General features: G+C 34.4%; 54 protein-coding genes (2 of these 54 only partly in view). 16 read left to right on the top strand and 38 right to left on the bottom strand.

Annotated elements, in window-relative coordinates; all coding sequences use genetic code 11:
* The 3 genes from FNW52_RS01220 to FNW52_RS01210 form a co-directional block, all read right to left on the bottom strand.
* On the bottom strand, positions 1 to 791 hold the 5' portion of the coding sequence (locus FNW52_RS01220) for an alpha,alpha-trehalase (RefSeq protein ID WP_143375587.1). The gene continues 1,078 nt to the left of window position 1, outside the view; 791 of the gene's 1,869 nt are visible here — the first part of the coding sequence; it begins with the start codon at positions 789 to 791; its stop codon lies beyond the left edge, outside the window.
* Positions 781 to 2,001: a sugar MFS transporter gene (locus FNW52_RS01215; protein ID WP_143375586.1), complete on the bottom strand. Its 1,221-nt coding sequence runs from the start codon at positions 1,999 to 2,001 to the stop codon at positions 781 to 783. The genes FNW52_RS01220 and FNW52_RS01215 overlap by 11 nt, the downstream gene beginning before the upstream one ends.
* A gap of 84 nt (positions 2,002 to 2,085) precedes the next feature.
* Positions 2,086 to 4,734 (bottom strand): TonB-dependent receptor, encoded by a 2,649-nt coding sequence (locus tag FNW52_RS01210; protein ID WP_255515435.1) that lies wholly within the window; start codon positions 4,732 to 4,734, stop codon positions 2,086 to 2,088.
* Between the two features lie 156 nt (positions 4,735 to 4,890).
* Here FNW52_RS01210 and FNW52_RS01205 point away from each other — a divergent pair, with 156 nt between their 5' ends.
* Entirely contained in the window at positions 4,891 to 5,919 is a 1,029-nt protein-coding gene (locus tag FNW52_RS01205; RefSeq protein WP_143375585.1) for a LacI family DNA-binding transcriptional regulator, read from the top strand.
* A 93-nt stretch (positions 5,920 to 6,012) separates the two neighbouring features.
* On the opposite strand, the gene FNW52_RS01200 is transcribed toward FNW52_RS01205, so the two are convergent.
* The gene (locus FNW52_RS01200) at positions 6,013 to 6,807 is read right to left on the bottom strand and encodes a DUF2797 domain-containing protein (protein WP_143375583.1); all 795 of its coding nucleotides are present in this window, start codon (positions 6,805 to 6,807) and stop codon (positions 6,013 to 6,015) included.
* 297 nt (positions 6,808 to 7,104) lie between these two features.
* Here FNW52_RS01200 and FNW52_RS01195 point away from each other — a divergent pair, with 297 nt between their 5' ends.
* A complete protein-coding gene (locus FNW52_RS01195; RefSeq protein WP_143375582.1) occupies positions 7,105 to 8,613 on the top strand; it encodes a GH3 auxin-responsive promoter family protein in 1,509 nt (502 codons plus the stop codon).
* A gap of 273 nt (positions 8,614 to 8,886) precedes the next feature.
* On the opposite strand, the gene FNW52_RS01190 is transcribed toward FNW52_RS01195, so the two are convergent.
* The 30 genes from FNW52_RS01190 to FNW52_RS01045 all read right to left on the bottom strand — a co-directional run bounded on the left by FNW52_RS01190 (position 8,887) and on the right by FNW52_RS01045 (position 39,851).
* Positions 8,887 to 9,324: a VOC family protein gene (locus FNW52_RS01190; protein WP_143375581.1), complete on the bottom strand. Its 438-nt coding sequence runs from the start codon at positions 9,322 to 9,324 to the stop codon at positions 8,887 to 8,889.
* Between the two features lie 29 nt (positions 9,325 to 9,353).
* The gene (locus tag FNW52_RS01185; RefSeq protein WP_143375580.1) at positions 9,354 to 9,764 is read right to left on the bottom strand and encodes a VOC family protein; all 411 of its coding nucleotides are present in this window, start codon (positions 9,762 to 9,764) and stop codon (positions 9,354 to 9,356) included.
* Between the two features lie 17 nt (positions 9,765 to 9,781).
* Complete coding sequence (locus FNW52_RS01180; protein WP_143375579.1) at positions 9,782 to 10,186, bottom strand: SRPBCC family protein; 405 nt, start codon at positions 10,184 to 10,186, stop codon at positions 9,782 to 9,784.
* A 39-nt stretch (positions 10,187 to 10,225) separates the two neighbouring features.
* Positions 10,226 to 10,633 (bottom strand): VOC family protein, encoded by a 408-nt coding sequence (locus tag FNW52_RS01175; RefSeq protein WP_143375578.1) that lies wholly within the window; start codon positions 10,631 to 10,633, stop codon positions 10,226 to 10,228.
* Between the two features lie 116 nt (positions 10,634 to 10,749).
* Positions 10,750 to 11,982 (bottom strand): ATP-dependent Clp protease ATP-binding subunit ClpX, encoded by a 1,233-nt coding sequence (gene clpX / locus FNW52_RS01170; RefSeq protein WP_143375577.1) that lies wholly within the window; start codon positions 11,980 to 11,982, stop codon positions 10,750 to 10,752.
* 69 nt (positions 11,983 to 12,051) lie between these two features.
* Positions 12,052 to 12,726, bottom strand: a complete 675-nt coding sequence (clpP, locus tag FNW52_RS01165) for an ATP-dependent Clp endopeptidase proteolytic subunit ClpP (protein ID WP_143375576.1) — start codon at positions 12,724 to 12,726, stop codon at positions 12,052 to 12,054.
* 128 nt (positions 12,727 to 12,854) lie between these two features.
* Complete coding sequence (locus tag FNW52_RS01160) at positions 12,855 to 14,180, bottom strand: trigger factor (protein WP_143375575.1); 1,326 nt, start codon at positions 14,178 to 14,180, stop codon at positions 12,855 to 12,857.
* 501 nt (positions 14,181 to 14,681) lie between these two features.
* The gene (locus FNW52_RS01155) at positions 14,682 to 15,482 is read right to left on the bottom strand and encodes a hypothetical protein (RefSeq protein WP_143375574.1); all 801 of its coding nucleotides are present in this window, start codon (positions 15,480 to 15,482) and stop codon (positions 14,682 to 14,684) included.
* On the bottom strand, positions 15,479 to 15,979 hold the full coding sequence (locus FNW52_RS01150; protein WP_255515433.1) for a hypothetical protein: 501 nt from the start codon (positions 15,977 to 15,979) through the stop codon (positions 15,479 to 15,481). The genes FNW52_RS01155 and FNW52_RS01150 overlap by 4 nt, the downstream gene beginning before the upstream one ends.
* 111 nt (positions 15,980 to 16,090) lie before the next feature.
* Complete coding sequence (locus tag FNW52_RS01145; protein ID WP_143375572.1) at positions 16,091 to 16,924, bottom strand: MOSC domain-containing protein; 834 nt, start codon at positions 16,922 to 16,924, stop codon at positions 16,091 to 16,093.
* A gap of 4 nt (positions 16,925 to 16,928) precedes the next feature.
* The gene (locus tag FNW52_RS01140) at positions 16,929 to 17,534 is read right to left on the bottom strand and encodes a class I SAM-dependent methyltransferase (protein WP_143375571.1); all 606 of its coding nucleotides are present in this window, start codon (positions 17,532 to 17,534) and stop codon (positions 16,929 to 16,931) included.
* A 747-nt stretch (positions 17,535 to 18,281) separates the two neighbouring features.
* The gene (locus tag FNW52_RS01135) at positions 18,282 to 18,464 is read right to left on the bottom strand and encodes a hypothetical protein (protein ID WP_143375570.1); all 183 of its coding nucleotides are present in this window, start codon (positions 18,462 to 18,464) and stop codon (positions 18,282 to 18,284) included.
* 190 nt (positions 18,465 to 18,654) lie between these two features.
* Positions 18,655 to 19,026, bottom strand: a complete 372-nt coding sequence (locus FNW52_RS01130; RefSeq protein ID WP_143375569.1) for a hypothetical protein — start codon at positions 19,024 to 19,026, stop codon at positions 18,655 to 18,657.
* Between the two features lie 85 nt (positions 19,027 to 19,111).
* The gene (locus FNW52_RS01125; protein ID WP_143375568.1) at positions 19,112 to 19,567 is read right to left on the bottom strand and encodes a GNAT family N-acetyltransferase; all 456 of its coding nucleotides are present in this window, start codon (positions 19,565 to 19,567) and stop codon (positions 19,112 to 19,114) included.
* A 33-nt stretch (positions 19,568 to 19,600) separates the two neighbouring features.
* Positions 19,601 to 20,320 carry a DUF3667 domain-containing protein gene (locus tag FNW52_RS01120; RefSeq protein WP_143375567.1) on the bottom strand — a complete coding sequence of 240 codons (720 nt, stop codon included), beginning with the start codon at positions 20,318 to 20,320 and terminating at the stop codon, positions 19,601 to 19,603.
* Between the two features lie 76 nt (positions 20,321 to 20,396).
* Positions 20,397 to 21,116 carry a DUF3667 domain-containing protein gene (locus FNW52_RS01115; protein WP_143375566.1) on the bottom strand — a complete coding sequence of 240 codons (720 nt, stop codon included), beginning with the start codon at positions 21,114 to 21,116 and terminating at the stop codon, positions 20,397 to 20,399.
* Between the two features lie 603 nt (positions 21,117 to 21,719).
* The gene (locus tag FNW52_RS01110; protein ID WP_143375565.1) at positions 21,720 to 24,950 is read right to left on the bottom strand and encodes a reprolysin-like metallopeptidase; all 3,231 of its coding nucleotides are present in this window, start codon (positions 24,948 to 24,950) and stop codon (positions 21,720 to 21,722) included.
* A 1,151-nt stretch (positions 24,951 to 26,101) separates the two neighbouring features.
* Positions 26,102 to 26,758 (bottom strand): hypothetical protein, encoded by a 657-nt coding sequence (locus tag FNW52_RS01105; protein WP_143375564.1) that lies wholly within the window; start codon positions 26,756 to 26,758, stop codon positions 26,102 to 26,104.
* Between the two features lie 350 nt (positions 26,759 to 27,108).
* The gene (locus tag FNW52_RS01100; RefSeq protein WP_143375563.1) at positions 27,109 to 27,771 is read right to left on the bottom strand and encodes a DUF2461 domain-containing protein; all 663 of its coding nucleotides are present in this window, start codon (positions 27,769 to 27,771) and stop codon (positions 27,109 to 27,111) included.
* Between the two features lie 507 nt (positions 27,772 to 28,278).
* Positions 28,279 to 28,992, bottom strand: coding sequence for a DUF4386 domain-containing protein (locus FNW52_RS01095; protein ID WP_143375562.1), 714 nt, complete (start codon positions 28,990 to 28,992; stop codon positions 28,279 to 28,281).
* Between the two features lie 239 nt (positions 28,993 to 29,231).
* Positions 29,232 to 29,972 (bottom strand): hypothetical protein, encoded by a 741-nt coding sequence (locus tag FNW52_RS01090; protein ID WP_143375561.1) that lies wholly within the window; start codon positions 29,970 to 29,972, stop codon positions 29,232 to 29,234.
* Positions 29,973 to 30,353: 381 nt separating this feature from the next.
* On the bottom strand, positions 30,354 to 32,891 hold the full coding sequence (locus tag FNW52_RS01085) for a heavy metal translocating P-type ATPase (protein WP_143375560.1): 2,538 nt from the start codon (positions 32,889 to 32,891) through the stop codon (positions 30,354 to 30,356).
* A gap of 53 nt (positions 32,892 to 32,944) precedes the next feature.
* Positions 32,945 to 33,301, bottom strand: coding sequence for a heavy metal-binding domain-containing protein (locus FNW52_RS01080; protein ID WP_143375558.1), 357 nt, complete (start codon positions 33,299 to 33,301; stop codon positions 32,945 to 32,947).
* Between the two features lie 102 nt (positions 33,302 to 33,403).
* Positions 33,404 to 33,964, bottom strand: coding sequence for an AraC family transcriptional regulator (locus FNW52_RS01075; protein WP_143375557.1), 561 nt, complete (start codon positions 33,962 to 33,964; stop codon positions 33,404 to 33,406).
* A gap of 94 nt (positions 33,965 to 34,058) precedes the next feature.
* On the bottom strand, positions 34,059 to 36,317 hold the full coding sequence (locus FNW52_RS01070) for a multicopper oxidase domain-containing protein (protein ID WP_143375556.1): 2,259 nt from the start codon (positions 36,315 to 36,317) through the stop codon (positions 34,059 to 34,061).
* 1 nt (position 36,318) lies between these two features.
* Entirely contained in the window at positions 36,319 to 37,164 is an 846-nt protein-coding gene (locus FNW52_RS01065) for a DUF3347 domain-containing protein (protein ID WP_143375555.1), read from the bottom strand.
* A 149-nt stretch (positions 37,165 to 37,313) separates the two neighbouring features.
* Positions 37,314 to 37,688 carry a hypothetical protein gene (locus FNW52_RS01060; protein WP_143375554.1) on the bottom strand — a complete coding sequence of 125 codons (375 nt, stop codon included), beginning with the start codon at positions 37,686 to 37,688 and terminating at the stop codon, positions 37,314 to 37,316.
* 79 nt (positions 37,689 to 37,767) lie between these two features.
* Positions 37,768 to 38,112: a phage holin family protein gene (locus tag FNW52_RS01055; protein ID WP_143375553.1), complete on the bottom strand. Its 345-nt coding sequence runs from the start codon at positions 38,110 to 38,112 to the stop codon at positions 37,768 to 37,770.
* Positions 38,113 to 38,168: 56 nt separating this feature from the next.
* Positions 38,169 to 38,930: an alpha/beta fold hydrolase gene (locus FNW52_RS01050; protein ID WP_143375552.1), complete on the bottom strand. Its 762-nt coding sequence runs from the start codon at positions 38,928 to 38,930 to the stop codon at positions 38,169 to 38,171.
* A gap of 207 nt (positions 38,931 to 39,137) precedes the next feature.
* Positions 39,138 to 39,851 carry a pyridoxine 5'-phosphate synthase gene (locus FNW52_RS01045; RefSeq protein ID WP_143375551.1) on the bottom strand — a complete coding sequence of 238 codons (714 nt, stop codon included), beginning with the start codon at positions 39,849 to 39,851 and terminating at the stop codon, positions 39,138 to 39,140.
* Positions 39,852 to 39,966: 115 nt separating this feature from the next.
* Here FNW52_RS01045 and FNW52_RS01040 point away from each other — a divergent pair, with 115 nt between their 5' ends.
* The 8 genes from FNW52_RS01040 (at position 39,967) to murI (ending at position 48,838) form a co-directional block, all read left to right on the top strand.
* Entirely contained in the window at positions 39,967 to 40,626 is a 660-nt protein-coding gene (locus FNW52_RS01040; protein ID WP_143375550.1) for a CBS domain-containing protein, read from the top strand.
* A 214-nt stretch (positions 40,627 to 40,840) separates the two neighbouring features.
* A complete protein-coding gene (locus FNW52_RS01035; RefSeq protein ID WP_143375549.1) occupies positions 40,841 to 41,725 on the top strand; it encodes an NAD kinase in 885 nt (294 codons plus the stop codon).
* Between the two features lie 333 nt (positions 41,726 to 42,058).
* On the top strand, positions 42,059 to 42,736 hold the full coding sequence (locus FNW52_RS01030; protein WP_143375548.1) for a DUF6089 family protein: 678 nt from the start codon (positions 42,059 to 42,061) through the stop codon (positions 42,734 to 42,736).
* A 4-nt stretch (positions 42,737 to 42,740) separates the two neighbouring features.
* Positions 42,741 to 43,478: an isoprenyl transferase gene (locus FNW52_RS01025; protein ID WP_143375547.1), complete on the top strand. Its 738-nt coding sequence runs from the start codon at positions 42,741 to 42,743 to the stop codon at positions 43,476 to 43,478.
* Positions 43,411 to 46,155: an outer membrane protein assembly factor gene (locus FNW52_RS01020; protein WP_143375546.1), complete on the top strand. Its 2,745-nt coding sequence runs from the start codon at positions 43,411 to 43,413 to the stop codon at positions 46,153 to 46,155. The genes FNW52_RS01025 and FNW52_RS01020 overlap by 68 nt, the downstream gene beginning before the upstream one ends.
* A 34-nt stretch (positions 46,156 to 46,189) precedes the next feature.
* Complete coding sequence (locus FNW52_RS01015; protein WP_370511557.1) at positions 46,190 to 47,419, top strand: OmpH family outer membrane protein; 1,230 nt, start codon at positions 46,190 to 46,192, stop codon at positions 47,417 to 47,419.
* Positions 47,420 to 47,455: 36 nt separating this feature from the next.
* Positions 47,456 to 47,956: an OmpH family outer membrane protein gene (locus FNW52_RS01010; protein ID WP_143375545.1), complete on the top strand. Its 501-nt coding sequence runs from the start codon at positions 47,456 to 47,458 to the stop codon at positions 47,954 to 47,956.
* A 105-nt stretch (positions 47,957 to 48,061) separates the two neighbouring features.
* Positions 48,062 to 48,838, top strand: coding sequence for a glutamate racemase (gene murI / locus FNW52_RS01005; RefSeq protein ID WP_143375544.1), 777 nt, complete (start codon positions 48,062 to 48,064; stop codon positions 48,836 to 48,838).
* 1 nt (position 48,839) lies between these two features.
* Here the strand turns inward: murI and FNW52_RS01000 are convergent, their stop codons facing one another.
* Entirely contained in the window at positions 48,840 to 50,078 is a 1,239-nt protein-coding gene (locus FNW52_RS01000; protein WP_143375543.1) for an aromatic hydrocarbon degradation protein, read from the bottom strand.
* 87 nt (positions 50,079 to 50,165) lie between these two features.
* Positions 50,166 to 51,488, bottom strand: a complete 1,323-nt coding sequence (locus FNW52_RS00995; RefSeq protein WP_143375849.1) for a DUF4270 family protein — start codon at positions 51,486 to 51,488, stop codon at positions 50,166 to 50,168.
* A gap of 230 nt (positions 51,489 to 51,718) precedes the next feature.
* On the opposite strand from FNW52_RS00995, the gene FNW52_RS00990 reads away from it, so the two are divergent.
* Genes FNW52_RS00990 through FNW52_RS00970 form a run of 5 tightly spaced genes read left to right on the top strand, consistent with a single transcriptional unit; the run spans position 51,719 to position 55,786 of the window.
* A complete protein-coding gene (locus tag FNW52_RS00990) occupies positions 51,719 to 52,582 on the top strand; it encodes a DUF6268 family outer membrane beta-barrel protein (RefSeq protein ID WP_143375542.1) in 864 nt (287 codons plus the stop codon).
* A 17-nt stretch (positions 52,583 to 52,599) separates the two neighbouring features.
* Positions 52,600 to 53,598 carry a kelch repeat-containing protein gene (locus FNW52_RS00985; protein WP_143375541.1) on the top strand — a complete coding sequence of 333 codons (999 nt, stop codon included), beginning with the start codon at positions 52,600 to 52,602 and terminating at the stop codon, positions 53,596 to 53,598.
* The gene (locus tag FNW52_RS00980; RefSeq protein ID WP_143375540.1) at positions 53,582 to 53,947 is read left to right on the top strand and encodes a DUF4907 domain-containing protein; all 366 of its coding nucleotides are present in this window, start codon (positions 53,582 to 53,584) and stop codon (positions 53,945 to 53,947) included. Before FNW52_RS00985 ends, FNW52_RS00980 begins: the two co-directional genes overlap by 17 nt.
* Positions 53,948 to 55,030 (top strand): sensor histidine kinase, encoded by a 1,083-nt coding sequence (locus FNW52_RS00975; protein WP_143375539.1) that lies wholly within the window; start codon positions 53,948 to 53,950, stop codon positions 55,028 to 55,030.
* 42 nt (positions 55,031 to 55,072) lie between these two features.
* Positions 55,073 to 55,786, top strand: a complete 714-nt coding sequence (locus FNW52_RS00970; RefSeq protein ID WP_143375538.1) for a LytTR family DNA-binding domain-containing protein — start codon at positions 55,073 to 55,075, stop codon at positions 55,784 to 55,786.
* Positions 55,787 to 55,901: 115 nt separating this feature from the next.
* Here the strand turns inward: FNW52_RS00970 and FNW52_RS00965 are convergent, their stop codons facing one another.
* Both FNW52_RS00965 and FNW52_RS00960 read right to left on the bottom strand, forming a co-directional pair.
* Positions 55,902 to 56,417 (bottom strand): gamma carbonic anhydrase family protein, encoded by a 516-nt coding sequence (locus FNW52_RS00965; protein WP_143375537.1) that lies wholly within the window; start codon positions 56,415 to 56,417, stop codon positions 55,902 to 55,904.
* Between the two features lie 14 nt (positions 56,418 to 56,431).
* Positions 56,432 to 57,418: a type IX secretion system membrane protein PorP/SprF gene (locus tag FNW52_RS00960; RefSeq protein WP_143375536.1), complete on the bottom strand. Its 987-nt coding sequence runs from the start codon at positions 57,416 to 57,418 to the stop codon at positions 56,432 to 56,434.
* Positions 57,419 to 57,544: 126 nt separating this feature from the next.
* On the opposite strand from FNW52_RS00960, the gene FNW52_RS00955 reads away from it, so the two are divergent.
* Positions 57,545 to 57,671, top strand: the 5' portion of a protein-coding gene (locus FNW52_RS00955) for a NifU family protein (RefSeq protein ID WP_143375535.1). Its footprint extends 767 nt past the window's final position; only the first 127 of its 894 coding nucleotides appear in the window; its start codon is at positions 57,545 to 57,547; its stop codon lies beyond the right edge, outside the window.

Genomic DNA, 57,671 nt, shown 5'->3' with positions numbered 1-57,671 from the left:
TTTGATTTTTTCACGATAGCAACAATCAAAGAAGTGTACAATGGTGGTTGTGTTCTAGTCAAATAATAACTTCGATTCGCATTGAGAATTTTGCCATAATGGTCAATCTGGTATTTAAAATTCTCGGCAATGGCAATGGCAAGCTCCAATTTATCGTCTAATAAAAGTCCCATTGCTATAAAATAGCTATCCCAACCATACATTTCGTTGAATCGCCCACCTGGGACCACAAACGGAACCCCTTTTGTTTGACTGTCTTCCCGATGCAAAGCCAAAGCCAAGATTCCTGGCTTTTTGTTTAAAGTCTGCTCATATTCTGATGAAATATTTTCGGGCAATTGAACGACTTTTAATTTTGGAATCGATTTTTCCAGATTTTTAAAATATTCAAAAGCCAAATCATCCTTTTTAGGAACATATAAATACGAAATTGTATTTTCTATCTTTTCATCTTCTATAATTTTCGCAACTCCTTTCGCGTCAATAGTTCTGGTGAGACCTTCCCAATACAAATTTTTTATTTTTCTGGAAATGCGGCTTACTGGATTTTCTATTATTTCGGAACTTTTAATTTCAGCAAACTCCGTATTGTTCTTTTTGGACAATGCCAATTCCTGCAATAAATTGGAGAGATGATAGGTTCCTTCTATCTGCAATGAATTTCCATTTTCATCTTCCAATAAAAAACTTTTTGGGCCTTGATCGTCAATCGTAATTTTTTTATCGCCATCCGTATCTTCCTGAGCTAATAAACTCTGAAGTGTTTGCTTTATGTTTAGTTTAAATTTCATTTTTAGCAGTTATTTTTTTTAGAATAAAAAAAGAAATCAATAATAATGACATCGGAATTAAGGTGTAATAAAATGCATTTTCCGGCCCTTGATTCTGAAACAACCAACCTATAATCCTGGAGCCTAATGTACCACCAAGTGCTGAAAAGACCACAATTAATCCCGTCATTGAACTATGCAGTTTTTTTGGCAAAGCACTCAATATAACCGAATTGAGCAACGGATAAATAGGCGCAATAAACAACCCCACAAGTGGAAATGCAAAGCCTATTAATGGTATATCACGAAACGAATCGATTGTTTTCACTTCAAGTCCAACCGTTTTTGGCAGCACGAAAATCACAATCAACATGGCACATACAATACAAAAACTCAATACCCAAATCCAATTTATTCTTTTCGTAATTTCGCCAGCCAAAAGCCTCCCAATTGCTAACGAAATGGCTAGAATACTCGCCATCATTATGCTATTGTTCTCCGATAAATGAAGTACTTTATCATTGAATGTTGGCAACCAAGACATAATCCCTTGTTCGATCATTACAAATAAAAAGGCGCTGACAACAAAGACAACAACCAATAATTTTGTCATTAATTTGAACATTTGCGAAAAATCATCCGCTAGATTCACACCTGGAATTTCTGTTGGATTCTCTATTTTCATAAAAAATAAAAAGCCAAATGAAAGTAATGACAACAAAGCCAAAAGCCAATATACATTGAGCCAGGAATCTGGATTAGCATCATCATTAAAAGCCGGGAATAAAAAATAAGCCAATGCAATTCCTATCATAAAAATCCCTTCTACACTGCTCATTAATGCATTGTGCTCCCTTTGATTTTCGGTTATTGTACCAATTAGTGAATAGACTGATACTTTTATCAGTGCAAAGGATACACCAACGGTTGCAAAAAGCAGTTTTGCATAATTAAAGGAGTTACCATAAAACATGGCAATACAGGCAAAAGTTACCAATCCCAACCCAATAAGCATTGCTTTTTTATAACCAATTCTCGGTAAAAAAGAAGCGATTAAAAATGAAACAATTGCAATGGGCAAATCCTTAAAAGCCTCCAGAATACTGGCCTGTAATTCATTTACACCATAATTTTTTTGTGCTTTTAAAATCACTATTCCTACGCTGTTCAGCAAAATGGCAAATACAAAGTAATTGAGATATAGCGCTGTTGTTATTCCTATTTTTTTCATAGTAATCTTTGATTTACTGACGAATGTAGCAAAAACCAAATGCTGTTATGAAAACAACATTTGGCTGAACTAATTAATACAAAACTAAAAGTTAATTGCTACAGAGAATCTGAAAGCACGTCCTAAAATAGGTCTTGCCAAAAACACATCGCTAGCAGATGATGTTGTCTGTCTAGGATTCCCTTCGGTTAAACCAATTTCATTAAATAAGTTAGAACCATCAAGGGCAAATCGTAAATTATTTACTTTGTAATTTAGACCCGCACCAACTTCTTTAAAAGCGGGTAAAACTTGTTTGTTATCTTGGTTGGTGTATTTTTTGCCAAAATAAGAATATTGAATATAGGCGGTTAATCTCTTCGTAATATCAACTTCCGGTCTTAGAGCGCAGAAGAATTTAGGAATTCTACGAGCCTCATTTCCGTTGTAATCAAAAGTGCTCCCATCAGCATTTGTACCATTAAAATTATCGTATTCAGGATTTTGAACCGTAAAGTTAAAGTTCAATCTCGTCATTTTATATTTTACATTTGTTTCTACTTCTAACCCTAAATTGTTTACATCGGCAAATTTATTTTCAGACGATCCGTCGGCTAATATGTCTGTAAAAGCGACATTTTTTAAATTCATATGAAACAAATTGGCATTCACAGAAAGAAACGAATTTGCGTATTTGTAACCTAATTCCAATTGATTGACAAAAGTGTTTTCCAGTTTACTTAAATCATTTGCATTGTCATAAAAAGACTCTTCAATTGGCGATCTAAAACCGTGACTGTATCTTAAATAAGACGCCATATTATCATTAAACTTATAATTTCCTGCTCCAGTATAAGAAATCTCACTTACATCATATTTCCAATACGTATAAGGATTTCCCTGAATTGTAGTCACGGCGTCATCGGCAGTATTATTATCTAAAACACCTAGATTTTCGGCAAAGAAACGAGCATTGTCCCTGTATCCTGAATATTGGTTTTTATCATATCTTAAACCCGCATTAAATGTCAATTTATCCGTTGCCTGAATTTCGGCATCAACATAAACATCATTTAATTTCCCTTTGGTTTGCGCGTCTCTTTCTAGCCAAGTAATTCTTTCGATACCATTCCAAGTATGGGATATACCAGTTGCCGTATTATTTACATTTACCAATCTTGGATTGTCTGTAACATCTACTAAATAGTTACTCCAGTTCCAGTATTGATTTGACTTCCAATTTGAATAATAATAGCCAACGGTAAGATTAACAGGTTTCAAATCGAAACCGAAAGATAGATTATTGGCAAAATTCTCCATTTGTTTGTGAATGTACCAATGATCCGCTCTCATAATCAATGAATTTGCGTTTAATGTCGCATTGTTATCCACATAAGTATAGCTCAAGTTTCCAGTATTTGCTGGAGCCAATCCTTGTACATCTGTTGCGTAAGCCGTTTGTGACCAAGGCCCGCCAGTGCTGAAAATGGCATTGTAATTCAAATCTATTTTAGTGCTTCTGAATGCATTTTTTAAGGTAACTTTCTCCGAGATTTTCTTTTTGAGTTCGGCTCCAATCGCATCAACAACAGGATGAACACCATCTTCTAAATCGGCATTAAAGGTTCCTCCACCGTATTGTGGCACGCTTAGATGTGAGAAATTTGCAGAAGTCAAAGTACCATAATTAGGATCAAATCCATCTATTCCCTCGACTTTCCCATTGTTGCTTTTTAATGGAATTGGCAAGTAGAATGTATTTCTGTCATCTAGTTTCTTGTAGTTTAATCTCAAATAACCTCCATCATCAAACTTATAAGTCAAATTCATTTTTACTTGTCCGCCTTTGTTTGCTGTAAAACCAGTTTTTCTGATTCCATCATCGGCTCTGTAAAATCCACCGACATTAAAGAACAATTTATCCTGAACTAACGCTCCGCTTAAATTAAGGTCTGTTCTGAATAAACCATAATCTCCAACGGTAAGTTTTGCTCTTCCTTGAAAATCATTTTGTCCCGTTTTTGAAATAAAATTGATAATCCCCCCTGGAGCATTCGATGCAAAAATAGATGCTGAACCGCCTCGAACGGCTTCCATTTTACTAACAGTTTCATCAAGTCTATACCAATTATCAGCATTGGCAAACTGCAAAGCGCCGTCTTCAAAAACTGGTAAACCGTCTTCTTGAATTTGTACATATTCATACGCTCCAGCCGATGGAATTCCTCTTGCAAAAAGGTTGTTCCCTACTTCTCCACCAGATGATTCAACAACAAAACCCGGAATGGTTTGAAGAATCGCTGCTGTACTAATTGGCGCTCTGTCTTCGATTGCTTTAGCTCCCATAGTGGTAATAGCAATACTTGATTCCAATTTTGATCTTGGATTTGATGAACCCGTGACAACCACTTCTTTCAAACTTTGCGACTCAGATTCTATATGTAAATCTAGCGTTATGCTTTCGTCTTCCTTAACAGAAACATTCTTTTGAGTTGATTTGTATCCAATATTTGACACACGAATGGTATAACTTCCCGCAGAAAGATTTAAAAATGCATATCCACCATCAAAGCCTGTACTCACCGCTTTTGAAGTTTCTAGAATAACGACATTTGCACCTGGAATCGTTTGTCCGTTTTCGTCGAATACTTTTCCAGAAATAGTGCTTTTTCCCTGTGAAAAAGCCATCGCTGGAAGAATAAATACCAGCAGCATTAAAAATAATGCAACTGGATGATAATTTAACTGTTTCATGATATTTGTTATTTGGTTAGTTAATTGTGAGGTAAAACTATAGCCAATTTAATTAGGTCAATGGAGATTTTTTGCCGAAAACGTTTTCGATTTGCCGAAAACGTTTTCGACAAATAAATTTACTAATTATCAATTAGTTTTATTACATTTATTATTATGAATGATACCAGACTTATTGATATTGCAGCAGCCTTGGGAATTTCTGTCACTACGGTCTCAAAAGCATTAAAAGGGTATACTGATGTTAGTGAAGCCACTAGAGCAAGAGTTCTTGAAATGGTAACTTCTATGAATTACAAACCCAATGTCAATGCCGTAAACCTTAGGACAAACGAAACAAAAACCATTGGGGTTATTATTCCTACTATGGTGCATCATTTTTTTTCGAGTGTTCTGAACGGCATTTTAGACGAAGCCGAAAACAGAGGATATCTCGTGATTATTTTGCAATCAAATGAAAAATATGAGTTGGAAAAAAAGCAAATTGCATTACTGTTACAAAAAAGAGTTGATGGCATTTTGATTTCACTATCAAACGAAACGGATGATTTCTCTCATATTAATGAAGCCATAAAAAAGAACACTCCCGTAGTATTGTTTGATAAAATTGCTAAACTGGTAAATTGCTCCAAAGTGGTGATTAATGACCGAAAAGCCGCTTATGATGCCGTTACTTATTTAATAGAAAAAGGATATAAAAAAATTGCCCATTTTAGAGGTTCTTACACTCCTCAAAATTCAATAGATCGTTTTTTAGGATACAAAAAAGCACTAGAAGACCACAACATCCCTTATGATTCTTCGCTGGTTTATTTATGCGATCACAACGCCGATTTTGAAGATGGTTACGCCAATGCCCAAAAACTGGTTAATGACCATAAAGATGTCGATGCCGTTTTTGCTGTCACTGATTTGGTTGCTATCGGAATTATAAAACACCTCAACGAAATGCAAATCAAAATCCCGGAACAAATTGCTGTTTTTGGTTTCAGTAATTGGTTTATGTCAACCGTAATTTCTCCAAAACTCACAACAATTGACCAGCCTGGTTATGATATTGGTCAACGCGCCGCCTCAATTTTGATAAATGAAATAGCGCAAATTAAAGAACACATTCCCGTTACACATCAAATTATTGAACTCCCTACACACATTATTGAGAGAGAATCTACGCTAAGAAGTTAAGAGCGCAGTGTTCAGTAGTCAGTCGCAGTGCAACGTTCAAAAGAAAACAGTTTCCTAAAATGGAAAATGTGACTGAATACTATGTCCCAAAAATTACAACTCAACTCTTACCACATATCCCTCAGAACCACGAACATTAAAAACCGTACCATCTTCAAAAATGAGGTATTGTCCTTTTATTCCCGTTAGCTTTCCTTGAAATTGAGGTGTTTTATCCAAACTCAAACTGTTTACTTTATTTGGGTATTGCAAAACCGGATAATGCATCTCGTATAAATCATTTTTTTGCGAATAGAAATATTCCTGAACTTCGGAAGGGATTAAGTTCTCAACTTTCATTCTTTCGGCAACTAAATCTATTTGTTCTACATTATTGGTTAACATTTTTCGCCAATTGGTTTTATCGGCATAATGATTTTTCAAGGCTACTTCGGTAATTCCGGCCAAGTAACGATTAGGGACTTCAACAATAGCAATGGCTTGGGTTGCGCCTTGATCGATCCATCTGGTAGGCACTTGTGTTTTTCTTGTTACCCCTACTTTGACCTCACTAGACAAAGCCAAATACACAATATGGGGTTGTAATTGTACGGATTCTTCATAAGCCAAATCCCGATCCTGAATACCAAGATGGGCTGTACTCAACTCGGGTTTCATGATCCAATCGCCCACCGCAGCACTCGAATAGAAACAATCGTAACAAAATCCTTGACGGAATATTTTTTTCTTTTTTCCGCAGTTCAAACATTGATACCCTACGAAATTAATTTCAAGGCTTTTGTTTAACAACTGATTCACATTCAAAAAACTATTTTCGAAAACCAAGTAATATTGAATGGGATCTCCAAATTCGGTTTGCATTTTAGAAAGTACGCCTTCGTAAGTCATAGGGATTTTAGATTTTAGATTAACGATTTTAGATTTCGTAGTGCAGATTATAGATTTCCGATTATTCTATTTCTATTCCTGAATTGGAATCTTTATTGCAAATAAAATTGTTTTTTATAAAAAAACACTATTTTTGGTACAAGGGCAAAGTTAGTATTTGTCCATCGTTATTCAAATTTTAAATTTCCAACTTTTTCCACTTAGGAAGAAAATCTAAAATCTAAGCTTCGGCTAAGCTCAGCTTCCGAAATCAGAAATCAAAAATCGTTAATCTAAAATCATAAATCTAAAATTCCCATGCCTTTATCAATTATCAATTCCATCGCTTCTTGGTTTTTAAAACAAAGAATTCACCAGATTGAACTTTTTTTGAAATACCCAAATGAAGTTCAGGAAGAATTGTTGATGAATTTAATCCGTTTATCTGAAGAAACGGTTTTCGGCAAACAATACGATTATGCATCTATAAAATCATACCAAACCTTTACTGAGAGAGTTCCGATTTCGACTTACGAAGAATTGGAACCCTATATAGAGCGTACCCGAAAAGGCGAACAAAATGTCCTTTGGGAAACTCCTATAAAATGGTTTGCCAAATCCAGTGGTACCACTAATGCCAAAAGTAAATTTATCCCCGTAAGTAATGAAGCCCTTGAAGATTGCCATTACAAAGGAAGCAAAGACTTACTGTGTTTGTATTTGAACAACAATGAAGATTCTGAAATGTTTTTGGGTAAAAGTTTGCGATTGGGAGGCAGTTCTCAAATCTATGAAAACAACAATACTTTTTTTGGCGATTTATCAGCTATTTTAATAGAAAACATGCCTATCTGGGCCGAATTTAGTAGTACGCCTAGCAGCAAAATTTCTTTAATGAGCGAATGGGAAACCAAAATGAGTGCCATTATCAAAGAAACAATAAATGAGAATGTAACCAGTTTTGCTGGTGTTCCTTCCTGGATGTTGGTTCTAATGAACAAAGTACTCGAAGAAACAGGCAAAACAAACCTCATGGAAGTTTGGCCTAACTTGGAAGTATATTTTCATGGAGGCGTTAGCTTTGATCCCTACAGAGAACAATACCAAAAAATACTGCCTAAAAACCAATTTAAATACTACGAAATTTACAATGCTTCTGAAGGTTTTTTTGCCATACAAGACTTGAATAATTCGAGTGATTTATTACTAATGTTGGATTACGGTATTTTTTATGAATTTATTCCGATGGACACTTTTGGAACACCTGATCAAAAAGCCGTTCGATTATCTGATGTGCAATTATTCAAGAATTACGCCATGGTTATTACCACAAATGGTGGTTTGTGGCGTTACTTAATCGGTGATACGGTTCGATTCACCTCTTTAAATCCTTATCGCATCCGAGTTACAGGGCGTACCAAACATCATATTAATGTTTTTGGAGAAGAATTAATGGTCGAAAACACCGATCAGGCTATTGCCAAAGCCTGTCATATTACCCAAACCGAAGTAGTGGATTATACCGTCGCTCCAATATTTATGAAAGACAAAGAAAAAGGAGGTCATGAATGGATGATTGAATTTAAGAAAAAACCAAAAGACATCGCTGTTTTTCAAAAAGCGTTGGATGACACTTTACAATCCTTAAACTCAGATTACGAAGCCAAGCGCTACAACAACATGACCTTAAATCCGTTGGTAATAAACGTGGCGAGAGAAAAATTGTTTTATGATTGGCTCAAAGAAAGCAACAAACTGGGAGGTCAACACAAAATCCCTAGATTATCGAACAAAAGAGATTATCTCGAGCAATTGAAAAAGATGTAAAACTAAATTATGAAAAACATTTCTCTTTTGTTAATTGTTATAATTATCACTTCCTGTAGCTCATCCGGCCGTGTTTGTGGCGGGAGGGGTGGAAAACGATGCGTTGAAACTACTCATAAAATAAACACGGATAAAATTTCTTAATTCATGGTGTTTAGTATTCATTCAACATTTCAATAAAACTCAAAAAATAGCCATTCAAAAACAAATTTTTGAATGGCTTTCAATTATACCATCACTGGGATAAATAGCAATTGATATAATATCCTTTATTTATTTGGGATTTTCATCAAAATTGACCATCCAATGAATACCGAATTTATCTACAAACATTCCAAAATACGCTCCCCAAAAGGTTTGGTTCATGGGCATAAAAGGATTTCCACCTACAGAGAGTCCATCAAAGAGTTTGTCTGCTTCTTGCTTACTTTCGGTATTGATAGAAATGGAAACATTTGCTCCAAAAGCCACCGCACCACTGGCAGCATTACTATCGCTTCCCATCAAAACAGAGTCTTTGCCTATTGGTAAACAAATATGCATCACTTTATTTTTATCCTCTTCCGAAATAGACCCTGCACCTGCAGCATCTTCTGGCATGTCATTGAACTTACCAATAAAAGGAAACTCCCCTCCAAAAACGGATTGGTAAAACAAAAACGCTTCTTCGCAGTTTCCGTTAAAAATCAAATACGGATTAATTGTTGCCATACTGTTCTAAATTTTAAATTAATATTTTTTTATTTTGGTAATTTACTCATATCCATATACAAAACATTCCAACGATGTCCGTCTAAATCTGCGAAGCCACAACCATACATCCATCCTTGATTTTCGGCTGGTTTTGCAAAAACATTCCCTCCTGCATTTTGCACTTTAATTGCAAATTCATCTACTTCTTCTATGCTTTGCGCATCAATAGAAATTAACATTTCAGAACTTAGAGTAGTATCTGTAATCTTATTTTGAATACAGCTTTCAAGTTGTGTTTCTTCAAAAAGCATTACAGCAAAATTATTTTCTCCAACCAACATACAAGCCATAGATTCCGTATCGTGAGCTTCATTAAAAGAAAAACCTATTTCAGTAAAAAAGATTTTCGATTTTTCTACATTTTTTACAGGCAAATTGAGCCATATTTTTTTTACCATCTTTATTATTTTTAAGTTTAAAGACTCTCTACGTATTTTTTAAAATTGTTCAAAATAGCTTGCCATCCTTGCTGTTGCAATTCTTCTGAATTTTCTGTTTCAGGATCAAAGCTTTCGATTACGGCTACTTCACTTGGGGTTGCTGCAAAACTAATTACTACCCTTCTCCCATCGGCCATTACATATTCAATAGCTTCATACTGTTCTACCAAAGTGTATTCACCTTCAAAATCAAAACTCATGGTTCCGTCTTTAGAAGCCATGGTGTATTTGAATTTTCCTCCAACTTGTAAATCATTTTCAGCGTAGGGAGTATGCCAATCATCTGAGGCATTATTCCATTGGGTAATGTGTTTTGGATTTGTCCAACATTCCCAAACGGTTTCTATTGGTGCGTTAATGTTACTTTTTACTGTTATCATTATTTTTTTATTGGTCTAAAATATTTTAAAAATCACGTATTAACTTACCGGCATCTGACTTTCATCCATATAGAAAACTTCCCAATGATGATGATCCAAATCCAGAAAACATCGGTGATACATCCAGCCGTAATCTTTGGTTTCCATATATTCTGAGCCACCAGCCTTTACAACATTTGCAATCATTTCGTCAACTTTTTCTCGACTTTCTACTGATATAGAAATCAATACTTCACTATTGTTACTCGCGTCACAAATAGTTTTATGAGTGAACGTTTTGTAAAACTCTTCTGTAATCAACATGGAAAAACTTTTGTCTCCAATGATCATACAAGCTGCTTTGTCATCTGTAAACTTAGGATTGAATGAAAAACCCAATTGAGTAAAAAATTGCATGGATTTATTTAACTCTTTTACAGGGAGATTTAAGAAAATTTTTGTTTCCATTTTTTCATAAAATTACAAATAGAAATGATATAATCTAAAAATAAATTCGTTTTTAAGCATAAAAAAACCTGCTCCATTGATAGAGCAGGTTCTAGAAAAAAGATATTTATTAAAACTTAAGAAGCAATCTCCAAACGTTTCAATAAATTTTTATTCAATGTTTCTTTGGCGTATTCCATATCAATTTCTAACTTTTTATCATCAGAACTTGGTAATTCATACATCGCATCGGTTAGGATGGCTTCGCATAACGAACGCAATCCACGAGCACCCAATTTGTATTCTAACGCTTTTTCTACAACAAAATCCAGCGCTTCCTCAGTAATAGTAAATTCTACCTCATCCATCAAAAATAATTTTTGATATTGTTTGATTAAAGCATTTTTAGGCTGAGTCAAAATCGCACGCAAAGTTTCTCTGTCTAATGGATCCATGTGTGTCAAAACTGGCAAACGCCCAATGATTTCAGGAATCAATCCAAAATCCTTGATGTCTTTTGGGATAATATATTGCAACAAATTGTCTTTGTCGATATTATCCACATTTTTGGATGTAGAATACCCCACGGCTTGACGGTTCAAACGTTTAGAAATAATACGCTCTACTCCATCAAAAGCACCACCGGCAATAAACAAAATGTTCTGAGTGTTTACCTCAACGAATTTTTGGTCTGGATGCTTACGACCTCCTTTTGGCGGCACGTTAACAACTGTTCCTTCCAATAATTTCAATAAAGCTTGTTGCACTCCTTCTCCCGAAACATCACGAGTGATAGAAGGATTGTCGCTCTTACGGGCAATTTTATCGATCTCGTCAATAAAAACAATTCCTCTTTCGGCTTTGGAGACATCATAATCCGCAGCTTGCAAAAGACGGGTCAAAATACTTTCGACATCTTCTCCTACGTAACCTGCTTCGGTAAGTACTGTTGCATCAACAATTGCAAGAGGCACATCCAACATTTTCGCAATGGTTTTCGCCACCAATGTTTTTCCTGTTCCTGTTTGCCCTACCATGATGATGTTGCTTTTTTCAATCTCTACTTCATCGTCCAATTGCTGTTGCATCAAACGTTTGTAATGATTGTAAACCGCCACAGACATCACTTTCTTGGTTTGGTCTTGACCAATAACATATTGATCCAGGAAAGCTCTAATTTCTTTTGGTTTCTTTAAAATTAAATCCCCAACCAATTTAGAACTTCCGCTTGATTTTAATTCTTCCAGAACAATTCCATGCGCTTGCTCGATACATTTATCACAAATGTGAGCATCGATCCCTGCAATCAATAAATTAGTTTCTGGTTTCTTTCTTCCACAGAAAGAACATTGTAATACTTGTTTTGCCATCTTTTTAGATTTCAGATTTTAGATTTTAGATTTTAGATTTCTCCGCTATCTAACAACTGTAATCTGTTTTTAACTTCTTCTCAACACTTCATCAATCATTCCGTATTCCTTAGCCTCATCAGCAATCATCCAATAATCGCGCTCACTGTCTTTGTGTACTCTTTCAAAAGTTTGTCCTGTATGATGAGAGATTATTTGGTATAATTCGTCTTTTAATTTCAACATTTCACGTAAGTTGATTTCCATATCGGTAGCAACACCTTGTGCTCCTCCTGATGGTTGGTGAATCATAACACGAGAATGAGGTAAAGCCGAACGTTTTCCTGCTGCACCCGCACACAAAAGAACAGCTCCCATAGAAGCGGCCATTCCGGTACAAATTGTAGCTACGTCTGGTTTGATGTATTGCATCGTATCATAAATTCCCAATCCTGCATAAACACTTCCTCCAGGCGAATTCAAATAAATCTGAATGTCTTTTGAAGCATCCGCGCTTTCCAAGAATAATAATTGAGCCTGAACGATGTTTGCAATTTGATCATCAATTCCTGTACCTAGGAAAATAATTCTATCCATCATTAATCTCGAAAAAACATCCAATTGAGAAATATTCAATTGACGCTCTTCAATAATATAAGGAGTCATATTTTTTGGGTTCATCGCAGCAACTATTTTATCATAGTACATGGCATTTACCCCTTGGTCTTTTATTGCGAATTTTTTGAATTCTTTCCCGTAGTTCATATTTTAAAAGTTTAAAAGTTTAAAAAGTTTAAAAGTTTAAGGCTGTTCAACTAGAAACCGTAAACTGTTTAAACAAAAGAGCGCCAAAAAAATATTTTGACGCTCAAATATACTTATTTTTTTATAAATTATTCTCCGTAAGAAGCAGCAATAAATTCTTCGTAAGTTACTTCTTTTGTAGCTGGATTAGCTTTTTCTTTAAATAACTCTAGTAATTTCTCTGCAACCACTTGATCAGAAAGTCTTTTTACCTCATCTTGATTAGACAAAACTCTTGCTACAATTCCTTGCACTTCTGCATCTGTAGGGTTAGTTTGTCCAAACTGAGCCATTTGTTGTCTGATTGATTTTGTTGTAAATGATTTCAAGTCTTCAAAAGTAATTTGAATGTTACTTGTAGCCATTGCTTTTCCTTCAATCAATTGAAAACGCAATCCTCTTTCAGATCTTGCATATTCTACGATTGCTTCTTCTGGAGTCAATTGTTTTTCTCCAACAGTTTGCAACCATTTGATTAAGAATTCAGATGGCAAGTCAAATTTAGTATTTTCGATCAAAAATTCTTGAACATCAGCCAATAATTTTTGGTCTGCTTGTTGAGCAAATTGAGTTTCGGCATCTTCTTTGATTTTTGCTTTCAATTCTTCTAATGAAGCTACATTTCCAGCACCAAAAAGTTTATCGAACAATTCTTGGTTCAATTCAGCCAATTCAGCTCCGTTGATTGCTTCGATAGTGAAGTCAACATCAACTTCTAAACCGTGAACATTATCGTGACCTACTTTCAAATAATCCATCAATTGGTGGTCATCTTCAAATAAACCTTTAGTATTTACAGTAACTACGTCTCCTGCTTTTTTACCGATGAATTTATCAGCAGTTGCTTTATCTTTAAAAATTGCCAAAGCAATTGTAGTTGTATTGTTGATTCCTTCAGCTTCATTAGCGAAAGTTCCAGTAATATCAGAGTCAGCAACCACAACTTCTTGAGGAATTGCAGTACCAAATTGTTTTTGGATACGTGCTACTTGACCGTCAATTAATTTATCATCGGCAGTAACGATATATTTTACGATATCATTTTTAGCTTCAAGGTCTAATTCAAAATGTGGCACTAAACCAATTTCGTATTCAAAAACCAATTCTTCAGTATCCCAGTTGAAGTCTCCGTTTACTTTAGCAAGTGGATTACCCAAAAGGTTTAATCTTTCAGATTGTACAAAACGCTCCAAAGCCAAATCAACTACTTTTTGAACTTCTTCTTGTTTGATAGCCTTTCCGTATTGTTTTTCAACAAGGTCTTTAGGCACAGCCCCTTTTCTAAAACCTTTTACAGTTGCCAAAGGCATTTTTTCGTTTATTCTTTTTGCTACTTGTCCTTTGTAATCCATGTGAACAACGGTCATTACAATCGTTTCATTCACAGCGTCTATTGCTATTCTTTTGATATCCATCTTCTTCTTTAATTTACATTATAAAATTGGGTTGCAAATTTATGAAATTTTTACAACCCAAACAAGTATTTTAAGATTTTGAATTTTAGACGATTATTTAATGAAATCAGGAGCAAATTCCCGCCACATCAAAAATCATTTGATCGAGACCAATATCATTAAGTTAAGGATTTCTTGCTACGCTTTTTCTAAATCTAGTTCTCGCAAAGACGCGAAGACGCAAAGAAAACAGTTTTAAACTTTGCGCCTTTGCGTCTTTGCGAGAAACAATAAAGTTTAACATCAAAAATCATTTGGGCGAGACCTCATTAGGAAAAGAGGCCTACTTAACATTCCGCTCATTCGGCCTCTTTCCCTAATGCGGTCGGGCTATCCGCGTTACAAGGTAACTAGCTTCTATCCCTCTCGCAACCGTAAAACGAGAAATTTAATTTCTAAAAAAATATTTGCATTATACATCTATTTTACCGCAAAGAAAGCGCAATATAATACTAGCATTTTTTATTCATTAATCATTGTTTCATAATAAACATTATTAAAATGATGGGTGTAAGGATCAAATAACTTTTTATTTTCAGAGTATAATTTCAAAGCTATCCCTTTATATCTTTTATATTCATTCACGTTTTTTAAGGTTTTGTAAACTCTACTCTTATAATAAGCGTTATCTGCAAACTCGTTTATTTCGCTTTGTTTCTCGAATGATTTCAAAGCATTTTTATAATCTTTTACTTCGTAATACGTCACACCTAATTGATAATAATCATATAAACCCGCCGAATAATCTTTTGTATTCAATTGTTCAATAAATATTTCTATAGCTTTTTGTTTTTGATTTATGGCACTATAACAAATACCCTTTGCTATATTTAAATGATAATCGCCATTTGAAGAATACCCAATATTATAATCGACTAAACTATCTAATTCCTCAATGTCTTTAATTGCTCCTACGTAATCTCTAAAAAATTGATAACGGCACCAAGCACGATAACCTAAATTCAAACCAAAATCTAATTCAACTGCTTTGTCAATTAATTTTTTCCAAGTTAGAAAATCTCCACTTTTCAAATATGCCGTTGATTTTTCCCTATAAGCATAAGCAAAATTTGGACATATTTTTATTGCGTCATCTAATGTCTCTTGAAATTCTTTTTGAAATTGATAATACTTATCTGTTTTTTCTGCTTCAATACAAGCCTTATATTGCAAAGTGTCTCCTTTGTACAAAAACGCATTACAATTTGGTTGAGAAAACAAATAAATTGGAAAAAGTAAAAATAGGTAGGTAAAATTTTTCAAGGTAATATTTCTTTTAGTTGTCCGTTTTCTATTTTAAAAATCAAATATTGGTAATAATCAATCTCTTTCTCTTTATATTTTTTTACTTTCCAACCTTTTAAACTTTTTGTAATACTTAAGAGTTGATCAGTTATTGATTTAGAAAATACTTTTTCATTATAATTTCTATCCATAGAAAGCAATCGAAACCTATCCGTTACACCTTTACAGTTTACGACAAATCGAATTCTAATTAATCCACTTTCGTTTTCAATATTTTCTGACTTATATTTTTCTGCAAACTCTTTTTCAATTGTCCCTTTTCCGCCTTTATATTCTAAACCATTAGAATCGTTGAAATATTGAGAAATGTATTTTTCATAGCATAATTCAAAGTTTTCTTTGTCTGTTTCTTTATTAAATTCTATATCTCCAACCATATTGGGATAAATAGTTTTAATTCTATTTTCTTCTTGACAGAACGAAACAAATGGCATTAACACAATTAATGCAAACATTTTACGCATAGTTTTTTATTTAATTTAGTTTTTATTAAGGCTGAATTACTAGCAACTATTCAATCCATCAAATCTGCGTGTCATTCACACCAGATAAATCATTGCAACAAACTATTTATCAAAACTCAAAACTGAAACAGCATCCCCAACCGAAACACTCCCCAATCCCAGTCCAATCACATTTTGACCAAACAACACTTTATTCCCGAAATTTCTATATTTCGCTAATGTTTTCAAAGGGTCTTTTCCAGAAACCACTCCTTTCTCTTGGTCAACGGTCGTCATCACACAACGATCGCAAGGTTTCACACCCACAAAAGAAACGTTTCCAATACTAAACTCCCTCCAAGTATCTTCTTCAAAAGGATCTCCATTGGTAAAAACAAAATTCGGTCGGAATCGGTTCATCGGAATCTTCACTTCCAATCGTCCATTCAAATCTTCTAAGGAAGATTGCCCAATGATCAAAAAAGGATATCCATCCGAAAATGAATTAATTTCGGCTCCCGTAATCGCATAATCAGTCCCGAGACTTCGGGACAGTTTTCGCTCACTCTCTTGCGGCATATACACCAATCGCACCGAAACCCCTAATTGTTTTGTAAACCAATCTGTAGCCCCCTGACTCACTTCAAAAGCGTCAATTGTGTCATCCCAAACCGTAACTTTAATTTTAGCCATTGTATCCGAAAAAACAGGACGAAGCGGTATATCGATAGATTCCAAATGCGTTCTATGTGTAATTCTCAAAAAATCTCCCGCAATCTCAGGCTTAAAAAGTGCCAATTCAGGATGTTCCCGTTGCGATAAAAACCGACCGTTATCATCTACCAACAACCAACGACGATCCAATTCCAAACCACGATCCGTAACTTTAGATTCTTGCAATTGAATACCGCCTAACGATTTTACAGGATAAACCCAGATTTCTGAAAGTTGTAACATAGCTTTACTTTTTTTCAAATCTACAAAAAACAAAATTCTGAATCGTTTCAAAAGGCGTTTCATGGTCTTCATAAAAACCTTCCACTTTTTGAAACCCGTGCTGAAATGTATTTCCCAATGCTGCAATCGAATACTGTTTGATTTCCAAACCACTACATTTCAAAGGGCCATTATCCGAAAAAGTAGCCACAATTAAACAATCGCTCACATAGTTTTGTACAAGTGCTTGGTACTTTTCTATTTGTGTTTCTTCGGTAAGAAAATGAAAAGTTGCCCTATCATGCCAAATAGCATATTTTTCGGTGGGCTGAAATTCAGTTATATCCGAAACAATCCATTTTACTTTCTTGGCCAATTCTCCCAATCTAACTTTGGCTTTTTCAATCGCTTTTTCCGAAATATCCAAAACGGTTAAATCAGTGTACCCCAATTCCAAAAGGCAATCCACTAAAGTACTGTCTCCTCCTCCAATGTCGATAATCTTAGCCGTTTTAGGCAAATCACAATTGGCGATTAGACGCAAAGAAGTTTCTGGTTTCTCTTGCGTCCAACTTACTTCATGAGGTTGTTTTGTTCCGTACACATTCTCCCAGTGACTTTTATTTTTCATACGAAGTTAATATTTGTTTTTTAGCGGAATATGGTATCGCCATTCTTCATTCTAGTTTGTCATTTGGAATCATGGCGATTTCATAATGCAAAATTATTATTATCCAAATCTACTAAAAACAAAAAGAGAACACAAGTAAAGTAAAAAAGCATCGAAAGGTATTAATTTTCGAGACTTCCTTTGTGGGTTTTGACAGTGTATTTGATTGAATTTGCTCTAGATAGTTGATTCACTATGTGGGCACGGATTGCAAATCCGCGCTATCGTACGTAAAGACATATCCGTAACATCTGGGTTGGATTTACTCTAGATAGTTGATTCACTGTGTGGACACGGATTGCAAATCCGCGCTATCGTACGTAAAGACATATCCATAATATCTAGTTACAAACCATACTATCTGGTCAAATGCAATCTTCGATCTCTTCTGGAAACCCTGAAAGGGTAAAATGATTATAGAAATTAAGTAATCCCATCATCCAAAACCCTGAAAGGGTGACATTTCAAATCTGAATATATTGATTATCAGGATGGATATTTTTAATAAAAAAGGTCAAACAATTTCACCCCTACGGGGTTTCTTACCGACGTTATATATTTTTCTATAATCATTGCACCCCTGTCGGGGTTTGTATGAGTTACTGCAATTGTATTTGTTAGTCTAACAATCTCAAAGACTTAATAATTAACAAAATACTGATTGCGATTTATCTTCGGCATGAACTCTAATGCGGATTCTAGGTTTAATTAATCTTTTTTGTGTTGCTGTTCCGTGTGATTTTGATTTCCGTTAATTATTTTATTTTCGGAGTTCATTCCGTTTGACATTCCAAGCATAAGGGCAGTAATAATTAGAATCATTTTTCTTTTTATCCAAAGAATAGGCCGTTTAGATTCCTCTAAACGTGTTTTGTTTTTCTGTTTATACATTTTGTAAATGATAAATGATTAGACATTTTTTTATCATCTTATACCATTGTATTTAGTTAAACAAAATACTTGGTATAATGCCGACATAACAAAATAATAGTACTCCCGAAGCGTCGGGATCATTGAACTATATACTTTGTATAATCGGTATTATGCATGGAATTGCATAAATACTTAGAAAAAAAATTCCCTAAGCTATGTATAAACTTTCACAGGAGTTTTTTGAGGCAATCACCTCATTTACAAAGAGGTGTTGCGCTACAAACGAACTTACTTTTTGATAAAGCAGCGTTCGTAATTTTTGAAGAACCCGAATTTGAAGACTATAAACTGCTGCAAACTCGAGGAATGTTAAGAGAATTAAAAATGAAGCTTTTTTAGACGAACTGAACTGATTGAACACATATACTTTAGAATCGGTATAGTTCAATTCTCTGCTGAGAATTACGTTCGAGTATTGATAATAATCTACTGAATTTGACTGAGAATCTATCGTACCGTCATTTACCATCAGGCTAAAAACCAGAAAGAGTGAAATCAGATATTTTGAATACTTTATCAATTTATTTAATTCGAATTATCAATTTTAGGGATGTGTTGTGCAACGGTTTGCTGCTTGGCAAAGTTAGCAATAGTTGCTTTATTCTTTATTTATTTATATTTAGCTCCATTATTGGTAAATACCTATTTTTAATAGAAGTTTCAATTTCCCCAACTTTTACAAAACCCAATTTAGTATAAAACATTTCGGCATTAGGTTCTGAATCGAGTATTATTCTATTCACGTTAGTTCCTTTTACGAGAATTAAAAAGTCATCCATTAGCATTCGTCCGAATCCTTTTCCAATGTATTCAGGCAGAATGAATAAATTATCTAGTTTTATAGTATGTTCGTCCTCATAAAAGAACGAATAATACCCAACAGTTTTAGTATCAATAACTAATTTGTAAACTGATTGAGTTTCAATATAGGTTGGAGTGATCGTTAATGATTCAGACCAAATCTTAATCTGCTCATCAGAATATCCCCAATACGCTTTTGACTTTTTAGTTATCGCTGTCAAAACTTCGTTATCGTTACTATTTGCTTTTTCTAGTTTCATTTTTACAATTCCAATTAACGTTTTGTTCCTGTTTTAGTGTTTTATGATTAAGTCAATTAAAGTTCCTAAAATTACCGCTGAAAAACTAAATGTAAGCATTCCTAATACATAAGAAGCAAATGCTTTTACATAACTGATTGGTTTTGTTTTATCAAAAAATTGTCCAATTGCCCAAGTACAATATGCGAAACCAACAAAACCAGCAATTGGCATCAAGTTTAATTTCGTCAATCCAACAAGAAGGGTAAAAACAGCATACATCAACATCCCCATTCCCATCACGAAACACAATAGAATGACAAGTTCAAAAAAATTATAATCGTACTTTCTGAAAAATATTTTTAGCCAAAAAGCGATAAACATTCCCATTATAATATTTGCATATCCGTAATGATTTTGAATCCAATTAAAAACGGAACCTATTGCTGTCTTTTTTGCTCCGTCAATATGAATATACCCATCTTCTATATGAAAGAAATGACTAATTAGGGTAAAAATTAACGAAGTTACAATGATAAATATAACTGGTTTTACAAGTCGGCTTCTGTTTTCGGCGATAAAATGGCTGATATTTTGCCCAGGTCTTATCAATAATTCTTTTATGGTAAATAGAATACCTCTTTCAAAATGTAAAATGTGCTCAATCTCGTGAACGATATAATGACCATCAATTCTTTTTACTTTTGCAGGTTGCCCGCAATTCGAACAATATTTCCCCGTTAATGCATCATTACAATTGCTACAATTATTCATTTTTTTTATTTTGTTATATGTTCTTTTGTTTATAATAGCTGGTATTGTTTCCGTTGGTAGAAATCATTTTATACAGTTATAAAAATTTTAATAAATAAGCGATTAAAATAAGAGTGACCATGTAGCTTAAATTCCCTAAAAAATACACTAAAATAGATTTTATATAATTTACAATCTTCTTTTCTCCAAAAAATTGCCCTATAGCCCAAATGATATAAACAAAATAAATTACTGTTCCAATTAATGCTAAATCTTGGTTTTTAAACACTTTGGCGGGAACATTAAAAAAAGTAAGAATTAAAATAGCTTCGCCCAAAACAAAAGACAAAAGAACTAAAATTTCATAGATACTATATTTAAATTTTCGATAAAAAATTTTTATCCAAAAAGCTATAAAAACACCCATGATTAGCTGTGCATAACCAATATGACTATCCGCCAATTCGCCAATTTCTTTTGCTCGAATTTTACCTTTTAGAGGTATAATGTCGTCAATATTGAAAAATCTAAACCTTATATGTAATGAATGAGTAATGAAAGTAAAAATTACAGAGGTAAAAATTAAAAACAATACAGGTTTAATATATTTTTCCCTGTCCTCAAATAAAAATTCTCGTATCGCTTTTCCGGGTCTTATCAATAATGATTTTACAGTAAATAAAAAACCTTTTTCAAAGTGTAATAAATGCTGAATTTCATGAGAGATATAATGCCCATCAATTCTTTTAAGTTTTTCTGACAATTTCGGTTTTAACTCTATGTCTTTTAGTTCGATAATTGTTTCTGATCGTTGCATCTCTTAGTTTTATGCCGTTTTGGTTAATAATTACTCCCAACCCGACTTTGATTCCTGTTTTTAATGCTCATAAAAGCAGCAAATACAATAAAAGTATTCCGCCTTTTCTACAAATTTACTTTAAGGTGTTTAGCACTCTCAAAGGCACTCATTTTAAACGGAATGTTGAAAAACCAAAACTAAGAAAAAATGAGAAATAACAGGTTATTACTTTGTAATTTTATAATAATGAATTTATGAAGATTACTGAGTATGTGAGATGATGCAGAAAGACTCGTTTATCTCTTTGAAACGACCTAGGCAAACAAGTGTAATTCCATCAAAATCAAGCGTCAACACAAATAAGTATCCGTATCCCAAACGAAAGATTAAATGATCTCACCCATTAGACTCAAGGCAGCTTTAACTTGGCATTATACAATAACCATATAATTTTATGAGGAGTTAGGATTCTATGGAGCGGAGGTACTAAGTCTTGTAATCTATTGAAATTCTTAAACTTACGACACAAAAAAAACGACCTCTTTCGAGATCGCTTTTTTTCAAAAAGGTTATATCCTCCTAAGTAATTAATCCCTTAGAATCTTTATGCTTTAAAAAAACTTATTTTTTTACAAAACGTCTTGTAGAAACAGTGTCGTTATCATTTACTTCCAAAATGTAATTCCCAATATTGATGTTTGACACATCAATAGTTCCGTTAACAATTCTCCCAGCAGCTATAGATTGTCCAAGGATGCTGTACACTCTGTAAGTAGCGCTTTCAGAAACCGAAGTCACATTCAACACAGAAGATGTAGGGTTTGGATATACTATCATTGCAGTTTCAACACTTGATTTAGCTGTCATTTCTTTGGCAACCGAAGTAATATTTACAGTGTAATCCTCAACTTGCCCATAAGAAAAAGCCTCACAAGCAGTTGGAATAGCGTTGTATTTCATAGAAACTCTCATTCTTGTAGCTCCCAATAATGCAGTTGCAGGAACAGTGAATGATCCCGTTGCAGGTGTTGCTGTAGAAGCCGCTTTAGAGAAAACCAATTCTCCAGCATCTGTAAACAAACCGTTTTGGTTGTAATCTATCCATACTGCATACCCCTCTTTGTAAACTGTAGCTGTCCAAACTGGAGTAATCGTGATAGTGTTTGCAGTATTCAAAACTAAGTTAGTCGATATAGCTGTAAAGTTCTCGTAACCTGTTCCTCCAGTCGAAACATTACTGATAGTTCCAAGAGCTACTTTACCAATTTTTTCATCGGCAACAGAATTTCCTTGAGAAGCACAATACGTAAGAGCAACAGTTAATGTAGTTACATTTACAACATTACTAGCCACAGAAATATTTCCAGCAGCATCTTTTGCTTTTACAGAGAAAGTATAAGCGGTAGCAGCTGTTAATCCAGTTACTGTATAAGTAGTACCAGTAACAGTTGCTTTCAAAGTAGCACCTTGATATACATCATATCCAGTTACAGCAACATTATCAGTTGCAGCAGTCCAAGATAAATTGGTAGTAGTAGTTGTAGTTCCAGCAGCAGCCAAAGCAGTAGGAGCAGTAGGAGCAGTAGTATCAACCACTGGAGTTAGTGTAGTTACGGCAGCCGTATTACTAACTACAGAAATATTTCCAGCGGCATCTTTTGCTTTTACTGTAAAGTTATAAGTAGTAGTAGGTGTTAATCCCGTTACAGCATAAGTAGTTCCAGTAACAGTAGTTTTCAAAACACCATTTTGATAAACATCGTATCCAGTTACACCAACATTGTCTGTTGAAGCCGTCCAAGATAAGTTAGTGCCAGTAGTTGTAGTACCAGTAGCGGCCAAAGCAGTTGGAGCAGTTGGAGCAACGGTATCAACAACACCCGAAGTGATGGTAAAGTTGGTATTTGAAACGTCAAAGAAAATATGATTGGTTCCTTTTACCATGATTCTGTTGGTCGTTCCAGCAATATTCGGGATAGTTACAGCTTGTGTTCCGTCATTTGGAGTTGCAGCCAATAATACTGTTGGAAAAGTCAATCCACCATCTGTAGAAAGCAAGACATCCACATTAGCACAATTTACACCGTTTGCAGTTGTACCAGCAACAGCCCAAGTAACAGTTTGAGAAGATCCACCAACGTAAGAAACAGCTGTGTTTGGTGCGCTTACAGCAAAAGGTCCAGCAGTAGCATTTACAGTAACAATCATATCGTCAGAATTGTTTGCAGGGCTACCAAGGTGGTTGTCACGCACTGTCAAACGGAAGTTCATTGTTCTAGCTACTGAATTCAAAGCTTCAACAGTCAATTCTGTACCAGCAGTAGTTGTGGCGCCTGCTAATGTTGAAGACATTTTAGGAAAATAACGAGTAGCCGAAACAGAAGAATTGTAAGATCTGAATTGAACCCCTGTCGTTTTGGTTGCAGCTGGTGCAGCAGAAGTCGTCTGAACATCCATTTGCTCCCAGTTGTAAGTTAAATTATCACCGTTAGCATCTGTTCCAGCACCTGTCAACATAAACGGAGTGCTTTTTGGAATTGTATAATCCAAACCTGCGCTGGCCGTTGGAACCGAATTACCAGTTGCAGTGTTTACTGAACACGTTTTTGATTTTATATTATTAGTGATTTGTTGAATCGTAACCGCATGGAAAAACGCATCCGAATGTGGTTGAACATCAAGGGATGTAATACCAGCATATCCCATAATTGTAGATCCACTTCCTGGTTCTACTTGAGCAATAGTTCCTTCATTACTGTGCGTGAAGGTGTGGTTTCCACCAAATTGGTGACCCATTTCGTGAGCCACATAATCAATGTCGAAATTATCCCCAGAAGGAATAGCATCGCCAGGAGATGTAAATCCACTTCCTTTGTTTTTATCGGTAGTACTTGAAGTGTCGTCAACACAAACACAACCAATACAACCAGCATTACCTCCTCCCCCAGAAGCACCAAACAAGTGACCGATATCGTAACCTGCGTTACCAATTACCGAAGTCAAAGTGTTTTGCAATTCGGTATTCCAAGCACCACCTTGACCAGTTGAAGCTACAGAATATGGGTCGGTTGCTGCATTGGTGTAAATCAACAAATCATTATTAGCAATCATATTCATGTGAACACCACAGTCTGTTTCAAAAACACCGTTTACACGAGTCATAGTGTTGTTCATTGCAGCCAAAGCCAAAGCTTTAGTGCCACCAAAGTAAGTAGTATACTCAGCCGTTACAGACAAAGCCAAACGGAAGGTACGCAACAAACCATCGTCAGCATTTGGCCTAAAGGTTGTACCGCTCATTCTAGCTTCTTTTTTAGCTTGATCAACAACAGTACATTCAAATTTAGACAGTGAAGCCGTTTTGTCTGATTTTTTATAAACAGTATAGGTGTTCAAATCAGTAGTATAAGGCTCAATAAAAACTGCAGATTTATCAGCATTGATCAACATCGTTTCTACTCCAAGCGCAGAAACACTAAAGTGAATCGTAGCAGTTGGGTTTTCAATGCCCTGTCCTACATAAGCTTTAATATCTGGGTATTTGGCTGCTAAAGCAGGATCCATGTTTGGGGCTTCAAGAATTCTGAAGTTTTCCATTTGTCCGTTTTCATTTGGGAATGAAACGATAGTTTTAGACACTTTAGACAATTCGCTTCTTTTTGGAGAGGAAGCCAAGGTCTGTTTCAAACCATTGATGTCTAGGCTAAACAATCTTGCATTGTTTAAAGAAGTTTTGTTCACGGCGATACTAGCGCCATTCGTCTTGCTTGTTGCTTTCCAATAACTTCCTCCTTGGGCAAAAGCCAGTCCTGAAAAGGCTAAAAAAGCAATCGATAGTAGTTGTTTTTTCATGTTGGTTAATTTGAGGTTAATTTTATTAGGCAAATATATACAAAACAACAACCTAATTACCAATTTAGTAACAAAAAAACATCAATTTGTTACATTAACTACGAATACTTTTCAAAAACCAAAGCAGTTCCTGAGATTATTATAAATATTAAAAAAAAATAATTTTTTGAATATTTACAATAATTCAGCAACTTTTTAAGAAACAACAAAACAATTACGCGGGATTAAGTTATTGGAAATTAAAAAATTTATTTACTCCAGTAGCGTACACCATTACAAAAAAACAGGCTTTTTGGCTTGCGTACTGTGTTTCGTTCGAGAGAACGTTTTTCAAAATCTAAGCTTTTAATTTCGGAAAGAGAAATACTTCCACAAGGTGCAAGTACTAAGAATGCTAGCTTTACTTGATTCAGAAGTTTACTGAAAATCATCGACAACCTGAAACGCCATTCTGAACAAGAAGTGGTCAATTAATTCAAAAAAGATGGCAAGATCTATACTTATTACAAAAGCCGTTAGGTGATTCGGCTATAGATTTTCATCAAAACTATGGTGGTGAATTATTCTCTAAAAAAACTAGATACTTTTATAAGAATCTGAAAGCAAACTGGATTTGATTAATGAAATAATAAAACCTTGTTCAAGTTAGATGTATTTGCAAACACAAAAAAACAGCTTTTTTTCCTTGAAGCTATTGTCATTGCGCGTGGTATTACTTCATTAAAAATTATTTTCATAGGAGTTCAGTTAACTTCATTTAAGAGTAGCTACCGAAGCAGCCTAAAGCAAAACCCTGCTAGAAAAAAGGGCAACAAAGATAAACCATCAAGCCCTTTTTTCTAACAATGGTCACGCCCAAAAGTATAGTAGTAGTGTTTTTCTAAAGCTTTAAATTTCGCAATCACAACGCATTTACAATTACAGAAACCGAGCTAAAACTCATGACCAAAAGCGCTATCCTGGGCGAGAGCAAAATCCCAAAAAAACGTATGCAATCCGTGGCCATTACAATTATCAAGTTCAATTGCGTTTTAACCTTCCTTTATCACTTTGTCGATATACTGCGTGGGCACGGATTGCAAATCCGAGAGATCGTTCACGAAAGTAATTTTTTAATATACGAGCTATCTGGTTTTTAGTTCGTTTTATAATTAGTGCTTTTTTAAATATTCCTCAAAACTATGATATGTTTTTACAATACAAGTAAAATACATTTTACCTGAATAATAGTATTCTTCTTTGTCAACAATTTCTCTTTCCGTTTCATAATTAAGAATACCCGAAAGTTGTTGATTGGGTCTAAAATTGGGCTGTTTGTTTAATACTAAATCCTTTTTTTTTAATTGAATCGTATCTTCATCACTATAATTTACGGCTTGAAAACTATTTTTATTTACTTTTATTATAAAACCAAATTTCCCGTAATAATTCCAGCCTGAGCTTATTATTAATGTATCTTTTTGCAAATCACAATTGCAATAAAGAGGTATAAACCCATCCTCGTCTTGGTGCAATTCTTGTTTTTCGTTTTTAAACTTCAACAAAATCAAACGGGTCCTGTTATTGCCAAAATCTTCTAGTTCTTTAAAATATTCACTTTTCACATCGTTTTTATCTTCCAAAAAACGTTCTTGATATTCTTTTTGCTTTTTTTTACTTAAAGTATCTAAGTTTTTCTCTTCCCTATTCAATTGATAAAACGATTCCATTTCGGGAATAGTTTCGACAACACTAAAACTAAGTTTCTTTTGAGCAAAACTTAAAAAGCTCATTAATAATACTAAAAATATTATTCCTGTTTTATTCATTCATCTTTTATTATGAGGTTTAAAGCCGCTTAGTCAAATGTATTGATTTAATTTTGAACTTGAACTTTAAGTCACAAAACGAAGTTTCAGCTTATAAGCAAAACCCGATAGCTATTTGCAAACCGTCCTCTGCTAGCTCGAGAGTCCCCATCATGCACACGATTAAAATCAATTCAAATCTATCTTTGAAATCGTATGGTTGGTATTACTATAATTTCTTGTTGAGCTATATTTCTAATCTATGGAATTAATTACAAAACCAAAATACAAAAACTCTCATTGTTTTATAAGTGTTTATTGTATGAGCACGAGCGGGGAGATTTTTACATTTACTTTAGTATCACTTGCTTTTAGAATACAGGCTCTCCATTTAAATCCGAAGTAAGTACTTCACTCATATAATCGAAAAAAGGTCTCATTGCTGAAAATGTTTCAATCACTTCTTTCTGAAAATCATCAGATAAAACTTCCTTGTCTGTAAATTTTCTCATCACTACAAATTGCTTTTTCTTAATCAAATTAATTGCAGGATGATTTTTATCGAAGCCTTTCGGAGCAGTTTTTACTCCATCTTCTCCTTTAAGCTCTCCGAAATATTTTACGAAAGTAGTGTCGGAAGTAATCTTTTCGATTTCTGTTGTATCCATTTCGAATTCTTTACGGATACGAAGTAAATCTTGACTATTTGGACCCCAAAATCCTCCTCCCACAAAACTATTATTTTCCTCTAAATGGATATAATAACCTCCTCTTAACATTGGTTTTGCACGAGAAAATCCAGCACCTAAATAAGTTTTATAAGGAGATTTATCTTTGGAAAAACGAACATCTTTGTAAATTCTAAAAATGTGGATTCCTTGTAAACTGTCGTGTTTTTGAAGTTCGGAATAAATCTGATCGAAAAAAATCTTGTTTTCTTTCACAATCAAATCGTATTCCGATTTGTGCTTAGTAAACCATTCCCGATTGTTGTTTTCTTTTAGCTGTTTAAGAAATTCAAATCCTTTTTTCATATGTAGGTAATATTGTTTTTGTTGGAATATGGTATCGCCAGATCTTTAGCGGTATTTATCTCATCGGTTACTATTTTGTTTTGGTATTCGATGATTTTCAATTGCGACAACTGCTGTCATGGCGATTTCATAATATTATACAGGTCAAAAGTCCGAATATTTTTCTCATTTGTTTCAAGTGTTAATTGTCTTTTCGGGTTGTTTTTTAAGCTGACGCCTACGCTAGCGCGATGTTATTAAGTTAAGGATTTCTTGCTATACTTTTTCTAAATCTAGTTCTCGCAAAGACGCGAAGACGCAAAGAAAACAGTTCTTAACTTTGTGTTTTCGCATCTTTGCGAGAAACAATAAGGTTTAACTTAATGACATTCCGCTCGCGCCAGCTACACTCTCAAACCGGGGGATTGAACACGGCTGTGCAAAATGGTGTGCAACCAATATATAGTTACAATATACGCTCTTGCACTTTCTGCAAATTTATATTTTGTACTGTAGCTTCTCTTGTGTTTACATTATGGGCACGATCGGGGTGCTCGCCGCGCTATCGGGGTCAATACCTTTTATGAGCAACCATAAGCAAAGCGATAACTCTCCTATAAAAATCGGGATAGCAAGATATACAAACAATGGATTTTCAAAGCCTTTTGAAAGGAACATTGTAAAGCTATTTACCAAGTAACACAAACCCGTAAAGGCATAAAGTATCCCAAATATTTTAGGTAGAAATTTAGATTTATAAATTACATAGCCTACAATTAGACAGTAAAATCCAAAAAACACCAAACCAACAGCATAACCTTGTGTCTGAATATTTAGAGAAAGTAGAGAAAGGGCTGCCAGTTGGCTAGGTTCGAATGTCTTTAAGTAAGTATCGTTGCTTAATATCAGTAATGGTGAAATTTGATTCAGAAGATTTACCGCAATTATAGCTGTTTGGATAATAACAAATGCTACTGCTAGCTGCAATAATAGCTTATTTGTTCGTTTGAATAAAAAATAAATAATCAGTATGGTCGGTAAACCTACTACAAAGTTGATTAGGTCGGCAACAAAACCCCAGCGAAAAAGCATTTCGTTGGTTTGAATGTTATGAGCGGTAGTCAAAGCATCGTTTGATACTCTTAACGCTTGCCTAACGAAAACTTCGGAAAATAATCCTGTAGCTATTACAATTAAATAGCAAAAGCCTGCAATTCGTGCTAAATTTTTATTTGAAATCATTTTATTGTGAGGTATAAGTTTGTCATAATCGCTTTTCTATATCTGTCTGTTAAATTTACTTTTCGTTACATTGAGTTTTCAGATTGTTCTTTCCTGACAACTAACCTTCTCGCAGCTTGGCGATGTGGCGGATTAAGAAAGCCTAAATTTCGGTTAATGACTAATTTTCCAAGTACAAAACCAACTTCAAATTAAGCCTAATTCCGCCATATTGCCAAACGGTGGTTAGCTGCTGGGCTTTATTCCTTTTGTATTGGAAGGTTGTCAACATATTCCATATCTACACAAATTAGAATGTCTTGAGGAAGTATTTCAATTTGTGCTAGACTAATAAATTGTGGTTCCAAGTCTGATGCTACTTTTTCTATAACTAATTTTGTTCGTCTATATAATTCTGACAAATTAATACTTGATATTGGTTCTTGGGAATTTTTTTGAACTGCTTCAATTGTGATAAAATCTATGATATCAATTATATGCAAATCTAATGGGTTTATAATTTTGTTCTCAAAATCATCTCTTGGGTGACCAGCACTTATTACGAATGATTTGATCGATTCGTTATTTATAGTTTTTAGCCAAGAAATATTACCCCAAATAGGTGCATTTAGTCCAAGTAATACTTCGTCAATTCTCTCGTCAATATGTTGAAATGAATTTCTAAAAGGCTTTGTTTTTAAAAGATATTCAAAATTTCCACCAGGTTTAACTTTTGATATATCAAAATTACCTGCAAATGATTTAATGAAATTAGTTAGGCGATAAGTCATGTCTATCTGATTCCAAGCTTCTTTAAATATAGTTACTGAGGATTCTTCTCTTAAATTATTTTCTGATATATATGAAATTTCATCGTGAAGCTTTTCAAAGCTTAAAGTAATTGAATTAGTACAAAATCTTATTCCTTCGAGCAAAAATATTTGTCTTTGGTCAAGGTTCGCAGGAATTTTATTGAATATAGAGTCTTTGTTTATTAACATCTTTTTTTATAATTATTAAAGTTTAAATTCTACTCAAGCCTAGCAGCTAATCTGCATATATGCGAAACAAACCTTCGCCAATCTACCCAAAATTAGGTCTATACACAAAGATTTATTTCGTCATATTCATTTTTCAAAAATAACAGAAAAATACTTATAAATCAGATAAAATATTTTTTTATTTCCTGCAACCATACAGCTCTTAAAAAACAAAATCTCCTCGTTTTTCCTAAAGTTGTTGTGTTTGCGTGAGGGATAGAGCAAGGCGCCATAGCGCTCGTGATAGCCCGACCGCCGCTAGAGAAAAGGGCAATGAAGACAAAGTATCTAGCCCTTTTTTCTAGCGGCGGTCACGCCCAAAAGTATAGTAGTGGTGTTTTTCTAAAGCTTTAAATTCCTTAATCGCAACGCATTTACAATTACAGAAACCGAGCTAAAACTCATGGCCAAAGCGGCTATCATGGGCGAGAGCAAAATTCCAAAAACAGGATACAAAACCCCTGCCGCAATTGGAATTCCTAAAACATTGTATAAAAACGCAAAAACCAAATTTTGCTTGATGTTTTGCATGACGGCATGGCTCAAATTTCTGGCTTTTACGATGCCTTGCAAATCGCCTTTTACCAAAGTGATTTTGGCACTTTCGATGGCGACATCGGTTCCGGTTCCCATGGCAATTCCAACATTGGCTTGCGCCAAAGCTGGGGCATCGTTTATCCCGTCGCCAGCCATGGCTACAATTTTGCCTTGGGCTTGTAATTTCTTGATTTCTGCGAACTTATCCTCGGGCAAACAACCGGCTTTATAGGACGTCAATCCCAGCTCATCGGCCACTGCTTTGGCGGTATTTTCATTATCGCCGGTAAGCATTATCACTTCAACACCTTGACGCATCAATTCTTTTATGGCCGTTTTGCTGGTGGCTTTTATGGCGTCCGTAATCGATATAAACCCAATGGCTTCTCCATCAATGGCGATATACGAAACGGTTTTGCCTAATTTTTGCTCGGCAGTAATTTTATTTTCTAAATCATCAGGAACAGTAACATTGACTTGTTCCATTAATTTTTGATTTCCCAGTGCTACTTTTTTATTCGAAACAGTGCCCAAAACCCCTTTTCCCGCAATGGCTTCAAAACCTTCGACTTCTGATAAAGCAACATTCTTCCCTTTGGCAAAATGGACTATGGCTTCCGCCAAAGGATGCTCGCTGGGTTTGTTGAGCGAGGCAATCAGTTGTAGTACCTCATCTTCTTCTTTATGGATCACATAAATTTTGTCTACTGATGGTTTTCCCTCGGTGATGGTTCCTGTTTTATCGGTAATTAAAACATTTACTTTATTCATATTTTCTAAGGCTTCGGCATTTTTTATCAAAACACCCGATTGCGCGCCTTTCCCAACTCCAACCATAACCGACATGGGGGTTGCCAAGCCCAATGCACACGGACAGGCAATAATCAATACCGCAATGGCATTGATAAATCCATACACGGCTGCGGGTTCTGGACCAAAATTTACCCAGACAACAAATGTCAGCACCGCAGTCAATACCACAATGGGAACAAAATATTTAGCGATTCTATCGGCTAATTTTTGGATGGGAGCCCTAGAACGACTCGCATCGTTTACCATTTGTATAATTTGCGAAAGCAAGGTTTCAGAGCCTACTTTTTCGGCCAACATCACAAAGGATTTGTTACCGTTAATCGTTCCGGAACTCACACTATCGCCCACCGTTTTATCAACAGGAATGGGTTCTCCAGTAAGCATCGACTCATCGACATGACTTTCCCCGCTTGTGATTTTTCCGTCAACCGGGATTTTATCGCCTGGTTTTACACGCAACAAATCGCCTTTCTTGATGTCGTGAATGGAGATTACCGTATCGTTTCCATCTATTACCAAAGTAGCTTCTGTTGGGGCCAATTTCAACAATGCTTTTATGGCTCCACTGGTCTGACTGTGCGCTTTGGCCTCCATCAATTGTCCCAACAAAACCAAAGTAAGAATCACGGTTGTGGCTTCAAAATAAAGCGACACAACTCCGTTATGATTTTTAAATTCATGAGGAAAAATACTTGGGAAGAGCAATCCTACCAAACTAAACAGGAATGCCACTCCAGATCCTATTCCTATAAGGGTAAACATATTGAGATTCCATGTTAGTATGGATTTCCAAGCTCGAACGAAGAATATCCAACAAGCATAAAACACAACGGGCAATGACAAAAATAGCTGAACCCAATTCCAACTGTTTGCATCCATTAATTGATACATTGGATTATTCGGAATCATATCCGACATGGCAATAATAAAAATAGGCGTTGTAAATCCAACCGCAATTTTCATTTTACGCAACATCGCTTTATACCCTTTCTCCTCGTCTGAATCGGCAGTTGCCATTGGCACCAAATCCATTCCGCAAATACTACAGGATCCCGGCTGATCTTGAACAATTTCGGGATGCATCGGGCAAGTGTACTGCATTTTTTGTATGGTTAATTCGGGGTATTTCACTAAATCCATTCCGCAAACTGGGCAATCTCCTGCTTGGTCATAGACTTTATCGCCTTCGCAAAACATGGGACAATAATATTTCCCTGGGTTATTATTCGGAACTTTTTTTGGCTGATTGTCACCTGACCCTTTTGATCCACAACATGATTTCGCTACCGGCTTATCTTCCGGTTTATGAACTGTTGCAACCGAATCACTTTCACTGATTGTATATTTCCCAACGGCGTACAAGGCTTTTTGGAATTGAAAAATGGGAATGTGTTTTTCCATAGTAATTGTTGCCAATGGTGGATCTAAAGTAACCGAAGCTTTTATCCCTTCGATCGCATTTAATGTTTTCTCAACTTTTGAACGACAACCATCGCAGGACATTCCTGTAATTGTATAAGTATGTATCATGATTTTTGTTTAAAAAAAAGCCTTGCAAAATCACAAGGCTTTTAAAATATTATTTAGTGCTTTATTACTTTCTCATCAATCTTTTTTTCCGTCATTTTCATTCCACATTTAGGACATTTCCCTGGTTTATCAGATGTAGAACCATCCATTGTGCAAACATATTTTGTTTTTACTACAGTAGACGTTTGACTTCCTTTTACAGCTGGATTGTGCACGGATACTTTGCTTGCTACCAAGTCCATTCCGCATTTAGGGCATTCTCCTTTTTTGTCACTCATTACTTTGGGGTGCATGGGACAAGTGTACATTGTTTTCTGAACTTCTTTTTGGGGAGTTGCAGTTTTAGTTTGAGCTGATACGGTTGTACCAATAGCAAATAATGCTGTCAATATGATAATTAATGTTTTCATTTCTATTTATTTATAGGATTAATTTATAATAATTTGAACTATTCAAAGTTCGGGAAAAATGCGTTTCTACTCTTGTAGAATTTTCAAAATGATTTGTAAAATTTATAAACTGTCAATCTGATTTCTTTTGATTTCAAGTGCTTTTTTGAAATTCGTTGGAGTCATTCCAGTCATTTTCTTAAACTGATTACTCAAATGCGCCACATCGCTGTAATTCATTTTGAAAGCAATTTCACTTAATGACAATTCGTTATAACGCAACAATTCTTTGACTTTCTCTATTTTCTGAATGATGAAATAATGCTCTATGGTTATTGCTTCAACTTCAGAGAACAAAGTACTTAGGACGTTGTATTCTTGACCTAAATGAGTCGCCAAATAATGGGACAAATTAGTTTTTAAATCTAAATCTTGATGGTGGACTAAAGTTACGATTTGGTTTTTGATTCTTTCGACGGTAACAATAGTCTTATCCTCCAATACTTCGAAACCAAGCTCATTTAATCTTTTACTTAAAATTACTTTGTCTTCTTCCTTCCAATGATCCAAAAGTTCGACTTGACCTAATTCAATCTCAACGGGATGAATTCCAATTTTTTCAAACTCAGACTTCACCGCCATTATGCAACGATTACAGACCATATTTTTGATGTACACTTTCATTCGTATTCTTATTAAACTAAATTACATTAAACCCAGAATCCGTATTAGAAATCTACTGCTTTGGATTTAACATTTTATTTATAATTAGGCTTCTCTAATAATTCAAACTCGCTCCAAATCCCATTCCCATATCACTATCATAATGTGTAGTAATCCCAAAATTTCGTTTGACAATGAATCTCAGACCCGCCATGTATTCTTTGTCGGTATTCCACATCAAACTCATTCGCAATCTTTTTGAAACCGGAATATCTTTTCGTTCCAATTGCAAGCGCACATTTCCATCAGTAAAAACTTCAACCTGCGCTATAATTAGCAGCGGTAAAGTATAATTTACACCCGCACTAAAAACGGCTCGATTGTCCTTAGTATCCGTTTGCCCGAAAAGATTTTGTTCGTGTTCGTCCATGCCCATTCTTCTGTACCTCCAATCAAAACCTACAAAAGGCATTAACCATTGCATTTTACCAATATATCGCCCAATATGGGTTTCTATTTCGTATCCATGCATGTCATTGTACCCCAATCTCCATTCGGTACCAATGCTCCAACGCGTGCTCTGATACATTGCTTCGCCATCATTTCCGTTGGTCGCAAAATCATTTTCGACCATAAAATGAAACATTCTATCATCAGCAAATAACTTGCGTTGTGCCAATTTCGGATTTGGAATTAATGGATTTGGCGCTTGCTTTTCATAGCTAAAAACTCTACCCATTCCGCTCATCATGTGATATAAAATGTGACAGTGAAAAAACCAATCTCCATCTACATTTGCATTAAACTCCAGAGTATCGGTTTCCATTGGCATAATATCAACAATGTTTTTCAGAGGTGCATAATCGCCTTGACCATTTAGCAATCTAAAATCGTGACCGTGCAAATGCATTGGATGTCGCATCATCGAACCATTGTACAATACAACACGAACATTCTCCCCTTTTTTGATTAGGATTTTATCTGTTTCCGAAACTACTTTGTTGTCCAGACTCCAAACGTAGCGGTTCATATTTCCGGTAAGTTCAAAACGCAATTCTTTTACAGCTACGCCTTTTGGAAGTGTAGTTTTGGTCGGAGATTTGAGCATGGCATAATTTAAGGTTGTGATATCTGAAAGTTTGTTGCTGTTGTAATTATCTTGATTTATTTTCTCTTCTTTTTTCTTTTTTCTATTCTCTATTTTCGCTTCTCCAGTAATTTCAGGATACATCACTACATTCATATCCATTTGATTCAGACTCATGCTCATCCCCATATCATCTAAATCGCCATTCATTTTCATCATATCGTTCATCATTTTCATCCCTTCAAAATATTTCAATTTTGACAAAGGTTCTGCTAGTTGTTTGATGCCATTGCCAATATACAATGAAGTTGATTTTGTGCGATCTTCGGCTGTTGCCAAAAATTCATAGGCTGTTTTATCCGCAGGAATAGTCACTACTACATCATACGTTTCCGAAACGGCAATCAGCAACCGATCTACTGCTACGGGCTCTACATCATTCCCATCATTGGCAACCACCGTTATTTTTCCACCCGCATAGGTTAACCAAAAATTGGTCGATGCCCCTCCGTTTGAAATTCGCAAACGGACTTTATCCCCACGGTTAAAACCGTGAGCTATTGATTCGTTTTTTCCGTTGATCAAGAATTTGTCATAATATACATCGCTAACATCCATGGCGTTCATTCGTTTCCATTCATTGGTCACTTTAGTTTTGAAATGCCCTGCCTTTACGGCTTCCGAATAACTTTGAGTGGTTCCTTTCTTGATTGCAAACCAATCGGATGCATTATGCAACAATCGATGCACATTATCAGGGTTCATGTCTGTCCATTCACTTAAAATTATCGGTACAGTTGGCAAATCATCAATTCCTTTTCGAAATGTTGAAACCTCAGCCCCTGTCCTATCCAAAGGAGAAGGAACTTTTTTATTCAAAATCATTGACCCATACATCCCAATTTGCTCCTGCAAACCAGTATGGCTATGGTACCAATGTGTTCCGTGTTGGATTATCGGAAAGGTGTATTTGTGAATCGTATGCGGTTGTATTGGCATTTGTGTCAAATTGGGCACACCATCTTCTTTATTCGGCAAAAACAAACCGTGCCAATGCAAAGACGTATCTTCCTCTAATTCGTTGTGCACATAAATTTCGGCAATATCTCCTTCGGTAAAAGTCAAGGTCGGCATCGGAATTTGACCGTTTACCGCAATGGCTCTTTTGGGTTTGCCCGTAAAATTCACAATCGTATCCCGAACGTATAAATCGTAACGGACAATTTTCTGTGCATGTACAGACAATCCAGCAAAGAGTACTAGAATTAATGTTTTAAAATTACCCATGCTATTTAATTGTTTCCATCACTTTACCACAACTCAACATTTGTGAACCATAATAAGGATTCTTAATTGCACTCTCTTTACTCAGCCAACTCGCATCTGCCATAGGACAATACTCATAATAAACGGGTTCAGATAACTTTGACACTTTTATCAATTCATAGGTGTTTTTAGATAATAATTTAAAAGAATCCCGTTGTTTTTTTATGTCCTTTGTGGCCGAAATACTTTTTGCGTCAGCGGTTAAACCATTCAACACCTTCATCCAAACCATATGAACATCTGTAGTTAAAGTTTCCATTTTTACCGCAGTAATAGCGGTAAGCAACTCCTGTGATTTTGCTACGGCTAATTGACTATCGCTTTTTATTAAAGCCTCTTTTAATAAAAAATAGCTCTCAAAAACAGATTGCAGTTCGTTTATTTCTTGATTTTGAGTAACCGAAGTAGAATTAGAGACTGTCATTCCTGCCATCTCGATTTTGCGTTCTGCTTTTACTGCAACTTTAGCTTCCCTATCATATTGACAACAATCATCAAGACTCGAATACGCCTTGTCTGGAGCAAGAAACACATCACTATCATAACCTGCCAATGCAATTCTTTTTAAGATTTCTTCTGGATTGGTTTTAGTTGCATCATAGGAAAGGGTAGCCATTTTGGTCTCTTTATTCCAATCTACTTGGGCTATATTTTTTAGGCTTCCCGCTTTATCAATTTTAGATTTACACATACCGCAACTACCATATACCTTTACAATATCTGTTTTAGCATTCTTTATTTGTGCGTTTGATTGTGTGATAGCAAGTACTATTAATGCTACCATCATTATTTTTTTTAATGAATTCATGGTGTTCTATTTTTTTTAAAATGAATAAGTAAAGCAACAGTCAAACTATAGTATTGAAACTATATTCGAACAATTGAAACTTATATGAATGAAGATTTAAAGCAATATCTGCTTAGAATTTGACATACCAATGGCTGTCAAAATTGAATTTAGCCTATTTTAGGAATGAGCCAAAGTGATTGAAAACCGGAAGAAATGGTGGTTTTCAAATCATCAAAACCTTCTTCTTTTTCATAAAAAAAGAGTGCTTTGGTATTTATTCCTGCTACATAAGGAGCAATAACGGCAATTTGTACGGAAGAGATATTACAATTCGAATGACCACATTTTCCGCCACAACCATGGTGTCGTTTACCGTTTTGATTGTTATGGGAATCACAACAATCTTTTGTTTCTTGTTTTGAAGAGACTTCTTTTTTACAAGCAGCTTTTTTAGAATAACTATTACCACAAGCAAAAGCTGTATTTGGTATCATTAAGAAACCAAATACAGCTAGTAGAAATATGTAGATTTTTTTATTCATCGATTAAAACTTAGAACAAAGTTATATCATTCAGCTTTAGTGTTGAAATATGTACAGCAACTTTAGAACTAATTTAACACTACTTATCGTTGCCTATAATTGAGAAGATAATCGATTGACAAAGGGATAAAACAACACTAAAAATCATTGCAATCCAAAAAGTATCAACGGTAAAACCACCGACAATCTTAGTACACAATAAAATGATTATTGCATTTACAACCAATAAAAACAACCCTAAAGTAACGATTGTAAAAGGTAAGGTTAGCAATACCATTATAGGTTTTATAAAAATATTAAGCAATCCTAAAACAACAGCAACTACCATTGCCGTAGCTGGCCCTGCAACATGAACACCGGGCAAAAAATGAGCTATCCCAAAAACCAAACCTGCTGTAACAATAATTCTAATTAGTAAATTCATAAACGTGTTCTTTTAAAATTTCACTAAATATAGTAAAAAAATTATTCCATTTTATTTTATTTTAAAAAAGCACTAACTAATTCATAAAATAGTGTAGGGTTTTCTGCATGAAGCCAATGACCTACATTAGGAATGGTTTCTATTTTTGAGTTCGGAAAATGTTTTTTTATGTTCTCAAAATCGCTGTCCAAAATATAATTAGAACTTCCTCCACGAATAAAAAGCGTTGGATTTTCGAAAACTAGACCCGCTCCTAACGCTTTGCCAATTTGATCTACTTTATCATTAAAAACATTCAAATTAAATCGGAAGGCCAATTGCCCCGGCTCTTGCCAGTATAGACTTTTCATCAAAAATTGACGTATTCCAAAATCAGGAATGTAATTCTTCATAATTTCCTCCACCTCAGCACGACTAGGTTTGATTGAAAAATCAACCGCATTTAATCCCGCCAAAATATCCTGATGGTGCGGTGCATAAAATTTAGGCCCAATATCAGCAACAATTAATTGATCTACTAATTCCGGATGTGTCGTTGCCAAAAGCATTGCTACTTTCCCTCCCATAGAATGTCCTATTACATTAATAGAAGTAAGATTATTTTCTTGACAATAGTCGTAAACATCCTGAACCATGATTTCATAACTAAATTCATCTGAATGAAAACTACGTCCATGATTTCTTAAATCCAATAAATGCACCTGAAAACCATTGGCAGCAAATTGTGTTCCGAGCGATTTCCAGTTATCGGACATTCCGAGAAATCCGTGAAGAATTATTAGCGGTTTACCTGAACCTTCTATTTTTGAGTAGAGCATTTTTATCTTAGATTTTAGATTGCAGATTTTAGATTTTAGATTTAAAATTCTACATTCCAAAATCATTAATCATATTAGAACTTTCTGTTTTTTGAGTAGAGCATTATACTTTTAGATTTGAAGATGATGTCTATAAAAAATCTTAAACCATCATTCGTAACCCGAGCCTGAAAGGCGAACTGGCGAAGCAATTTTAAATCAAAAATCTTATTTTAATTTTTGCAAATACATATTTACCACATTTTCCAATCCTAAATAAATAGATTCAGAAATAAGAGCATGCCCAATAGAAACCTCTAATAATCCCGGTATGTTTTGGTTGAAAAACTGAATATTATCCAAACTTAAATCATGACCTGCATTGATTCCCAATCCCAATTCATTGGCCAAAACTGCCGAAGCTACATAAGGATCAATTCCGTTTTTATTCCCTAAACCGTATTGATGGGCGAAGGCTTCGGTGTACAATTCTATTCTTTCGGTTCCAATTATCTTTGCTCCTTCAATCATTTCCAGAACGGGATCTACAAATATTGAAGTTCTAATTCCATTTCGTTGAAACTCCTGAACAATTTCGGTTAAAAACGAAGCGTGTTTTACGGTATCCCAACCTGCATTTGAGGTAATCGCATCAACCGCATCTGGAACTAAAGTTACTTGTGTTGGCTTAATTTCGAGCACTAAATCAACAAAAGACTGCTCTGGATTTCCCTCAATATTATATTCGGTATGCACAATAGATTTTAAATCACGAGCATCTTGATACCGAATGTGTCTTTCGTCTGGACGTGGATGAATAGTGATTCCTTGACCTCCAAATTTCTGGATATCAGCAGCCACTTTAAGTAAATCAGGCACATTTCCACCACGGGCATTACGCAAAGTGGCAATTTTATTTATATTAACGCTTAATTTTGTCATAGAAACAGGAATTAAAAGAATAATTTTTAAATTTATTTTGACAAAAATACAAAGTAAAAGGTAGCAGATTCTGTATATTTTTGATTATTTTGCGTCAATTATTGAGGATAGATTTATGACAGATATTAAAAATTACGTTACGAACGACTACAAAGCAATTGACGGCCATGAAACTATAGGAGCTGTTCGAGACTTTTTTGATGATTTAAACTTCTCCCATTTTCCTGTTATAGAAGAGGAAATTTACATTGGAAGCATCGCTGCAGATGATATTGAAACTTTTGACAGTGATAAAAAAGTCATCGATTATAAATTTACACTCGAACATTTCTTTGTTAGAACCAATATGATTTGGCTGGATGTTTTAGAAGTTTTTGCTAAAAACCATGCCAACTTAGTTCCCATTTTAGACGAAAGCAATAAATATGTTGGGTACTACGAAATAGAAGACATCATTAAATTTTTTCATGAAACTCCGTTTCTAAAAGAGCAAGGTGCGGTCATAATAGTTCGAAAAAACACTGTTGATTACTCGATGAGCCAAATCGCACAAATCGTAGAGAGCAACAATGGTAAACTTTTAGGGCTTTTTGTTTCAGAGTCTGATATCAATACTGTTCAAGTAACCATCAAAATTAATTTAGGCTCTTTGAATGATATTATTCAAACTTTTAGAAGGTACAACTACGAAATCATATCCGATCATCACGAAGACAATTATATCAATAATTTAAAAGAACGTTCTGATTATTTAGACAAATACCTGAACATGTAAATCTTAAGTGATTAGAAAATAGCCCTAAGTGATTAGCCTAGGCTCGTAATGTATCACTTAATTACAACCAAAATGATTACAAAAAAGTCAAAAGTATTTTGGCGAGAAACACCACTTTTCGGTGTTACCAACGGCTAATTACTCTTCACTAATTACCCTGGGCTGAATAATCCCGATCTTAAAATTAAAATAAACCAACTGATTCAACAACAAAATGAAAGTAGCTATTTACGGCCAATATTATTTAGTAAGCACAGAACCCATCATTAAAGACATTTTTGTGTTTTTCAAGAATAATAATGTAGAAATGGTTATTGAATCCGATTTCTTAAAAATGTTGCACGAAAAAAACATTGTAAAAAAAGAATACAAAACTTTTAGTTCACACACAGAATTAGACAAAAGTTTTGATATGTTGATCAGCATCGGAGGAGATGGTACCATTTTAAGAGCCATAACCCTTGTTCGCAACTCTGGCGTTCCTTTATTAGGAATAAATGCAGGAAGATTAGGATTCTTAGCCACTGTGCAAAAAGAAAACATTGCGGAGTTTATGCAATTTGTTATCGACAAAAAATACACCATTTCAAAAAGAACCTTATTAAGCTTATCCTGTTCCCCAGATAACGAGACTATTGATGAACTTGATTTTGCCATGAATGAAATATCGGTGAGCAGAAAAGACACCACATCGATGATTACAATCGAAACCTATTTAAATGATGAGTTTTTAAACTCCTATTGGGCAGACGGATTAATTATAGCAACCCCCACGGGATCTACAGGTTATTCATTGAGTTGTGGAGGTCCAATTTTGACTCCAGATGTAAAAAGCCTAGTCATTACACCTATAGCTCCGCATAACTTAAACGCCAGACCACTTGTTGTTCCTGATGAAACAGAAATCAGACTAAAAGTATCCGGCAGAGAAGATCAATACTTGGTTTCCTTAGACTCTAGATTAACCACTGTTAGAAACGACTCGATTCTAACCATAAAAAAAACATCTTTTCAAATCAATATGGTAGAAATTCCCGAAGAAACATTTTTAAAAACCTTAAGAACAAAATTACTTTGGGGAGAAGACAGAAGAAATTAAATTAATTGTAATTCAGACCTCAGTTCTCAGTCGCAGTTTTCAGACTTGTCTCTAACCATTGATACTCGCATTCTTACCTTTAAAAAAAAAAAACAAGCATTTTTAAACTCTTGAAAATTAAAGTCATTGCCGTATTGTCCTGAAAACTGAGACTGTGACTGAAAACTGACTCAAAAGACACACTTAATTTTATATACGAATAATAGCTTTTTCTCGTTTATAACCATTAGTATTCCTTTCTTAGACCGTTCGTTTCTGAAAAAAATGTACTATTCTCACAATGGGTATTGATTCCTATTGATAATTATTATATTTGCACGCAATTTTTATTTTATGAACAAATTTTTCATCCCTTTTTTGTACTTCTTTGCTCTAACAGCTAGCCATGCCCAAATTCATGAGGTAGGTATTTTTCTTGGCGGAAGTAACTATATAGGAGATGTAGGCTCAACAAATTATATTACGCCCAATGAACCTGCCTTTGGGATTCTATACAAATGGAATAAAAGCCCAAGACACGCCTATAGATTCTCCTACACTCAGTCTCAGATTTCGGCTAATGACAATAATTCTAAAGAAGCGGGGAGATACAACAGAGGCTACCGTTTTACCAATAACATAAAAGAATTATCGGCAGGGATTGAATTCAATTTTTTTGACTTCAATTTGCACGAAGAAAAACCAAAATTCACACCTTATGTGTACACAGGTTTAAGCTACTTCTTTTTTGACGGCAAATACCTGTCAAACAACACAATAGAAAGCAGTGGCATATCAACTTCAATTGCAATACCAATGACGGTGGGAATAAAATCTACTATTTCCCGTAGTTTAATTTTAGCTTTAGAAGTTGGGGCTCGATATACATTTACAGACAATATAGACGGAAGTAATACTAGTAACGGAAGTTTTCCTAAATTTGGCAACATAAATAATAATGATTGGTATGTTTTTTCGGGGGCAACTTTGACTTATACCTTTGGAGAAAAACAATGTTATTGTAGAGAATAAAAAAATGTTAGAAGACAAAATAAACACAGACAACATCCCCAACCATCTGGCCATTATCATGGACGGTAATGGTCGATGGGCAAAACAAAAAGGTTTTTTAAGAACGCTTGGACACGAAAGTGGTTCAAAGTCAGTAAAAAAAATCATAAAAGAATGCTCCGATTTAGGCATAGAATTCCTAACATTATATGCTTTCTCTACTGAAAACTGGAACAGACCAAAACTAGAAGTAGACACTTTAATGAGAGTTCTAATCAATTCATTAAAAAAAGAGCTTCCAACATTACTTGAAAATAACATCAAAATGAATGCCATTGGAAATTTAGAAAAATTACCAAAAAACGCTCAAAAAGAGCTGCAAGATGTAATAAGCAAGACAAAAGACAATACTAAAATGACCCTGACACTAGCGTTAAGCTACGGATCTAGGGAAGAAATAGTCAATGTTGTAAAAATAATAAGCGAGAAAGTTAAAAATAATATAATTTCAATAGACACTATTGACGATTCAATTATAAATGAGCATCTTTACACGCATAATTTACCGGATGTAGATTTATTAATAAGAACCAGTGGAGAACACAGAATAAGTAATTTCTTGTTATGGCAAATAGCTTATGCAGAATTATATTTTACTGATGTATTATGGCCAGACTTTAAAAAACAAGATTTGCATGAGGCTATTATTAGTTATCAAAAAAGAGAACGTCGATTTGGAAAAACAAGTGAACAAATTAAATAATTATTTAGTGTTAAATAAAAGCATAAAATTAGTCCTTACCTTTTTTATTTTAGGAGCCTTTACTCAGATTAAAGCGCAAGAAAGAGTCCCATTTGACCAAGGAAAAAAATACATATTAGCAGATGTTGCAGTAATAGGCGACATCAGCTTTAACCCACAAACAGTTGTCACTTTTACAGGCCTCGAAAAAGGACAAGAAATCACAGTTCCCGGAGAACAAATTAGCGGCGCCATCAAAAAACTAGGAAAACTTGGTCTTTTTGATGAGATTTCTTTTTATGTAAACAGAATACAAAACGATAGTATATATCTAGACTTAAACATCAAGGAATTACCAAAAATCAATCAAGTAAAAATTGTTGGTGTTACCAAAAGCAAAGCCGAAACCTATATTAAGGAAAATGGTCTTACCAAAAGCAAAATTGTAACTGAAAATTTAATTACAACAACAAAAAATTACATTGAAAAACAATACAAAAAGGACGGTTTTTACAATGCCAAAGTATACATAACGACAACCAAAGATACTGCTACAACAAATGAAGTAAACATGCTCGTGAGTGTAAACAAAGGTGAAAAAGTGAAAATTTACGATATAGAAATCGTAGGAAACAAGGAAATAACTGAAAGTAAGCTCCTTGCATCCATGAAGAATACTAAAGAACAAAATTTTTTCCATGTATTAAAAAGATCCAAATATATTGAAGATAAGTATCAAGAAGATTTAGTATCCATAGTAAATGATTACAAAAAAATAGGATACAGAGATGCTAGAATAAAAAGTGACTCTGTTGCCTATAATAAAGAAAAAAACGCATTATACATTAAAATTAACGTTGAAGAGGGAAAAAAATACTATTTCGGAAACATCAAATTCATAGGTAACACCGTCTATTCTGACCAAGGATTAAGCAGTATGTTAGGAATCCGAACTGGAGATACCTATAATGGTGTATTGCTACAAGAAAGAATAGCTGACAAATCGAAACCCGATGGAGAGGATATTACCAATTTATATCAAAATAACGGATATTTATTTTCGAACATAAATGCTGTAGAGACAAAAACGGTAGATAACACTATTGATTTTGAAATACGAGTAACCGAAGGCCCTATAGCGTATTTTAACAAAATAACGGTAGTCGGAAATGACAAAACAAATGATGAAGTTATTTATCGTGAATTAAGAACTCATCCTGGTGAAAAATACAACAAAGCAGAGCTAGTAAGAACCATTAGAGAAATTGGACAATTAGGATTTTTTGATCCTGAAAAAATTGATCCAAAATTCAAAAACGTAGATTCTGCAGCTGGAACAGTCGATATTGAATACAATCTTGTAGAGAAAGGTGCGAGCCAGATAGAACTACAAGGTGGTTATGGAGGTGGTGGTTTCGTAGGAACATTGGGACTATCTTTCAATAACTTTTCGGCAAGAAATATGTTCAAGAAAGATGCATATCATCCGGTTCCTATGGGAGATGGTCAAAAAGTTGCTTTGCGATTACAGGCGAGTTCATATTACAAAACCTATAGCGTTTCTTTTTCTGAGCCTTGGTTTGGAGGAAAAAGGCCCGTACAATTCAACTCATCGTTTGCCTTTAGTCAACAATACAATTCTAATTATCAAACTCAAAAAGTAGATAAATCGAAATACATCAATATCACTACATTATCTGTAGGATTAGCAAAAAGATTAACCGTACCAGACGACAATTTTGTACTATCACAATCTCTTCGTTACCAACAATATGATTTACATAACTACTTATATGGTTTATTTACATTCGCTAACGGACAATCAAAGAACTTATCTTATACCGTTGGGCTTACCAGAAACAGTAAAGGTATAAACCCTATTTTTCCAACATACGGTTCAGAGTTTAGTGTTGTTGGAGAGTTTACACTACCGTATTCGCTATTCAACGGAGTCGATTATGCAACATTAGGCGATCAAGAAAAATACAAATACATTTATGATGGCACATCCTATGTAGACAATAATGATCGCGTTGTAAATAAAGGAGATTATTTAGATAAATTACCAAATACATCAGCTGGTATCCCAAACAAAGTAGACAAATATCAAGATGCGGTAGCAGATCCAGCGAAAGTAGATCAAGAAAAATACAAATGGTTAGAGTATTACAAAGTACAATTTACTGGAGATTGGTACACATCACTTTATAAAAAACTGGTATTACGCACATTAATGCAATATGGGTTTTTAGGAGCTTACAATCAAGACAGAGGGGTTATTCCTTTTGAAAGATATTATTTGGGAGGAGACGGTATGGCTGGTGGGTCAATAGATGGAAGACAAAACATTGGGTTAAGAGGATACAAAAACGGCTCATTAACACCTGCAAACACGAATGGCGAAGCTTATGGAGCGACAGTTTACAACAAATTTTCATTAGAATTGCGTTATCCAATAACCTTAAAAGCATCGGCATCTATATATGTATTAGCCTTTGCAGAAGCGGGTTCGTCTTATGCGTCACTTTCTGATTATCGCCCTTTTGATTTAAATCGTTCTGCCGGGGTTGGATTAAGAGTATTTATGCCCGCCTTTGGATTATTAGGATTTGATTTCGGGTATGGATTTGACACAGTTCCTGGAGAAATAAAAGCACATGGCTGGGAACCCCATTTCATAATTGGTCAACAATTTTAAGTATATTAGTGCTCAATTTCTAATTTTAAAAATTATGAGAAAACAATTTTTATTTATAATTTTACTACTTATTGTGACAACTACAATTGGAGCACAAACCAAAGGTAACAAAGTAGGCTATATCGATATGGAATACATTTTGCAAAACGTTCCTAATTATATAGAAGCGAAAGCCCAATTGGAAGAAAAAGCTCAAAAGTGGAAGCAAGAAATTGAAGCTAAAAAAATAGAAATCAATAAACTAAGTGATGCCTTAAAAGCAGAAAAGCCATTACTGACAGCAGCTTTAATCGAAGAAAGAGAAACAGAAATAAAGTTCCTTGAAACTGAGAAACTAGATTATCAACAAAAAAGATTTGGCCCAAATGGAGATTTAATTACGCAAAAAGCAGGATTAGTAAAACCCATTCAAGATCAAATATTTACAGCTGTTCAAGATATTGCAGAAGCAAAAAAATATGATTTTATATTTGACAAGTCGTCACATTTAACTATTCTTTTTGCTGCAAAACGATTTGATGTCAGCGATCAAGTAATACGAGTATTAAATCGAAGCGAAAAAAGAGAGCAACTGACCAGTAAACAGTTAAAAGAAGAACAAGAAAAGGACAACAAAGAAGATGCTATCAATGAAAACCCAGCTTTGTCCGAAAGAGAGAAAGCCTTAGAAGATAAAAAAACAGCACGGGAAAAATTAATTGAAGCCAAAAAGCAAGCGCAAGAAGAAACAAAAAGACAGTTCGAAGAAAGACGAAAACAACTCCTTGCCGAAAGAGAAGCTAAAAAAAACGGCACAGTTGTTGCAAAAACAACTGCTGAAACAACTTCTTCAAATGGTGTAGCAGAAAAAACAACAACCGAACCGATTAAACCGAGTGCTCAAGAAGAACAAAAAAAGCTTTTAGAAGAGAAAAGAAAAAAAATTCTTGAAGAGCGAGAAGCGGCAAAAAAAGCACTTGAAGAAAAAAGAGCAAAAGAACTTGCTGACAGAGAAGCTAAAAAAAATAGCACGAAAGCAGTAACAGCCAAAACGGATGAAACAACAGCAAAAACTCCTGTGAGTAATGCTGCAGAAAAGCCCACAACTGAAGTCAAACCAAACGTACAAGAAGAGCGTAAAAAAGCATTAGAAGAGAAAAGAAAAAAAATTATTGAAGAAAGAGAAGCTACAAAAAAAGCACTCGAAGAAAAGAGATTAAAAGATCTTGAAGAAAAAGAAGCTGCAAAAAAAGCTAACGACGATAAATTAATAAAAAAGCAATAATACAAACACTAATTAATTACTAAATATTTTAAAACGATGAAACAAATCAAAACTTTACTAATTGCTGCAATTCTTATACTAGGAGCATCTCAAACCATTAATGCACAAACGAAAGTGGCTCATGTTGATGTAAGCGAAATTATGGGAAAAATGCCTGCTATGCTTGATGCTCAAAAACAATTAGAAAAATTGAGTGGTACCTATGATACAGACTACAAAAAAATGGTTGAAGAATACCAAGCAAAATTAAAAAAATACGAAGCTGAATCTGCAACAGTTACTGAAGCTATAAATCAAGAACGTTCTAAAGAAGTTCAAGATATGCAAAAAAGAATTGTTGACTTTAGAGACAATGCTCAAAAAGAATTACAGACTAAAGAATCTGAAATTGTAAAACCAATCATGGAAAAAGTAAGAGCTTCTATCCAAAAAGTAGGTAAAGCAAAAGGATTTCAATATGTATTAGACGGATCTACTCTTTTACTTGCAGACGGAACAAATATTACTGCTGATGTAAAAAAAGATTTAGGATTTTAATACCCTAAAAAAAAATCAGAAACTGCTCTTCCAAAATATTGGTCGGGCAGTTTTTTTTTACAAGAAAATTATAGTATATTTAAAATAGCGTATATATTTGCATCTATGACAAACGATCAACCTATCGGAATTTTTGACTCAGGAATTGGAGGAACATCCATCTGGAAAGCCATACACAATTTGCTACCAAATGAGGAAACCATTTATCTGGCAGACAGTAAAAATGCTCCTTATGGACAAAAATCAAAAGAGGAAATCATTGCCTTGAGCATAAAAAACACTGATTTATTGATTGAAATGGGATGTAAATTGATAGTCGTAGCCTGTAATACGGCCACCACCAATGCAATTCAAGAATTAAGAGCTAAATACACTATTCCGTTTATTGGAATTGAACCCGCCATAAAACCCGCGGCCACACATTCGAAAACACAGACAATAGGAATTCTTGCCACAAAAGGAACCTTAAACAGTGCTCTTTTCAACAAAACTACAGAAATATACCATGACACGAAAATCATTGAACAAGTAGGTCACGGATTAGTCCAACTCATAGAGAACGGCGATATTAATTCGCCAGAAATGACTGAATTACTACTTTCCTATCTTACCCCTATGATTGAGGCCAATATTGATTATCTCGTATTGGGATGCAGTCATTACCCCTACTTGATACCGCAAATAAAAAAGATTCTACCAGCACATATTCAAATCATTGATTCTGGAGAAGCGGTTGCGAAACAAACCCGAAAAATACTAAAAAACAAAGTAGGTTTTTCGAGTGGTAAAAACAATAATCCAATTTTCTATAGCAATTCAAATCCAAAAGTTTTGGCAGAAATTTTAGATAATAACTATACGGTTGAGGAGAGGGATTTTTAAACTAGTCCATCTTCCTTTTTACAAACCAAATCCCGTCTAGATTAATATTCAATGTAAGTTTATGATAATTTTCTTGAATTAATGAATTTGTAATTTGCCCTTTTTGACCATAAGTATAAGAAATAAATAAGGCCGAAGACAGATGATCTAAAGGTAAACAAACTCCAATTGAAAAATTCTTGTCATTAATTTTCTTACTATCCACTTCTAAATAACCCGTGTCATAATTTACGCCAGCGGCATATTTTATCTTTTCGAAATAGTTTCTAGATGTTTTTGCTTTTTGATAAGAGAACCCTAATGCAAATTTTTCTTGATTGGAAAAAACACCATACATATCCGACTGATTGGTGGCGTCCCAAAATCTTTTTTCGTAATCAACCGTTACGTTTAATTTGTTTTTAAAGGCTTTGTTAAACCCTACCCCTATTTCTAATGGCAAATAAAAATCATCGGTATCCGATTTTTTTTCCGTCTCCAAATAAGACGTACCTGTACCATTCACAACAGTAACCGATTGAACTTTTGAAGCATTTATTCGTGTTGGCGATTTTACATTTAATCCAAAAGTAAGCGAAGGATTCATCTTGAATTGTGAACTTAAAATGGGTCTGACACCACTATAATTTACTTTTTTATCGATACTTGTAACAGAACTATTAATCGTATAAGTTCTTTCATCGGTAGTGCCTCCAAAAAGGATAGAGGCAGAAAATCCTACAGACAACTTATTACTTAATTTATAAGCATACGACAAATCCAGATTATTCAGCCCTCCAGTGCCTATTACATCTAAATAATAAGATTCATTACTGCCGTCAATTATTGGAATTTTTAATCCTGATATTTTAAACGACGAACTGGAATAAGGCATCATAGCAAGACTAAATGCGGATTTATTAGTAATCGGAAAAGCAAAAGCAAAATGGGAAAACTGAACATTATTTCGATTTTCTTTTTTCAAATTACTTTCAAAAGACGATTGAATGCCTGTCCCCCCTACCTCAAAAAAGAAGTTGTTTTCAGGAATATCTACAAGCGAAGCCGCATTTTTATTATTGATAAAACCAACCGAAGACAATGCTATTCCTGCAGTACCAAGAGCTGGAATAAACCCAAAATTAGATTCATACAAACTCCCTAATCCGTAAAGAGAATACGGAGAGGTCGCAATACTTTGAGAAGAAGCAAAAAAAGAAGTAAAAAACACTAAAACCAAAAACGGACAACTCTTTTTCATATGTAGATAATATTTGTTTTTTATAGGAATATGGTATCGCCAGATCTTCATTGGTGTTTGCGACAACTTTTGTCATGGCGATTTCATTTAATACGTGATATAATAGATTTGTAATTTCATTTTACTTTCCTTATTGGTCTGATCTCCCAGTACAACTCTATCTACAACTTTAGATAAAATGGGCAATGTAAAGAGTAAACCACTCTTTGAATCCGATTCTTTCAACATTTCTTTTTGCAAAAAAGACCCCAGAGACAATTCATAACCTACAATTTCATCAAATTCATTATTAGTACTATTTAGAACTGCTACTATGTTTTCACCACTAGAATTTGTGAGAGTAGATTTCATTCTATTATAATTATCGACTACATAAATATTTAATTTTTCTGGCAAGGGAAACATTTTCGAATAGGAATTCTTAGCGGGTTTCATGATCAACTTTGCATCTACAATTGCCCCTTTATCCGAGAGGTATTTTAGCTGTTTTATATTAGGAAAATCTACCCGACAAACTATCCCTGTACCCGATTGAATAAAACCTTTATTCTCTGTTAACGTACTAGATAATTTCATTTTGGACAATGGCAGATCTTGAATTAGAGTTCCTGCCCTATCCGATGAAATAGCGTTAAACTGCTTACCGGCATCTAGAATGGTAAAATCTTTTACATAACTTTCTCCACTAGCAGCAGTTCCTTTAGAATAATACAAACGAACTTTACTCAACAAATTAAATCCTATTACACTTGTAGAAGAGTTGGAGGCGGAGGTAATCATAAATCCCTTTAAATAATCAGCAAACTCTTCGGAACTTGTAATTTCATTATTCTTAAACTTATTAAAGAATTCTAATCCAAAAGCATTGCTCAGTTTAATATTAATACTGTCCTTACTAATGGGTTTTGGTCTATAACTGACACTCCCAATACTCGTATCATTATAATTCAAACTAGAATTATTATAAAAGCTAGAGTTATTAATATTTGCTTTAAACTTTTTCAAAATCCTATGAATGCTTAAAGTCTGAACTTTGGTTGTATCTGCATAATAATAGTCATCATACTTTAAGATCATTGCAATAGAATCGAATACATATCCCGTTGCATCCGTGTCTGAGTTTTGACTATAGAGATTAAACGCTGTTGTCGAAACTTGAAAATAACTGTCCGCCTTCACTTTTCCAAAAAGAGGATCATCATAATTCCCAACCAAAATTCTACTTTCACTTGATGTGACTAAAGAGTCTAGTTTTATAGTCGAAACATCCACAGTTACAGTATCTATCGAGATCACTTTATTTTTAATCGCTAGGTAATCTGCCCCAACTACAAATTCACCTACATCAGTATCCGAATCGCAGGAAATAATTAATAACCCCGAAAAAATCAAAATCAAAAACTTATACATACCCATTTTTTTAAGCAAATATATAAGCACTCGTTCCAGTAGTTCTAATAACATATACCGTTCGAGTTAATCTATCTACAAAAAGCACAAAACAATCTATGACCGCCTATTTGGTTGCTAATCGAGTTTCAACCCTAATAATCGCCCATTTGTCTATGGAATAAAGCCGTACATATATATTCTTTTTTAATTATTGACAACACAACTACTTTTGAGCCAATAATTAAATAATGAGAATAAACAACTATACAAAGCTTTTGATTCTGATCCCCCTCTTTAGTGTTTATGCACAAAAAGGATTGACTATTGATCTAAACATTAAAACAGAACCAATAGAAGATGGCTCTATAAACCAGACGGGAATTGGAATACAATGTTTCAAGAATATGGGAACAAAAAACAAATTGACAAATACGTTTCGATACAAAAACACAACGGTAACAAATGAAATTAAAAACTACCTTACAAAGAACTATGCCGCAAACAATGATGCTACACGCTTTACTAGTTTTGAAAATACTTTTGAATTTTCTCTACAATTAAAAGCGAAAACAAAACTGACTCTAGCAATAGAACCAACGGCTAACTATGAAAGTAATTTTAATATTTCGGATCTAATTCTTTTAGGAGGGATCGAGCTTAGTCAATCATTAAACAAAAACAATAGCATTACTGTAGGAGTAAAAAAAATGACCGTTTTTGGCAAACCCGAAATGCTACCAACATTCGCCTATTATCATCAATTTAACAAGGACACTTATTTAAAATTAGGATTCCCCAGTTCAGAACTATCCTACTCCAATAGTATTCGAAATAAATTTAGCTTGAACAATGACTTTAGCGGTAGTAGTTACAGCCTAAATTCTCCCATACTAACACAGGATTTAAACACCATTACAAAAGTGGGGTTTTCACAAATGGAAACCACATTACAATTCGAAAGAAACATGGATACTTCTTGGTACATCAGCCTCAAAGGCGGGTATTCATCGAACAAAGAATTTACATTTTCTGATGAAACGAGAACAAATGAAATGGGTAAATCCTTAAAAAACGGAGGTATCTTTTCAATAAACATTAAATACAAACTTTAATAAACACCACGCATATTATGAAACATTTAAAAAAAGGAATATTTCTAAGTACTTTACTTGTTAGCTTAATTTTCATTAGCTGTAGTAACAATGACGACGAGGAAGAAAAACTAGGAAACTGGATAAAAAAATCAGCATTTGATGGACCTGCACGATCTAGCGCAACAAGTTTTGTCATTGGCACCTATGCCTATGTAGCTACAGGTTATACTGGGGATGAATATCTAAAAGATCTGTGGGCTTATAACTCAACTGGAGATTATTGGGAACAAAAAGCAGACTTTACGGGTGTTGCCAGAAGCTCCGGATCAGGATTTGAACTAGACGGAAAAGGCTATATAGGTCTGGGCTATGATGGAACCAATAAACTAAAAGATTTTTACGAATACAATCCAAATACTAATGTTTGGACTAAAAAAGCAGATTTTGCAGGAACAGCCCGTTATGGAGCAATTGGTTTTCAAGTAGGAAGAAAAGCGTTTTTAGGAACTGGATATGATGGCAATTATCTAAAAGATTTTTACCAATACAACCCCACCGATAATTCTTGGACACTAGTAAACGGATTTAGTGGCAACAAAAGAAGAAACGCAACGGTTTTTGTTATTGACGATATTGCCTATTTAGGAACAGGAATAAACAGTGGTGTTAATCAAGTAGATTTTTGGGCATTTGACCCAAGTACCGATGTCTGGACCCGAAAAAGAGATCTGAATGACGATGAAACCGACCACGACACCTATTCTCTCAAAAGAGCCAATGCTTCTAGTTTTGCTATAAATGACCTGGGGTATTTGATGTGTGGAGAAAGTGGAAACACCATTTGGGAATACAATCCCAAGACTGATATTTGGAAAGAAAAAACAGCTCTAGAAGGATCCGGAAGATCTGATGCAACAGGAATAACCATCAATGGCGAAAAAGGTTTTGTTATACTTGGAAAATCAGGAACATCCTATTTTGACGATGTATGGGAATTCAAACCAAATGACGCACAAAATGACAATGACAACTAGTACCGAAAACAAATCCTTTTGGAAACAATTTCAGAAGGATTTATCCTGTTTTTTAAATTTATGTATTCTAACATTCCTGCTTGGTTTATTACTCTCTATTTGTTGTGAAAGGAAAGAAAATTTAAAACTTCAATCCATAAAAGTCAATAACAGCTGGGGTTACACTATTTCAAACAATAAAAAAATAATTATTAAGCAAACGGTCATACCCGCTATTAGCGAATACAAAAGTTTCAAGTCAGAAAAAGAAGCTTTGGCAATAGGTCAATTGGTTCTAAAAAAAATGGAGTCTAATTTGTCCCCAACTATTACAAAAAATGATTTAATTTTATTAAAAATAAGAATATAGATGAACATCGTATCAATAAAAAACAACGACTCAAACAAAATACTAATTCACAGTATCATTTGGTGTTTTTTTATCTGTACGTCCCTCATTCAGTTTTATGAAAGTCCATTTCATATCAATGCCGATTTTTATGTACAATGGATATTAGGAATAATACTCTTTTATCTCAATTATTTCTATCTGGTTCCTTCATTACTTTTGCAAAAGAAATACATCTCTTATTTTGCCATTTTAATTGTTTTGATAGTGATCATAATGGTCTGTAGATACCAATTTTTCATGCCCGAATTTAGAGAAATGAGACCTCCAAACGGCATAAATCCGCCAAAAACACCTCTTCTAAGCAATCCAAGAATCGAAAAAAAAGAACAACCTTTTTTCTTCAAAATTGTCCCTTCTTTCTTTTATGTTTTAATTATTGCTATTAGCACCATAATAAAAACATTATCAGAGTTTTATAATGACCAACAAAACAAATTAATTGTCGAAAGCCAAAGAACAGCAACAGAATTAAACTATTTAAGAAAACAAACCAACCCACATTTTTTATTCAACTCGCTAAATAGTATCTACTCATTGGCTCATAAGAAATCTGATTTGGTACCAGATGCTATTGTCACTTTATCCGAAATGATGCGGTATATGCTGTATGAAACCGACAATAAAACCGTGTTCCTTGAAAAAGAAATCAATTATATCAAAAACTATATTGAGTTGCAAAAATTGAGATTGAATAACATCGAAAACATTGTCATAAATATTCATGGCGAAACCAAAAACAAATACATTGAACCCTTGCTTTTGATTTCTTTTATCGAAAATGCCTTCAAATATGGCACTGATTATAAAGGAGCGGCTTTTGTAAAAATCAAAATAACAATCGAAGGAAATATTTTGGATTTTTGGGTAGAAAACAAAGTAGAGAACCACACCAAAGATCCTGAAAATTCAGGAATTGGACTGGCAAATATTAAAAACAGACTTACTTTGCTATATCCAAATGCACATCAACTGGATTTAATTGCAACAGAAACAATTTATACAGTACATTTGGTTTTGCAATTAGAACAAATTCAGTTATAAACAAATTCAGCCTTCACACCAACATTTTAAACCAGAAAAAATATGAAATGTGTTATTATAGACGATGAACCGCTTGCAGTTGATTTATTGGTGGAATTTGTTGGCAGAGTGGACACACTCGAACTTGTCACAACATTTACCAATGCAATTGATGCCATTTCGATAATCAATAGTACGAATATAGATTTGATTTTTCTGGACATCGAAATGCCTCATTTTTCCGGAATTGATTTCATCAATGCCATCGAAAAAAAACCGCTAATCATATTTACAACCGCCTACTCTAATTATGCTGTTGAGGGATTTAATCTTGGCGCGGTAGATTATTTGGTAAAACCCATCCCTTTTAACCGATTTTTAAAATCTGTTTTGCGGGCACAACAAATCTTTAACCCCCAAAACCTGCCAGTAGGAAATCCCGTCGCATCTATTCCCGAAATTGAACATGATTTTATGTTCGTTCGAGCCGAATATGAAAATGTAAAATTAAATTTTGCAGATATTTTATTTATCGAAGGATTGAAAGATTATGTCAAAATATACACCACCGATAATAAGTACACCTTAACGCTGATTAGCCTAATAAAACTAGAAAACTTATTATCATCTAAAGGTTTTGCGAGAATTCATCGTTCGTATATCATCAATATAAAACACGTCAAATCCATCCAAAAAAACAAAGTTTTAATAGCCGAAAAAAGGATTCCAATTAGTGAGAGTTATAAAACCGCTTTCTTTGAGAAAATAAATCTTTGACATGAATTACACAAATTCTATCAATTAATTATTTTAAAAATTAGTTACAATTCGTGTAATTCGTGGCTAAATTTAACAAAGTTCACTTTGACTTTAAGTTGTTGTTCGATATAATTTACTCCTCTTTAAACCAACTCGAATACATTACATAATTATTAGAAATGCGCTCAATTTCGCCAGCAAAATTAGATTGGTCAATATCTTTGACCTTCTTGGCTGGAACACCCGCCCAAATGGAACCAGATTCTACTACCGTGTTTTGGGTAACCACAGCACCCGCAGCAATAATAGAGTTACTCCCAACCGTACAATTATCCATAACAATTGCGCCCATACCTATTAACACATTGTCATGTATGGTACAACCGTGTACAATGGCATTATGACCAATAGACACATTATTCCCAATGATAGTAGGATGCTTTTGATAGGTACAATGCACAATGGCTCCGTCTTGAATATTGACTTTGTTGCCAATGGTTATAAAATTCACATCGCCACGAATTACCGCATTGAACCAAACACTACAGGATGCCCCAAAAGTAACATCCCCAACAATGGTAGCATTCTCTGCCACATAACAATCTTCTGGAATATTGGGATGTTTTCCGTTAACCGATTTTATTATCATATTTTAAGCTAAATTTAATTGATTGCTGGGCAGTTACAATCGTATTTCTCCCGTTTACAAAACAAATTAACACCCAAAGTAAGTTGGTGTAATCCTGAAGTATCATACTGAACGTCCCCTAGCAAATAAGTGTATGTATAGGCAAACATAAAATTCTTATAGTTAAAACCTACTACAGGTGTAATATATTGTAATTTCTGACTATTAGTACCATTTCCGCTAAGATGATCTGCACCATCAAAACTGGTTCTATAGGACAAAACAGCCCAAAGACTACCTGCACTTAAATTTTTGTAGGCTTTCATGTTTATATCTAATGCACTTTCCTTTGTTCTATCTACAAATTGATACAAAAGAGAAGGCTCCCATAAAATTTTTTTGGCATCTCCAAAAACATAGCCTCCGCTAACAATAAATTTTCTTAAGTTATCGCTTTCGTATTCTGTATAAATATTTTGTCTTGTCTCTAAAACATTCTTGACTACAGCATTTAAACTAAAATCGAATACATTATAAGATGCACCGATATCCATATTAAAATAAGAAGCTTTTTGAACAATACCTCCCAGTACGGGATCAAAATCCGTAAACTTACTTTCGTCCAATTGGCTCTGATTCACACCTGCATTAATTCCAAAAGACAACTGATTCAAATCGATCTCATCTCTAGAAAACATAAGATGGTACGCATAAGTAGCTTTGAAACCAAATTGAGAATGATACCCATTGACATCATTAAAAACAACAGCGCCTAAACCAGATTTCTCTCCTACTCGACCATTAAAACTTAAAGTTTGCAGCTGAGGCGCATCTGTTTGGTCAAACCATTGCTTTCTTGAGGTTAGTCTAACTTTCGCACAATTAGAAGCCCCAGCCATTGAAGGGAAAATCAAATAATAATTGTCTGACAAATAATCAGAGTACACGGGTATTCCTTCTTGCGAAAAAACACTTACGGAGATTAAACCAAAAACGACTAAAAACTTGATTTTAAGGTACATTAGGATGAGATTTTATAAAACTAAGGTGTAACAAAACCAACCTTTTGTTAATTAATTCATTAAAATATCAAATATAGGTAATCGTAGAAAATAACTTTACTAAATTTGTGAAAAATTTTAAAAATCATGACAAAAATCACCATAAAAGAAACCCAAAATCCAACCATATTAAAATTTGAATTCCAAGATTTCATCACTCAAAATGAAAGTTTTGAATTTAAAAATATAGACGAAGCCAAAGCATCTCCACTAG

Origin of the sequence: Flavobacterium sp. ZT3R18, from assembly GCF_007097385.1 — a bacterium.
In the GTDB taxonomy this organism is placed as follows: domain Bacteria; phylum Bacteroidota; class Bacteroidia; order Flavobacteriales; family Flavobacteriaceae; genus Flavobacterium.
This window is presented reverse-complemented; position numbering and strand designations above follow the sequence as displayed.

Excerpts from the sequence above, each read along its gene's own strand:
- FNW52_RS01215 (WP_143375586.1), bottom strand. The coding sequence starts at position 2,001 with ATGAAAAAAATAGGAATAACAACAGCGCTATATCTCAATTACTTTGTA.
- FNW52_RS01210 (WP_255515435.1), bottom strand. The coding sequence starts at position 4,734 with ATGAAACAGTTAAATTATCATCCAGTTGCATTATTTTTAATGCTGCTG.
- FNW52_RS01205 (WP_143375585.1), top strand. The coding sequence starts at position 4,891 with ATGAATGATACCAGACTTATTGATATTGCAGCAGCCTTGGGAATTTCT.
- FNW52_RS01200 (WP_143375583.1), bottom strand. The coding sequence starts at position 6,807 with ATGACTTACGAAGGCGTACTTTCTAAAATGCAAACCGAATTTGGAGAT.
- FNW52_RS01195 (WP_143375582.1), top strand. The coding sequence starts at position 7,105 with ATGCCTTTATCAATTATCAATTCCATCGCTTCTTGGTTTTTAAAACAA.
- FNW52_RS01190 (WP_143375581.1), bottom strand. The coding sequence starts at position 9,324 with ATGGCAACAATTAATCCGTATTTGATTTTTAACGGAAACTGCGAAGAA.
- FNW52_RS01185 (WP_143375580.1), bottom strand. The coding sequence starts at position 9,764 with ATGGTAAAAAAAATATGGCTCAATTTGCCTGTAAAAAATGTAGAAAAA.
- FNW52_RS01180 (WP_143375579.1), bottom strand. The coding sequence starts at position 10,186 with ATGATAACAGTAAAAAGTAACATTAACGCACCAATAGAAACCGTTTGG.
- FNW52_RS01175 (WP_143375578.1), bottom strand. The coding sequence starts at position 10,633 with ATGGAAACAAAAATTTTCTTAAATCTCCCTGTAAAAGAGTTAAATAAA.
- clpX (WP_143375577.1), bottom strand. The coding sequence starts at position 11,982 with ATGGCAAAACAAGTATTACAATGTTCTTTCTGTGGAAGAAAGAAACCA.
- clpP (WP_143375576.1), bottom strand. The coding sequence starts at position 12,726 with ATGAACTACGGGAAAGAATTCAAAAAATTCGCAATAAAAGACCAAGGG.
- FNW52_RS01160 (WP_143375575.1), bottom strand. The coding sequence starts at position 14,180 with ATGGATATCAAAAGAATAGCAATAGACGCTGTGAATGAAACGATTGTA.
- FNW52_RS01150 (WP_255515433.1), bottom strand. The coding sequence starts at position 15,979 with ATGTTTGCATTAATTGTGTTAATGCCATTTGTTTCGTTCTGTCAAGAA.
- FNW52_RS01145 (WP_143375572.1), bottom strand. The coding sequence starts at position 16,924 with ATGTTACAACTTTCAGAAATCTGGGTTTATCCTGTAAAATCGTTAGGC.
- FNW52_RS01140 (WP_143375571.1), bottom strand. The coding sequence starts at position 17,534 with ATGAAAAATAAAAGTCACTGGGAGAATGTGTACGGAACAAAACAACCT.
- FNW52_RS01135 (WP_143375570.1), bottom strand. The coding sequence starts at position 18,464 with ATGTATAAACAGAAAAACAAAACACGTTTAGAGGAATCTAAACGGCCT.
- FNW52_RS01125 (WP_143375568.1), bottom strand. The coding sequence starts at position 19,567 with ATGAAACTAGAAAAAGCAAATAGTAACGATAACGAAGTTTTGACAGCG.
- FNW52_RS01120 (WP_143375567.1), bottom strand. The coding sequence starts at position 20,320 with ATGAATAATTGTAGCAATTGTAATGATGCATTAACGGGGAAATATTGT.
- FNW52_RS01115 (WP_143375566.1), bottom strand. The coding sequence starts at position 21,116 with ATGCAACGATCAGAAACAATTATCGAACTAAAAGACATAGAGTTAAAA.
- FNW52_RS01110 (WP_143375565.1), bottom strand. The coding sequence starts at position 24,950 with ATGAAAAAACAACTACTATCGATTGCTTTTTTAGCCTTTTCAGGACTG.
- FNW52_RS01105 (WP_143375564.1), bottom strand. The coding sequence starts at position 26,758 with ATGAATAAAACAGGAATAATATTTTTAGTATTATTAATGAGCTTTTTA.
- FNW52_RS01100 (WP_143375563.1), bottom strand. The coding sequence starts at position 27,771 with ATGAAAAAAGGATTTGAATTTCTTAAACAGCTAAAAGAAAACAACAAT.
- FNW52_RS01095 (WP_143375562.1), bottom strand. The coding sequence starts at position 28,992 with ATGATTTCAAATAAAAATTTAGCACGAATTGCAGGCTTTTGCTATTTA.
- FNW52_RS01090 (WP_143375561.1), bottom strand. The coding sequence starts at position 29,972 with ATGTTAATAAACAAAGACTCTATATTCAATAAAATTCCTGCGAACCTT.
- FNW52_RS01085 (WP_143375560.1), bottom strand. The coding sequence starts at position 32,891 with ATGATACATACTTATACAATTACAGGAATGTCCTGCGATGGTTGTCGT.
- FNW52_RS01080 (WP_143375558.1), bottom strand. The coding sequence starts at position 33,301 with ATGAAAACATTAATTATCATATTGACAGCATTATTTGCTATTGGTACA.
- FNW52_RS01075 (WP_143375557.1), bottom strand. The coding sequence starts at position 33,964 with ATGAAAGTGTACATCAAAAATATGGTCTGTAATCGTTGCATAATGGCG.
- FNW52_RS01070 (WP_143375556.1), bottom strand. The coding sequence starts at position 36,317 with ATGGGTAATTTTAAAACATTAATTCTAGTACTCTTTGCTGGATTGTCT.
- FNW52_RS01065 (WP_143375555.1), bottom strand. The coding sequence starts at position 37,164 with ATGAATTCATTAAAAAAAATAATGATGGTAGCATTAATAGTACTTGCT.
- FNW52_RS01060 (WP_143375554.1), bottom strand. The coding sequence starts at position 37,688 with ATGAATAAAAAAATCTACATATTTCTACTAGCTGTATTTGGTTTCTTA.
- FNW52_RS01055 (WP_143375553.1), bottom strand. The coding sequence starts at position 38,112 with ATGAATTTACTAATTAGAATTATTGTTACAGCAGGTTTGGTTTTTGGG.
- FNW52_RS01050 (WP_143375552.1), bottom strand. The coding sequence starts at position 38,930 with ATGCTCTACTCAAAAATAGAAGGTTCAGGTAAACCGCTAATAATTCTT.
- FNW52_RS01045 (WP_143375551.1), bottom strand. The coding sequence starts at position 39,851 with ATGACAAAATTAAGCGTTAATATAAATAAAATTGCCACTTTGCGTAAT.
- FNW52_RS01040 (WP_143375550.1), top strand. The coding sequence starts at position 39,967 with ATGACAGATATTAAAAATTACGTTACGAACGACTACAAAGCAATTGAC.
- FNW52_RS01035 (WP_143375549.1), top strand. The coding sequence starts at position 40,841 with ATGAAAGTAGCTATTTACGGCCAATATTATTTAGTAAGCACAGAACCC.
- FNW52_RS01030 (WP_143375548.1), top strand. The coding sequence starts at position 42,059 with ATGAACAAATTTTTCATCCCTTTTTTGTACTTCTTTGCTCTAACAGCT.
- FNW52_RS01025 (WP_143375547.1), top strand. The coding sequence starts at position 42,741 with ATGTTAGAAGACAAAATAAACACAGACAACATCCCCAACCATCTGGCC.
- FNW52_RS01020 (WP_143375546.1), top strand. The coding sequence starts at position 43,411 with ATGAGGCTATTATTAGTTATCAAAAAAGAGAACGTCGATTTGGAAAAA.
- FNW52_RS01015 (WP_370511557.1), top strand. The coding sequence starts at position 46,190 with ATGAGAAAACAATTTTTATTTATAATTTTACTACTTATTGTGACAACT.
- FNW52_RS01010 (WP_143375545.1), top strand. The coding sequence starts at position 47,456 with ATGAAACAAATCAAAACTTTACTAATTGCTGCAATTCTTATACTAGGA.
- murI (WP_143375544.1), top strand. The coding sequence starts at position 48,062 with ATGACAAACGATCAACCTATCGGAATTTTTGACTCAGGAATTGGAGGA.
- FNW52_RS01000 (WP_143375543.1), bottom strand. The coding sequence starts at position 50,078 with ATGAAAAAGAGTTGTCCGTTTTTGGTTTTAGTGTTTTTTACTTCTTTT.
- FNW52_RS00995 (WP_143375849.1), bottom strand. The coding sequence starts at position 51,488 with ATGTATAAGTTTTTGATTTTGATTTTTTCGGGGTTATTAATTATTTCC.
- FNW52_RS00990 (WP_143375542.1), top strand. The coding sequence starts at position 51,719 with ATGAGAATAAACAACTATACAAAGCTTTTGATTCTGATCCCCCTCTTT.
- FNW52_RS00985 (WP_143375541.1), top strand. The coding sequence starts at position 52,600 with ATGAAACATTTAAAAAAAGGAATATTTCTAAGTACTTTACTTGTTAGC.
- FNW52_RS00980 (WP_143375540.1), top strand. The coding sequence starts at position 53,582 with ATGACAATGACAACTAGTACCGAAAACAAATCCTTTTGGAAACAATTT.
- FNW52_RS00975 (WP_143375539.1), top strand. The coding sequence starts at position 53,948 with ATGAACATCGTATCAATAAAAAACAACGACTCAAACAAAATACTAATT.
- FNW52_RS00970 (WP_143375538.1), top strand. The coding sequence starts at position 55,073 with ATGAAATGTGTTATTATAGACGATGAACCGCTTGCAGTTGATTTATTG.
- FNW52_RS00965 (WP_143375537.1), bottom strand. The coding sequence starts at position 56,417 with ATGATAATAAAATCGGTTAACGGAAAACATCCCAATATTCCAGAAGAT.
- FNW52_RS00960 (WP_143375536.1), bottom strand. The coding sequence starts at position 57,418 with ATGTACCTTAAAATCAAGTTTTTAGTCGTTTTTGGTTTAATCTCCGTA.